Below are 54,869 nucleotides of genomic sequence, written 5' to 3'. Positions count from 1 at the left end.
AGAGGCGCTGGCGGCAGCGACATCCGTTCTATCAGGGCTATCTGCCTGCGCCGGTATCGTCCTGGTGCCAAAGCGTGACGCCGTCCTGAAGGCATTCAGCTTTGCACGCCTTTCGTCGACACAAGTGCTCGCGATCATGGTGGGTTCGGATAACAGCGTGGAAAACCGGCTTGTTTCGATTGACCCGGCTATCAGCGAGTCCATGCTCGTAGAGGCAGCGAATTACATCTCGTTCCGGCTATCGGGGCTGACCCTGTCTGAAGCTCTGGTGCGGCTCGACCACGAGATTCGTGCCGAGAAAGCAGAGCTTGATGCCGCAAGCCAGAAGCTCGTTCGGGATGGCCTCGCAATTTGGTCGCTGGATGCGAATGACAGGCCAGTGCTCATCGTGCGCGGACAGTCGAACCTGATTGACGATGCGGCAGCTGCAGACCTTGACCGCGTGCGGCAACTGCTGGATGAACTGGAAAGCAAAGAGGAAATTGCAAGGCTGGTCGACAGTGCGCGGGAGGCGCAATCGACGCGTATATTCATTGGTTCGGAAAATAATCTTTTCTCATTATCTGGATCATCTGTCATCGCCGCCCCTTATCGTGAGGCGGGTGGTAAGGTGGTCGGCGTTGTTGGCGTGATTGGTCCGACACGGCTGAATTACGCGCGTATTGTTCCTATGGTGGACTTTACCGCGCAAGCGCTCAGCCGTTTAATTAAGTGACTGGCCGCTTGATGAAATAGAATTGCTTTCTATATGCGGTCAGCAACAAACGACCTCAGTGTCGCAACGTAAATGGGTTAATCAGGTTTATGACAGACAAGAAATCATCGGCTTCCGATACCGCAGTAGAACAGGAACTTGAAGGCGTGCCAGAGCATATGATGGATGATACGCCAGAGGCGACCGACGCTGCCGACGCCAAGCTTGCGGCGCTTGAAGAAGAACTTGCCGCTGCCAAGCAGGAAGTTTTGTACGCGCAGGCCGAAACGCAAAATGTGCGCCGCCGTATGGAGAAAGAAGCGCAGGACGCACGAGCTTATGCCGCAACAGGCTTTGCCCGCGATGTGTTGTCGGTGTCCGACAATCTGTCACGCGCGCTGGAAGCAATCCCGGCCGAAATGCGTGAGAGCGAAGCGATGAAGCCGCTGGTCATTGGTTTGGAAGCCACTGGCAGGGAGTTGGAAAGCGTGTTTGCGAAAAACGGCATTACCCGCATCGCCGCCATGGGCATGCCGCTTGATCCAAACCAGCATCAGGCGATGGTCGAAATTCCAAGCACCGATGCCGAACCTGGCACAATCATCGCCGAAATGCAGGCCGGGTACATGATCAAGGACCGGCTTTTGCGGCCTGCTTTGGTTGGGGTGGCGAAGGCAGCGGAGTAACCTGCGCGCACTCTAACATAGCCGTCATTCCCGCGCAGGTGGAATGATAAAGTTCGGGGGTAGTTTCGACGGCGCGTCTCCGCTATCCAGCGCCACCCATGACCACAGCGGCAATCCCGATGGACCGTCAGTCCCCTTGGCGCGACGAGCTTCGTGCAACCTTATCGCTTGCGTGGCCGCTGATTCTGACCAACCTGTCGATGTCATTGATTGGCGCGACGGATGTGGTGATGGTGGGTTGGCTTGGGCCAACGGAGTTGGCCGCGGCATCGCTTGGGTTTAACCTGTGTATGACCGCGGCGATTTTCTGCATGGGTTTGGTGACCGCGACTGCGCCGATGATGGCGAGCGAGCGCGGTGCTAAGGCGCATTCGGTGCGCGATATCCGCCGCACATTCCGGCAGGGGCTTTGGGTGGCGGTCGCGATCATGATCCCGATCTGGCTGGTCCTGTGGCAAACCGAAGCTGTCCTGCTCGCACTTGGCCAGCAAGCCGAGCTTGCGTCCAAGGCAGAAAGCTACGTTCGGGCCTATATGTGGTCGATTCTGCCTTTTCTGTGGTTAATTATCGCGCGGAATTTTCTGTCTGCTCTCGAGCAACCCATGTGGTCTCTGGTCATTGGAATACTGGGTGTCTTCGCCAACGCCGCGTTTAACTATGTCCTCATTTTCGGCAAGCTTGGCGTGCCGGCATTGGGGCTGGTGGGCGCAGGCATTGGCAGCATTCTCGCCAATAGTTTCATGTTTTTGGGCATGGTGGCGGTAATCACTTATCATCCCAAGTTCCGGCGCTATCATCTATTTGGGCGCTGGTGGCGCAGCGACTGGCCTCGTTTTCGAGCGTTATGGAAACTTGGCCTGCCAATTGGCGTAACGATGGGCCTTGAAGGCGGAGTCTTTGGCGTTGCGGTCATGCTGATGGGCCTGATTGATACCGCCTCGGTCGCGGCGCATGCAATTGCGCTCCAAGTTGCGAGCGTTACCTTCATGGTCCCACTTGGCCTCGCGCAGGCAGCTACCGTTCGCGTTGGGATAGGTTACGGCAGGCGTGATTTGCAGATGATCCGGCGTGCGGGTTGGACCAGCTTTGTCATGGGCACCGGGTTCATGGCGACCATGGCCGTGGTGATGTGGACTTCGCCGGAATGGCTGATTTCAATGTTCATTGACAGGGACGCTTCAATTAACGCTGAAGTTGTTCAGCTTGCTATCAGCTTCCTTGCGATTGCCGCGCTATTCCAGATTGTCGATGGAGCGCAAGTCGTCGGCGCTGGAATGCTGCGCGGATTGCACGACACGACTATGCCCATGCTGTTCGCCGCCTTTGGTTATTGGGTGGTAGGCATTGGCGTTGGGGCGTGGCTAGCCTTTTGGCAGGGGTGGAACGGTGTAGGCATTTGGGTTGGCCTGGCGACCGGGCTTGGCATTGTTGCCGTCCTGATGCTGGTGCGCTGGTCAATGCGGGCTCGTCTTGGCCTGCTGCCATTAGAAAGGTAAAACGCCGTCATATTGCGAAAGCGGCGGCGCGCCTGCGACTTTCGCCCCGTTACGCAAAAGGAAGATATGGCGAACGATCTCGGCTTGCTGCTCAAGCCCGTATTGGTCGAGTTTCCATCCGGGTTTCAGGCTGTAGTCATATCGGCAAAACGGGTGCCGACGCAGTGGCAGGAAAATGCCCTTTTGGTGCTGCCACACATGCACGAGTTCATGGATGAACAGGCCTTGTAATTTCAGGTCACGATCGCAGAAGTCATCGCAGAACAGATTGCCTTTGGGGTGAAACCACAAATGGCCATTGGGTGCCATTGTGACGCGGCGCGGCTGAAGCCACCAATATTTACGGTTATGTATCCGGATACTGTGGTAATCGAGCGCCGATCCAAAGACCGACTCTGCCAATGCCCGTTCGCGCACTGTTAAAGGCCTGCCGGATTTATGTGGGCCGAACATTCATGTGCCCCACTTGCTTATGTCGTCGTTGGTCATCCTGAAACAATTTGTACTCTGCATGCCCAATGTCGGGGATAACGGAAAGTGGTGGAACATCGTAACGGAAATATTGCGAAGCATCTGTTACCCATCAATTGCCTTTTTCTCGTCGGGATCGCTGCCGTCGACTTCCTGAACACGCGCTTTCACGAGAATGCGGACATTGTTTGAAAACAGAAACTCGGTTTCAATTTCGCCCAATCTGCGTGGAATGAGGTTTACGCCCCACATCATGACATGCTTACCGCCTTTTTTGAAGGCAACTGTTTCGCCGGATGGGATGAGCACGCGACCCATCGGTGCCATGGTCACCGCGCCAGTCTTTTCGTCAACCGTTACGTCATGCATTTCCGTGCGGACTGCAGACGGCGAACTTACACGAAGCAAATATACATCTTCTGGCCCGCCATATACGTTGAAATGAAAGGCCGACGGATTGCTGTCGACTGGCGACAATGTAAGCACGGCCTCCTTTACTTTTAACTGCGGGGTTGGACCGCATGAACCCAGCAACAAGGCTGTCGCGGTGGCGCATAATGTGAATATCCGTCGGTTCATATTGCCCTCATCTTGTTGTCAGGTTTGTCCAGCATCGGGACTGTCCTATACAGAATTTCTACTTACTTTTTGCCTATCTAGATGTGCCGAAGTCTTGTGCCAAGAGAATTGGCACCTATATCGCCGCTACAACGTCACGTTGCGGAGACACCAGTGCCTGATAGGGCTGGTACGTAATGAGACAGGGTGAAGTTCAATTTTAAAATTTCGGGGTAAGTTTTTATGGCTAAAGTTATTGGTATCGACTTGGGCACGACAAACAGCTGCGTTGCGGTAATGGACGGCGGCAAGCCCAAGGTCATCGAAAATGCGGAAGGCGCGCGTACAACGCCCTCGATCGTGGCATTTGCCAAAGACGGCGAGCGGCTGATCGGACAACCTGCAAAGCGTCAGGCTGTCACCAATCCAGAAAGCACGATCTTCGCGGTGAAGCGCCTTATTGGCCGCCGCTTCGATGATCCGATCACCAAGAAGGATACCGAACTTGTTCCTTATGACATCGTCAAGGGCAAGAATGGCGATGCTTGGGTTAAGGCCGGTGGCGAAGATTATTCGCCGTCGCAGATTTCGGCATTTATTCTTCAGAAGATGAAGGAAACGGCTGAGGCCTATCTTGGCGAGACGGTAACCCAGGCGGTTATCACCGTGCCTGCGTATTTCAACGACGCGCAACGTCAGGCAACGAAAGACGCCGGCCAGATTGCCGGTCTGGAAGTGCTGCGTATCATTAACGAGCCGACTGCTGCGGCTTTGGCTTATGGCCTGGACAAGGACGAAAACAAAACCATCGCGGTCTATGACCTTGGTGGCGGTACGTTCGATATCTCGATTCTTGAGGTCGGCGACGGCGTTTTCGAAGTGAAATCGACCAATGGCGACACATTCCTTGGCGGCGAAGATTTCGATAGCAAGCTGGTGGAGTATCTCGCGGCGGACTTCCAGAAGGCCGAAGGCATTGACCTCACCAAGGACAAGCTTGCACTTCAGCGTCTGAAAGAATCAGCCGAAAAGGCAAAGATTGAATTGTCCTCGGCGCAGACGACCGAAGTCAACCTGCCGTTCATCACGGCTGACCAAAATGGTCCCAAGCATTTGGTGAAAACAATTACGCGTGCAGACCTTGAGAAGCTGGTCGAAGACCTTATCAAGCGCACGCTTGAGCCATGCAAAAAGGCGATTGCCGATGCGGGTATTAAAGCCGACGCGATTGACGAAGTCGTGATGGTCGGCGGTATGACCCGTATGCCAAAGGTGCGCGAAGTTGTTAAAACCTTCTTTGGCAAGGAACCGCATACCGGCGTGAACCCGGACGAAGTTGTTGCGATGGGTGCAGCTATTCAGGCTGGCGTATTGCAAGGCGACGTTAAGGATGTGCTGTTGCTCGACGTGACACCGCTCTCGCTCGGTATCGAGACGCTCGGTGGTGTGTTCACACGCATGATCGACCGTAACACGACGATCCCGACGAAGAAGAGTCAGGTCTATTCGACCGCCGAAGACAACCAGAACGCCGTTACCATTCGCGTGTTCCAAGGCGAACGTGAAATGGCTGCAGACAATAAGTTGCTCGGCAATTTTGATCTTGTGGGCATCCCGCCAGCGCCGCGCGGTGTGCCGCAGGTTGAAGTGACGTTCGACATCGATGCCAATGGCCTTGTCAGCGTGACCGCGAAGGACAAGGGCACGGGCAAGGAACAGCAGATCAAGATTCAGGCATCGGGCGGTTTGTCCGATGCAGATATTGACCAGATGGTCCGCGATGCCGAGGCGTTTGCCGAGGAAGACAAGAAGCGGCGTGAAGCGGCTGAGGCAAAAAACAATGCGGAAAGTCTTGTCCATACCACAGAGAAGCAGCTTGAAGAGCATGGCAGCAAAATTGATGCAGCCTTGAAGGTCGAAATCGAGGCGGCTGTGGCTGAAACGAAGACTGCCATCGAAGGTGGCGATTCAGAAGCGATGAAGGAAAAGGCAACTGCCTTGGCCCAGGTCGCCATGAAGCTTGGCGAAGCAATCTATAAGGAAGAGCAAGCCGCCGGAGCTTCGGCAGGTGCCGCATCGGAAGAGGCACCAGCAGATGACAATGTCGTTGATGCCGAATTTTCCGAAGTCGAAGACGACAAGAAAGACTGATGTTGAATATTTCCGACCGTCGCCACCGAAACGCAGCGACGGTCGGGAAGACCGAGGATTAGTCAGTCATGAATCTCGACATTGATTATTATGAATTGTTAGAAGTCGAGCGGACAGCGGATGACAAAACGCTGAAATCCGCTTATCGACGGATCGCGATGGAATGCCATCCCGACCGCAACCCCGGCTGCGATAAATCCGAAGCCAAGTTCAAGGCGATTAGTCAGGCCTACGACGTTCTGAAAGATCCGCAAAAGCGTGCGGCCTATGACCGTTTTGGGAAGGCTGCATTTGAAAATGGCGGCATGGGTGGCGGCGGACAGGGCGGCGCAGGCTTTGGCGACTTTTCCGACATATTCGAAAGCTTTTTTGGCGATGCCTTTGGCGGACGCCAAAGAGGTCCCGCGCGTGGTGCCGACCTGCGCTATGACCTCGAAATTTCGCTTGATGAGGCTTTCCACGGCAAGGACGCCGAAATCACGATTGACGTCGCTACGGCGTGTGGCACGTGCGAAGGTACGGGCGCTACGCCCGGCTCCGGCAAACGCCGTTGCAACCTGTGCGCTGGCCACGGAAAAGTACGCGCGCAGCAGGGCTTCTTTGTGGTCGAACGCACTTGCCCCACCTGTCATGGTCGCGGTGAGGTGATTGAAGACCCATGCCGTGTTTGCGGAGGCGAAGGCCGGGTCGATGAACGCAAAACTATCGCGGTAAATATTCCACCCGGCGTCGACGAAGGCACGCGCATTCGTGTCGCGGGCAAAGGTGAAGCCGGGCCATATGGCGCAGCGGCTGGAGACCTTTATATCTTCATCCATCTTTCGCGGCATAAGGTGTTCGAACGTGACGGCACCACATTGTTCTGCCGTGTGCCCGTAAGTTTCACCACAGCGGCGCTGGGCGGCGAAATCCGCATTCCGGGCCTTGATGGCGCGGAACATATCATCATTGTTCCAGAGGGCATACAATCGGGCAAACAGCTTCGCCAACGCGGCGCTGGCATGCCCGTGCTTCAAGGGCGAGGACGCGGCGATATGGTTATCCAGATTGACGTGGAAACCCCTTCGAGGCTGTCTGCGCGGCAAAAGGAAATCCTGCGTGAGTTCCGCGAAACCGAAACCGGGGAGGAATGCCCGCAATCAACTGGCTTTTTCGACAAGCTGAAGGGGATCTGGGACGGCATAACCCCCTGAACGGGTCGCTTGCCAAGCAAGAATTTACATTTAATAACGCTGTCAGAAGGAGTTTCCTCATGCGTTATTTATTGGCTTCAGCTGCTCTCATTATTTCCGCTCCCGTTTTGGCCCAGCAGGATCTATCCAAAGTGGAAATCAAGGCTGAGCAGATCGCACCAGGCGTTGCGGTCTTGTTCGGCGCTGGTGGAAATATTGGCGTGTCTTATGGTGAAGACGGTACAGTCCTGATTGACGACCAATTTGCGCCACTGACGGGCAAAATTCAGGCGGCTGTTGCGGCGCTTGGCGCACAACCGGTGAAGTTTCTGGTCAACACCCATTGGCATTATGACCATACGGGCGGGAACGAAAACTTGGGTAAAGCGGGCGCCGTAATTATGGCGCACGACAATGTCCGCGTCCGTATGGCGGCTGGTCAAGGGAACCAGAAACCAAGTGCGAAGGCCGCGTTGCCGGTGGTCACTTATGCTGATGGTCTAAAACTGCATCTGAATGGCGAAGAGGTACGTGTCATTCACATGCCAGCAGGACACACCGATGGCGACTCGATTGTCCATTGGACCAAATCAAATGTTATCCACATGGGGGACCTTTTCTTCTTGCGGATGAGCTTCCCATTTGTGGACGCGAGCAGCGGCGGCCATGTGCGCGGCGTCATCTCCGCAGCCGATAAAGCGCTTGCGATTGCCGATGACCAGACGACGATTATCCCCGGTCATGGCGAAGTCGCAACGAAAGCGGACTTGCAGCAATATCGGGATATGATTGCACAGATTGTTGCCAAGGTTGAAGCCAGTATCAAGGCAGGCAAAACGCTTGAGCAGGTAAAAGCTGAGCGGCCAGCCGACGGCTATGGCGTGAAAGCAGACGGTTTCATCACCGCCGACCGCTTTGTTGAAACCGTTTATAATATGGTGAAGTAACCGGTCAGATGTCGATCTGATCCACCTCGGTTCGTAAGGAGTTTATGAGGGGTTGGATGTGTGAAAGCCTGTCCTGCTCCTCATCCAGAATGGCATGGAAAACGAGCCGCTTATATGTCTGCACCCTGCTTGAGTCGAACGCATGCCCAGACGGCAATGATGATACCAAAATGTCGATGAGCCGCTCCGCCCCGTGCAAGCGTCCCCATAAATAGTCATTCTCCCTATAGGATCGGCTAAAAAACGCCCCGAAATTGTTGAACTCTATACCCTTTAGGGTCGCTGTTGCGCCACCTTTACGGATAGAGGTGCAATCCTCCGGTGAAATGCGGTCTACCTTGACCGGGTCGAATTCGTCGAAGCCCTCGTCCTGCAACAAAGGAAGGGTCGCGATATCATAAAGTGCATACCCCAGATATCCGAGCAGCATGATCCGGCGCGCCTCGACGGGAAGCGTGAGCAAAGCCTCGCACAGGATTTTATCAACCCGTGCGTCCGTGCGGACAAGATCACGTTGCAGGGCCAAATGGTCCATTAAACCGGCTGGATTGGTAACTCCTGTTTGTGCGGCCAAGGCAAAGTCGATGCCCAGAAATTCAGCGGTTTCCAGATCAAGGAATAAAGCAAGGCAGCGGTAAATTGCATCGCGCATTTTGGCGATGTCTTCGCCGGGCACATCAATGACATGCTCCACCTCCTCGGTCAGATGTCTGGCAAGAAAGCGAAGGCGTCTTATACGGAACCGCAGGTCATGAGCCCGGAAAAAGGCGATGGCCTTTCGCGTTGTCTGCTTCCCGCTGTCATGTGGCAGATTATCCAGGCCGCGAACCCTGATTTCGGCCCACAGCGCATTGCGGAGATGGCGGAAAAATTCGCTTGATGCATCGGGCATGCTGCGACGCGCGGTTGCGATTATGTCATCAACGACGCCTGCAATTTTCAGATGGCTATACGCACGGTAACTGAAACCCGCTGCGATAATTGCTTTCTCCTGTGCGGATTGCCGCCATTTTTGCATGCGAGCGGCTGTTGGCTGGGTTAAAAACCAAGTCTTGCCAAGCAATGTCTCAACGGTGCTTTCAACTTCATTACGCAAGCTATCGATGACCCGCTGCATTCGTTCAATCCGTTCGGAACGGCCGGTGATTTTTTCCAGACTGTCACGGATAGGCTGCTCGCGTGGTATGTTTGAAGTCGCACCCAATATCGTGGCGAAAAACCCAGGGGGCTTTCGCGGAGTATCGGCGCTGCCATCAGCATTGCGACGGCCGAAGCGGAAACTGGGGCGGCCGGGCTTCGGATCGATATATACGAAGCGCCGGTCTACTTCGCGCCTTGCCGGGCGGTTACGCAATGCTGCAATCGCCTGGTTAAAGGGCGCATTGGCCAAAACAGAGCCGTCGATCAACATCGTGTCCTCTGCTGCGTTGGCGGCGAATTGCTGCGGCAATATGCGTTTTAAAAAGGCACTGCGGCCAGACCACGATACGTTTTCGCGTGCAAGCAAACGGTCAAGTTCGCGCACGGAAAAGGGCGGAAACGCACCGGGAAAGCTCGCTGTTGCCCGCGCTGCAAATATGAGTTCTGGAATGTCCGCAAGTCCTGTCCGGCCCCGCGTCGAAAAATCTACTGTGATTCGGTGTTCTGACTCAGTCACTATTTCCGGGCTGTTCAGACGCAGGACCTGATCATGTCCGTTGAAATCCGTAACCGTGACAAACAAATCCAAAGGCTGGTTTGAAGGCAAAAGCAGCGGCCCCTTGGTGCTGGCCGCCATCGCGTTGAGCGCATCCAGTAGTAATTTGGAGAACACGTTGCCGCCGAAGGGCGGGGCGAACCATCGGGCCCGCACAAAGCGCGACAGCTTTGCCGCGACTTCCTCTTGCGCTTCCTTTGCCACCGTCCGTTCAACTGCCCCGCCGCGTCGCCGCAATATCATCCACGCAATCGGCGCCGCCCAGAATTTGGTAAAGCGGGACAGCGGCCTGGCATCCGGATCGAGCAGGACATCAACGTCCGCCATTTCAAGCCACATATCGGTCAATGGCTCAAGCGATTGCCCCGTAACGATTGCCTGCGACAGGAAAATTCCGTTGATTCCGCCCGCGCTTGATCCGGCGATGATGTCAGTCAATACCCGCAGTTTCACACCGCTCACACGGGACATTTCTGAAAGCAGATCGTGATAGACGATCTCGCTGCGTCTCAATGGAGGCAGACCGTCGTGATATGCGCGGCTGGCACGAACCATATGCCAAATTTCACGGGTGACGCCGTGCATATAGATGGCAAGGCTAACCCCGCCATAGCAAATAAGCGCCAGTCTGAGTTCTTTTTCGCGCATGATAAGGGTGTGGCATCAGGGAACGCCCTGCGCAAGCGCCGAAACTTTGCTATTATTTCTTGAGTTCTTGATTTGTTCTGATAGTCGTCGCCAATGGCAAAGGCAAAGCGCAGATATATATGTCAGGCATGCGGTTCCGAATCGAACCGATGGCAGGGACAGTGCGATGACTGTGGCGAATGGAACACATTGGCTGAGGAGGCGAGTGCAACAGTATTCGAGTTAAAGCATCATTTGCATTCGGGTGGCCGTGCGGTTGAGCTGTCGGGACTCAATACAGACATCAAACTCCCCGAACGCGCATCCACCGGCATTTCCGAATTTGACCGCGCGCTGGGTGGCGGGCTTGTGCCGGGGTCGGCGACCTTGCTGGGCGGAGATCCTGGAATTGGCAAATCCACATTGTTGTTGCAAGCTGCCGCTAATCTCGCGCGGCGCGGTCTCGCCGTTGCCTATATTTCGGGTGAAGAAGCGGTTGACCAGGTACGGCTGCGCGCACGTCGGCTCGGGCTTGGCGATGCACCCGTGCAACTCGCGGCTGCCACCTCAGTGCGCGATATTTTGACAACTATGGCACAAGGCGCCCCGCCGGCGTTGTTGGTAATTGATTCCATTCAAACGATGCACAGCGACCTGATTGAAGGCGCACCCGGCACCGTCAGTCAGGTGCGCGCGTCGGCGCAAGAGCTTATTCGCTTCGCCAAAGAACGCGGTACTGCTTTGATGCTGGTTGGTCATGTGACGAAAGACGGAACGATTGCCGGACCGCGCGTTCTTGAACACATGGTCGACACGGTATTGTCTTTTGAAGGCGAACGCAGTCATCAATACCGGATATTGCGGGCGTCCAAGAACCGGTTTGGCGGGACCGATGAAATCGGCGTTTTTGCCATGGTCGAAGAAGGGTTGACCGAGGTTGGTAACCCCAGCGCATTGTTCCTGACAGATCGGGCTGAGCAAGTGACGGGCGCGACAGTGTTCCCGGCGTTGGAAGGTACCCGCCCGGTACTCGTTGAGATCCAGGCGCTGACTGTCCGGCTATCTAGCGGCGCTACACCTCGCCGAGCGGTTGTGGGCTGGGACAGTGGAAGGCTGGCTATGATATTGGCGGTGCTTGAAGCCCGTTGCGGATTGAGTTTCTCAACGGCAGAAGTGTATCTCAACATTGCGGGCGGATATCGTATATCGGACCCCGCCGCGGATCTTGCAGTGGCAGCCGCACTGGTTTCGGCTTTGGCGGAACGGCCGTTGCCGTCCGATGCTGTGTTATTTGGCGAGGTGGCGTTATCCGGCGAAATCCGTCCCGTAGCACATGGCGCACTTCGGCTGAAGGAATCTGCGAAGCTGGGATTCAGCCGCGCTTTGGTTCCACCGTCGGTGAAAGGGCAGGCCGGTATTTCAACGCAAGAGTTCCGCACGCTTGCCAATCTCGTTGACCATATGCTGGGACGCCACTAAATCCACTCCGCACGGTCGCAAGGGCATCGGCATTAGACGTTCCACGCCGGTTACTAGCGACGCGTTTGGAAATTGGGGCAACAGGAACAGATGACCGCACTCGATATTATCGTCCTGTTTTTCCTCGGCAGCGGCGCCGTGTTCGGATTTTTGCGCGGTTTTGTACAAGAAGCTCTGTCGATGATCGCCTGGGTGCTGATTATCGTCGCTGTCCGTATGCTCCATGCCCCCGCAACGGCTGCATTGGCAGAAGCAGTCGGCTCTGACTCCGGGGCAGCGGTGCTGGCCTTTTTGGCGATCGTCATCGTCATTTACGCGCTGGGCAAATGGATTTCGAAATCAGTCGGAGCCAAGTCGCGCAAGTCCGTCCTTGGCCCCATTGACCGCGTACTTGGTTTTGGTTTCGGCATGCTCAAGGGCCTTATTATGGCAACTTTGTTATTCCTGTTGTTTGTGATGGGATATGATGTGGTTTACGGCGCGGATGAAGTTCGGCCTTTGTGGATGACAAGTTCGCGGACATATCCGCTGCTGAACGCTAGTGGTGATGCTATGTCCGAATTCGTACGCGAACAACCTCTTGCTGACGATCCTTTGCTCGAAACGGCAGATTGATGGATTCCACACTTTACAACCGGGACATATTGCGGTTGGCGACATCGCTCGTGGCGGATCACCGTATTGAAATTCCAGATGGCACCGCCGAAGTGCGGTCGCCATTGTGTGGTAGCCGGATTGCGGCGGATATCGTGACTGATGCCAATGGTCTCATTTCTCAGCTTGCACTGCGCGCCAATGCATGCGCGCTCGGTCAAGCCTCCGCCGCTATTTTGATGAACAATGCGGTGGGTCTGGGTGTTTCAGAGGTTGCAGAATTGCGCGATGGTGTTGCATCTGCGTTAAAGCGTGCGGGCGACATGCCGTCATGTTGGCCGGAGCTTGCCCTGTTGGCAGCTGCCTGCGATTTTCCGTCTCGCCATGCCGCGATATTGTTGCCTTATGACGCAGTTCTTGCGGCGGCCGAGCGCGCCAACGAAATAACCTGATGGAGGAAGCATCGCACCATTTGGTCGCTGATGTAATGTTGGGCGGGGTGGTGCTGCTTGGTGCTGCGCTCGTCGCGGTGCTGATTTTCCGGCGTCTGGGGCTTGGCGCTGTCCTTGGTTACCTGGTCGCCGGTATTGCCATTGGTCCTGATGGCCTGGCTCTGATTGATGCGCCTCAGACGATATTGGCCTATTCCGAGATCGGCATCATCCTGCTTCTGTTCCTTGTCGGGCTTGAACTGTCGCCCGGCAGGCTGTGGCTGTTGCGGCGTGATATCCTGCTTTTTGGGCCGTTACAGGTTATCTTGTGCGGGCTTGGCATGTTTGCTGTGGTCCATTTCGCCATGCCGAGCTTTAGCTGGCAGGCCGCGTTAGTCCTTGGCCTGCCCCTGGCATTGTCGTCGACGGCACAGGTGCTCCCTCTGCTCCAATCTCGCGGCCGGATGAAAACAGATTATGGCGAGAAAAGCTTCTCCATCCTGCTGTTTCAGGACATTTCCATAGTTCCTTTGCTGACTATCGTTGCTGCCCTGTCGCGCGCACCTGCCGAAGAAGGCGCGATAGAAGGATGGTATCTTGTTCTTTACGCTGCAGTGGCGATAGCCGGGCTGGTGTTGGCCGGCCGCTATCTGCTGTCGCCATTGTTGCGGCTGGTCGGCAAAATTTCGGAACGGGAATTGTTTATTGTCACTGGACTATTTACCGTTTGCGTTAGCGCCGCAGTGATGCAGGCGATTGGCGTGTCGCCGGCGCTAGGTGCCTTCGTCGCAGGGGTCATGCTGGCAGAATCGCCTTACCGACACGAGTTGGAGGCGGACATTGATCCGTTCCGTTCGATACTGCTTGGGTTATTTTTCCTTGCCGTGGGCATGTTGCTCGATGTTGATGTCATTTTGTCCCAACCCTTTTTCGTGGCGGGACTTGCAGTGGCGCTGGTCGCCGTAAAGACTGTCGTCATCTTCGCGCTTGGCCGGTTCTTTGGTCTCCAAAGCAAACAATCTATCATCATGGCTATGCTCTTAAGCCAAGGAGGCGAATTTGCGTTCGTATTGTTCGCAGCGGCGCAGCAGGCGTTGTTGATTGAGCCTGAGGCCGCAAGCCTGTTCGGTGCGGTTGTAACGTTGTCGATGGCGACAACGCCATTCCTCATGATCATCGCGGGCAAGCTTGCCGCGCGGAAGGGCCGGGAGGATGTGCAGCTTGATGACCCTGAGCTGGCATCTCAAGCCAATGTCATCATCGTCGGGCATGGTCGTTTCGGGCAGCAGGTATCACAAATCATGCAAGCCGCCGGGCTTTCAGTGACGTTGATTGACATCAACCCGCAGACCATCGATCGCAGTGGCGACTTTGGCTTCAAGGTATTTTACGGCGACGGCACGCGCGTTGACTTGCTGAAGCGCGCAGGGGGGGAAGACGCTCAGGCAATCTTCTTCTGCATTGATGACAGGTATATGACCGCAGAATCACTGATGCCTGTACGCCAGACATTTCCGCGCACTAAGCTGTTTGTGCGTGCATTCGACCGGCAGCAGGCTCTTTTGCTGATGACAGACGACGGCATTAGCATCATGCGGGAAGTGTTTGAATCCTCCATCCGCATGTCCGCCGATGCGCTCAAATATTTCGGCACCGAACGGGAAGCCATTCATAACATCATAGAGGAATTCCGGCGGCGTGACCGCGATCGGCTGAAAGCGCAATTCGCGAGTGGCGATATGCACGCCGGAACACGGCACAGTTTTGGCGGCGATGATTCGGATGACTTCCTAATTGCTCAGGATTGAGCTTCGCTATCGAGGAATGCGGCGACATCCTCGAGTAGTACATTCTTTGACAAGAATGTCTGGCCAATACCCTTTGCCAGCAGGAAGGGAAGCGTGCCTCCGCTCATTTTTTTATCATGTCGCATATGATTAACCAAAGTGGCGCCGTTGGCGGAAACGCCGGCATCCGATAGCGTCGTTGGCAGACCAGCGCGCCGCAACAGCGCCTCGACCCGAATGGCGTCGCCCGTGGGACAAAGGCCTAGACGGACCGAATACCGAAACGCCAGCGCCATCCCTGCGGCAACTGCCTCGCCATGAAATAGTCGATCCGAAAATCCAGTGTCCGCCTCCAAAGCATGGCCGAAAGTGTGCCCCAAATTAAGCAAGGCACGCGTACCGTTTCGCTCGGTCTCGTCGGCTGCGACCACCCGCGCCTTGGATTGCACAGACCGGATGATCGCTTGCGCGCGCACAACAGGGTCACCCGCAAAAAAGCTGTCGAGATTGTCGTCGCAGTAATTAAAGAAATCGGCGTCGTCGATAAGGCCATATTTCACCACTTCTGCAAAACCGGCCGCGAGCTGGCGGGTGGGTAATGTCTGTAACAGGTCAGGATCGATAAGCACCAACGCCGGTTGATGGAAAGCACCGACCAGATTTTTGCCAGCCGCACTGTTGATGGCAGTCTTGCCACCTACACTGCTGTCCACTTGAGCAAGCAAAGTCGTCGGAATTTGCACAAAGGCACATCCGCGCTTGATTATATGGGCAGCGAAGCCTGTGATGTCGCCCACCACGCCGCCGCCAAGCGCGATTATATGGTCGCTGCGCTCAACATGATGTGCAAGCAGCCAATCTGTGAGCTGTTCCAATTGCATCCAACTTTTACCAGCTTCGCCCGCTGGCAGTGTGAAGGTGGCACATGAAACGCCCGCCATGCGCAGTGCAGCTTCAAACTTTGGCAGAACGGCGGCAGCGACATTTTTGTCGGTCACAACCAGCAGTCGACCGTCACGAGCATAAGATGGAAGAATATTGCCGACGTTGTTCAGCAAGCCAGCTTGTACGTGAATTTCATAGGGCGTGTTGGACAGTTCAACAGATATCACGGTCATGCGGCGAGGGCCTTTAAGATGTTTTCGACGGTCCGGACATGCGGCGACGTATCGCTGCGGACATGGAAGTTCGCGGCGGCATAAAGCGGGTTTCGGATCTTGCCAAGTTCGGTCAGAACTTCGACCGGGTCTTTGCCTTTCAACAACGGGCGATGGTTTCGCCGGGATACACGGTCCGCCAGCACATGCACATCCGCATCAAGCCAGATGGACGTTGCCCGTTCCAATATCAGCGCGCGCGTTACCGGGTTGACGAATGCACCCCCGCCTGTCGCAATGACTTTGGGTTCGCCGTCGATGAGTCTTGCAATAACCCTCCGTTCCCCATCACGAAAATATTCCTCGCCAAATTTATCGAATATCTCAGCAATCGATAGCCCTGCTGCCTTTTCAATTTCGTCATCCGCGTCGACAAATGCTGTACCGAGTCGGGTCGCAAGGCGTTTGCCGATGCTGGTTTTGCCAACACCCATCATGCCGACAAGCACAACCGGCTGCGTGATGACTAAGTCGAGTTGTTTGTCCTGCTTTTGGTTTTGTGGTTCTTGATGTAGCGCCATTGTGCCGTAGCTATATATCGGCTTAGCTTAAGCCGAAAGCAGTTTGCTGCGTTATAAATTTGCGCTGTAACAGCAGCCGGTTTGGACTATGACAAATGTCGAAACATGCGAAATAAGGTTTTTGCAGTTTCTATCTGTTGCCGCGGACGTCATAGGATTGCTATTCATAGAACATCGCTGCAGCATTCGCAGCCAATGATACGGCAACTAACTGCATCGTAGCGCGCATTTATGGGAACAGGTTTGCAACATTGACTGACAAGATAACAAAAAGCGGCCTAATGGTTGCGAGCGCCCTGATCTTGGTGTTCTCCCTGCCAGCGCTTGGTCAGCAAGGCCCTGAATCCCTGCTTCCTGAAGGTTTTGGTGATCCCCCGCCTCCGCCAGCCCCGACCCCAGCCAGGCCAGCGCCCACGGTGCCGGGAACGCCGGCAGGAGCGACGTCGCCAATCTTCACACCTGGAACCGGTGTCGCGACGGCTACCGTGGCGACCGAAGATGACGAAGAGGAAGAAGAAGCTGAAGAGCCGGAAATGGTCATCCGCTTTGATGTGCCACCGGCCGCGCGCCGCTCCCTCAACGCCGTCGGGATTATTTCTCCGGAATCCGGCGGATTTCCAGCAGACGCCTTTGGATCGCTGGATGGCGCGTTCTTGAATCAAGTCGTCGAACGCATATCTGGGCCAATTGCATCACGCTGGGGCACTATTATGGCGCGGCGGTTACTGGCCAGTCGCACCAACACGCCGGACGGGGTAAACGGCGCGGACTGGACGGCTGAGCGCGCCTGGCTGCTTCTGCGCATGGGCGATTCAGTTGTGGCGCGTAACCTTGTGCAAAAGGTCGATGGCGCTGACTACACCAAGCGGCTTCATGAAGTTGCGATGCAAGCCTATCTTGCCAATGGTGACCTCGCGGGCTTGTGTCCTATCAGTGAAAGCGGCGTGCGCCTCGTCAATAGCGGCCGTTGGAAAATGTCACGCGCTATCTGCGCATCGTTGGCGGGTGAACAGGGCAGCGCAACCGCATTTATAAATCAGGGCCGATATCAGGGATGGGTCCGCGGTGTTGACTATCTGCTAGCAGAAAAAGCCGTAGGCGCTGGCATTAACGGGCGACGCTCGGTCAAGATTGAATGGGAAAACGTCAAAGGCATGAACCCTTGGCGATTTGGTCTTTCCGCCGCCGTCGGACTTGAACCACCGGAACGCCTTTTTGATGATACGGGCCGTCAGGTCGACGGGTGGCGTGTACAATTGCCTATGTTCACTCCTGCGGTTCGCGCCAAATACGCACCGGGCGCTGCTGCACTTGGAATATTGTCGAACCGGGACATGGTTGATCTATATGCGCAGGTGCTTGACGACACAGAAGCACCTGATGCCTTGCGGTCGCAAGCCGAAAGACTTGGCAACGCGTACACCGCGTCTGGCGCGAATGCCAAGGTTGCGGCGATGACATCCTTATGGTCGGCCGCCGCCGCCGGGGCCGATTATCATGCGGCGCTCGTTATGACAGCGCGCGCCGCTGCGTTAATAAGTCCAAGCGCAGACCATGAGGCAGCGGCTGACGGGCTCATTGCCTCAATGGTCACAGCAGGTCTTGACCGCTCCGCTGCGCGGTGGATTGGCGTTGTGCCCGAGGGCTCGCTTGGCTGGGCGCTCGTTACTCTGGCTGCTCCCGGACGCGTGGCCGCCGCTGACTAGGGCAGCTTGGACGACTTCTACAAAAGCGACAGCAGTTCAAAAGGTCATAAATCTGCGCTCCTTTTAGCTGGCCTGTCAGGACTTGGCCGGGTTGAGGGCGACGCACGAACGGAATTTGCTGGTGACCTCAAAATCAATATTCTGCAGCAGTCAGCATGGTCGAGGGCCATCACTGCCGCAGCAGAGAGGGGCGAGCAGGGCACTGTTGCATTGATGGCAATTGCTGGCATGCAGGCCCCTTCATGGTCGTTGGTGCCCGCCAGCCACCTCTACCACATTGTCCGTTCGCTGCGTCAGGTGGGGCTGGAGTCCGAGGCTCGGATGATTGCCGCTGAAGCCGTTACCTTTGGGTAACCAAAGGTCGATGATGGTCGGCCAGTCATGAGCTCGCCGGATAGCAATCTGCCCGACCGGGAACTGATTGCACGTTTTTTGGAGATGTTGGCGGCCGAGCAGGGGGCTGCGGCCAACACCATTTCTGCTTATCGAAGTGACCTAGTGGCTGCGTCCAACCTTGCAAAAGGGCGTCTGACCAGCGCTGACCCTGATGCGCTGACAAGTCTGGCACGTGATTGGCGAGGCCTTGCCAACAGCTCGGTTGCACGAAAGGCGTCAGTGCTAAGGCGGTTCTTCGGTTTTCTGCAGGAAGAGGGATTTCGTGCAGACAATCCGTCGTCTGCTCTTCCAAAACCTACACAGGCCCGCAGCCTGCCCAAAATTCTTGATAAAGATGAAATTGACGTCTTGTTCAACGCCATTGAAGCAAAACTCGCACGGCCTACTCCCGCGTCAGTGGACTACCGGCTGTCGGCTCTCATTGAACTGCTTTATGGTTCCGGCCTGCGGGCGAGCGAACTGGTCGCCTTGCCCCGAAACTCGGTCGTATCCGGCAAGCCGTTCATTATTGTCAAAGGTAAGGGGAACAAGGAACGCCTTGTTCCCATATCAAGCCGCGCCCGGGATGCCGTCGACGCTTGGCTGGCCTTTGTGCCAGAAAAATCGCGTTTCCTTTTCCCATCGCGGGCCAGCCATATCAGCCGCATTCGCCTGTTCCAGATTATCAAGCAATTGGCCGCGCAATCCGGCTTGGACCCGCTCAAGGTGAGCCCGCATGTATTGCGCCATGCCTTTGCCACGCATCTGTTGGCGGGGGGCGCAAATCTAAGGGCTCTTCAGTCCATGCTGGGGCATGCGGACATCGCCACGACGCAGATCTACACGCATGTTGACTCCAGCCGGCTGGTTGAATTGGTCAATCGACGACACCCATTAGCAACGCGCACATTGACCCGCCGCACCGCAGGCACTAACCGGCAGACATGATGGTATATCTTGATTTTGAAAAGCCGATTGCCGCGCTTGAAGCGCGCATCATTGAACTGCAAGATGCTGCGCGTGAAAGCGACATTGATGCTACTGCCGAAATCGCAAAGCTGCGCGACAAGGCTGACAAGCAACTTAGGGATACATACGCTAACTTGACGGCGTGGCAAAAGACTCAGGTCGCGCGTCATCCCGAACGGCCCCACTTCAAACACTATATTGAAACAATGTTCGAAGATTTCATGCCTCTGGCGGGCGACCGGGCCTTTGGCGACGATCAAGCCATTATTGGCGGACTAGCACGACTAAATGGTCGTCGCGTGATGGTTATCGGCCATGAGAAGGGGGACGACACCCAAAGCCGCCTTCGCCATAATTTCGGAATGGGTAAACCAGAAGGCTATCGCAAGGCCATAAGATTGATGGAGCTGGCTGATCGTTTCGGCATCGCGGTGGTCAGCCTGGTCGATACTTCGGGTGCTTTTCCGGGTATCCAGGCTGAAGAGCGGGGCCAGGCCGAAGCGATCGCCCGTTCCACCGAAAAATGTCTCGCGCTTGGCGTGCCCATGATCGCGTGTATTGTAGGCGAGGGCGGCTCTGGCGGCGCGGTGGCGCTGGCGGCTGCTGACCGGGTTCTCATGTTTCAGTATGCCGTGTATTCAGTTATCTCACCCGAAGGATGCGCTTCTATCCTCTGGCGCACGGGCGACAAAGCGGCTGATGCTGCCCAAGCGATGAAGATGACCGCTGATGATCTTAAATCGTTGCGCATTATTGACCGTATAGTGGACGAACCAGTTGGCGGCGCGCACCGCGACCATGCGATGGCAGGGGCGTCACTGGCCCATGCCATATATGAGGAACTTGAGGCGTTGTCGGCATTCTCCTCCAAAGAATTGCTGCAGCAGCGCCGTGCGAAATTCCTAGCGATGGGTGCCTGACCTTAACGAAGGTATCTCGTGCAAAAACGCCGGTTTTTTTGCAGAATTGAAACTTAATGCGCTAAACTCCGTTTTCCTTATTTAGGGAGCATAGATATGCGTTTTTCGAAAACGGTCCTGATTACAGGCACCGCAATTTTTGCAGTGACCACCGCAAGCAGCAGCATGCCTGTTGAGGCGCAATCTCGAACCAAGGCTGTGGCGGCGCCTAAGGCGTTTACAGCGAAGGAAAAGTCCGAAGGCGCAAAATACCATAACGAGATATTGAAAGAATTTGGCGGACCCATGCAAAGTCCGCAGACCGCTTATGTCGTGCGCGTAGGCAAAAATATTGCCATGCAGTCGGGACTAGGAAATGCGCAGAGCGATTTTAACGTTACCCTGCTCAATTCATCCGTAAACAACGCTTTTGCGCTACCCGGCGGCTACGTATATATTACGCGCCAACTGGTTGCCTTAACCAACAGCGAAGCCGAAATGGCGGGCGTTCTTGGCCATGAAGTGGGGCATACAGCGGCGCGCCATAGCGAAAAGCGCAAGAGCAATGCTACCCTTGCCGGCCTGCTGGGCATGGGCGGCAGTATATTGGGATCCGTTTTGGGTAATTCAGGCGGTTTGCTTGGTGCGCTTGGTGGGGGGTTGAAAGAATATGCTGGCCCATTGGCGCAGGTTTTCAGTCTCAAATATTCGCGGTCGCAGGAAGAAGAGGCTGATGATTACGGAATTCGGTATCTCAGCGGCGCGGGGTATGATCCAAGCGCTTTATCTTCCATGCTTAATTCGCTTGCGATGCAGACAAGCGTAGACACGCGAGTCGCTGGTTTGACCGACGGTCGCGTGCCGGAATGGGCAAGTACCCATCCAGATCCTGCGAGGCGCGTTGCTCGCGCCTCCACACGCGCAAAATCGTATCCTGCCAGCACGTTCCGTAATGCAGATGCGCATTTGGCAGCGATTGACGGCATGCTATACGGAGATGACCCAGCGCAAGGTGTGATTGAAGGACAAGAGTTCCTGCATCCGGAACTCAGAATGAAATTCACGGCGCCTAATGGCTTCGGGATTCAAAATGGAACAAATGCTATCGCAATCAACGGGAACAGCGGAAAGGCGATTTTTACGGCGGCAGCCTTTGACGGCAACCGCAATACTTATATTGCAAATGCGCTGAAGGCGGTATCAGGCGAAAATGCCGCTATTCCGGTTGGTGAAATACGACGGACGACGGTAAACAATATCCCCGCTTTTTACAGCAGCGCTGTAGTCAATACACAGCAGGGACAGCGCGTCGTTACTGTATTTGCCTATGAATGGGCACAGGGCACAGCCTATCATTTCGTGACCATTGCCGCCTCCAATAGCAATCCATTTGACCGGATGTTTTCAAGCATGGCGCGACTGACCAATGCAGAAGCGGCGGCCGTGAAACCACGTAAACTGCGGGTTGTCACCGTCGGTCCGAGAGACACCATAGCTTCGCTTGCCGGTCGCATGGCTTACCCGACGTTACAGACCGAAAGATTTTTGGCGCTGAATGGCCTTAGATCCAACACTGCCGTCCGGTCGGGACAAAAGCTTAAAATTGTAACCTATTAAAACAAAAGGGCGGCGACCAACTGGTCTCCGCCCTTTAACTGCCGATGCGACCTTATGATCAATAGCAGTTGTCTTTGGTCGCCTATTAAGATGACAAGCTGTTGCCGACCTTGTTAAAGGTGCCAGACAGGTTGGTGCCGAGGCTAGTCATAGCGGTGATCGCCGCAACTGCGATTAGCGCTGCAATTAAGCCATATTCAATTGCAGTTGCGCCGTCTTCGTTCTTGAAGATTTTTTTGATAGTTTTCATGTTTGGTCTCCTGTCACCCGCCCGACTCACCTGAACCGTTCTTGTAAAGCGAGGTAACTGACCATATTTTCTATCTTCAACTGGTATATTTTTCGTTAACACGCAGTTTCGCTACAGGCGCTGATCAGGCGCGCGAATGCTCCACGGAAGTTGTCTTCAAATACAGACTTTGGCTCCGAGAATTCATTATCTATTGAAGGAAATAAAAAAGGGCGGAGACCAAATGATCTCCGCCCTTGGACTGCCAAACCGATTTAACCGTTTAACAGCTTTCTTAATCTGCTTGGTCTTACGACTGCAAGCTATTTCCAACCTTGTTAAAGGTACCGGACAAATTAGTTCCGAGGCTGGTCATTGCAGTGATTGCTGCAACAGCGATCAAAGCAGCAATCAAGCCATATTCAATTGCAGTTGCGCCATCTTCGTTCTTGAAGATTTTCTTAAGAGTTTTCATTTTTGGTCTCCTGTCTTTACGTTCATACACCCGGGCGATCTTTCCGAAAAATCGTCAAATGATGGATAAGGTTTCAATATTTACGATTTCGTTAACAATTAAATCATTGTGTGCTTGAAGTTATTTTATTCGACACCTGGTTCCACATTGACTGGGTGCTTCCTGCAAAATTGCCTAGTGATGCAATCATCGCAATAACGATCAAGGATATTATCAAACCATATTCTACGGCTGTCGCGCCCCGGTCGCATTTTACAATACGACGAATTAGTTCCAACATGTCTGGTCCCACTTCATTCCCTGGTTGCGAGCAGCATTAAAATCCCACACAGAAGTTAACAAAACCTTGTTACGTGATGAGAATATGGAAAGAAGTCCGACATTATTATTCGTGGTTGCCGCTGCGTTAACCAACGACAAGGGTGAAATTCTGCTACAAAAACGTCCCATGGATGCGCAGATGGGGGGGTTGTGGGAGTTCCCGGGCGGCAAGGTGGATCACGACGAATCCCCTGAAAATGCCCTTGTGCGCGAACTGGAGGAGGAACTTGGTATCATCGTAGATGCTCGAGACCTCGTGCCAGAGACGTTCGCGAGTGAACCCTTGGGTGAGCGAAATCTGCTGCTTCTGCTGTATCGCTGTAATCGTTGGACGGGCACGCCGGCGGCCTTATTTGCAGACGAGATATATTGGGCTTTGCCAAAAGACATGTCTTACCTGCCGATGCCACCCGCGGATTATCCCTTGGTCAAGAAGCTCCAACAAATTTAATCTGCTCGGTGCTTTGACAGGACCTCAGCGAGCGAAACTTGTGCGCTTCCTCTTTTAGCCGGGCGGCGCTGCGATTCCGACGGCGCCCAACCACTCAGATGCAAATGTGTAAAGCATTCGGTGACCTTCCCTTCTTCATCAGCGCGTGCCGCAAACAGATTATCCAGTCGATTTGAAATATCTTTCCCTAGATATGGCCGTGGCCCAGCGAGAGCATTGCCAATTCCAGCGTCGCGTATGTCCGATATGAGCGAGCGCCAGTCACCATATCGGATAAAGGTCATATCCTGATCAGCTACGGGCAAATTGAATCCGGCGCGTACCAGCAAGTCAGCGGCGCTGCGTAAATCAATCTGGGGATGAATATGTGCCGTTGCTCGATCAGCTTCTGTTTCCAGAAACATAGATTTCAGTGTGGCCAAGGTACCAGCGCCAAACAAATGGCCAAGGAATAATCCGTCCGGTTTCAAAATGCGGCGAATTTGAATGAGCGCACCTGGAAGGTCATTCACGCTATCCAGTGTGCCAGCTGATATCACGAGATCAAAACTGCCAGGGGTAAATGGCAGCCTGTCTTCCTCCAAAGCGTTCAGACCGGCGCTGTCTGTCTCCGTCTGGCTTAAGGTAATGACCTGGCACCGAACATTTGGCGGTAGGATATGCTCATGCCAGCGCCCGATTGGCCCTAAGACCATCGCATTTTCAAAGGGTCGCGTAACCGCCGACAGGCGTTCAGCAAGATCCTGGGCAATATGGTTCCATAAAAACATATCGCCAGTGCGCCCCGCGGCCTTATCGCGCATTGCACGGCGACGGCCACGGTCAAAAATTTCGGGTGGATTCAGATCGTTGCTCATTTGTGCCTTGTGCAGACCCTTCGTTTGTCCGACAAGTCCAATATGGCAAGGGGCAGCCACATTTTCCACATAGCACTGAATTGGGCGCTGCCTGAACGTTGCCCCTGTTGCGGGACGATTACCTCTTCAGGCGGCCTGTTCTGCGCAACTTGTTGGCAGAAACTCGATTTTCTTGCCCCCCCCTGGTGCCGGGGGTGCGCAATTCCATTTGAATTTGACCGCGGGGACGACGCATATTGTGGGTCATGCCTCCAAGCCCCGCCCAAACATGACGGCATCCGGGCGGCAGTGAAATATGATGATTTGTCATCTCAGGTGGCTCTACGATTGAAATATGGCGGAAAAATAGGCTTGGCTCGCATCATCGCGCAGCAGCTTCTTCGGCACCTGCCCAAGGATCGAGACGATATCCTGATCACCCCAGTCCCTTTGCACTGGACTCGTCTATGGTCTCGCACCTTCAACCAGTCCGCGCTTATCGGCAGGGAATTGGCGGCGTTAAGCAACATGACTTTCGTGCCCGATATACTGGTTCGGCGTAAAAGAACGCCCAGCATGCGCGGTCTTGACGTGACTCGCCGCAGGAAAGCCGTCGGAAGCGCTTTTGCAATTCATCCGAAATGGAAAGGCTTTCTACGGGGGCGCAAGATCATTCTTATCGATGACGTCCTGACGACAGGGGCGACCAGTGACGGTTGCGTCTCAGTGCTGAAACGAAATGGGGCAGGCTGGGTACAGATTTTCTGCTGGGCGCGCGCATTGCGCGGGAGGACGCAGGATCACGATTACGGGGCGCTCGAAGCTTGACTTGCACACATTAGGACACCATTTCTTATCCATGACTGCAACTGTTGAAATCTACACCAAATTCGCATGCCCATATTGCGTGCGGGCAAAGCACTTGTTGGACAGCAAAGGCGTGACTTACATTGAGTATGATGTGACCATGGGCGGTGAAAAGCGCGCAGAAATGGTCAGGCGAGCGCCTGGTGCACGGACCGTTCCGCAAATTTTTATCAACGACTTGGCGATTGGGGGATCCGACGACTTGCGAGCACTCGATAGCCAGGGAAAGCTGGACAAGTTACTTGGAGTTGGCGGCGCATAATGATCGCATTCGATCTGAATTGTAGCAACGGACATCAGTTCGAAGGCTGGTTCACGTCATCCGCTGAATTTGATTCACAAAAAGCGAACGGGATCCTGGCTTGTCCACTTTGCGATGATGTGACGGTCCAAAAGGCACTTTCAGTCCCGAATGTTGCACGGAAAAGCAATCAACGGGCGGTCACCACGCCGTCTTCATCCAGCCCTGCCGTTGAAGTACGGGGTGAGGCAGCAGCGACCGAGCCGGTGCCTCCGGCGATGGTCGAGCTGGTGCAAAAGCTGGCACAGGCACAAACAGAAATGCTGGAAAAGTCCCAATGGGTCGGCGGCAATTTTGCCGAGACCGCTAGAGCTATCCATTATGGGGAAGAGCCGGATCGCCTCATTCATGGCGAAACAAGCGCTCACGAGACGAAGGAGCTCCTTGAAGAAGGCATCCCTATTACCCCGCTGCTATTTTCAGTCGTGCCGCCCAATGCTAAAAATTGACCCGCAGATTGCAGCCAGCTATGGCCCCAACAAGGCACCCATAGCTCAGCAGGATAGAGCATCAGATTCCTAATCTGGGGGCCACTGGTTCGAATCCAGTTGGGTGCACCAATCATGCTATAAACTTCAGGGCTTTGGTTTTTGTGATGACTGTCGGTCAGTTTCCGCACGTCCATGCAACAAGAATTGGCTTAGAATGGGAACCAATCTATCGATAATATCTGGCGCCGATCACCGCGACCGGTTGTGTCGATATATTTCGGCACCCGGTTGAAGTCTAATCTCTTGCGACCATGTTACCATCTAGTGTTCTCGCGAAATGACAGATGGAACCTCTGCACATTTTGCCAGAGTTCATGTTGAATGCTACAGAGAACGGGTTGATTTGCAGACATCGGTTCCAGCATGCGAGCGATGACCGAGTGGTGTTCACTTTCAATGAGCAGATCAGGCAGGATGTCGAAAACGGTCTGTTTGATGTTTCTACGAGTTATATCGGCTGTACTGGGGTAAGATTTTGAGAAAATGGTTCAAACAAATATCTCCGAGGCCGGAAAGTGTCTTAGCAAACCGCTGGATACGCCCTTTTGCGCATCGTTTAGCGCACCCTGAAATTTGGCATTTCAATCGCCGGAACGTGGCGCGTGGGGTAGCACTGGGTCTTTTTGTAGGATTTATTGTGCCAGTTGGTCAAATCGTGTTGGCTGCGTTACTCGCGGCAACCGCGCGTGGTAACTTGTTGATAGCGGCTGCGGCCACACTTGTGACAAATCCTTTTACATTTCCACCGATTTATTATGCGGCCTTCCGTACGGGCTCATTCCTTTTGAAAACGAATTCAGGAGGAGCAAATTCTGCATCGGTCGATCAAGTGCATATTACGTCGATAGTTGAGATGATATCAGGCGCATCGGTACCGACGCTGTTCGGTCTTGTGCTGTTTGCCTTGGTGTCTGCTGCGGCGGGATTTGGCGCTGTGCACGTTGCTTGGCGGTTTTCAATACGTCGACAATGGCGGCGCAGGCGGCATTCGAGTGAAAGCGCAGATGGCGTAAGCTGATGGAAACACACTCGGCCATACCCTATCTGCGCGAGCTGCTCATATTCTTGGCAGCCGCTGGTATAGCCGTACCGCTGCTTAGCAGACTCAAAATCAGCCCTGTATTAGGTTACTTGCTTATCGGTGGGATAATCGGCCCATTTGGCGTCGGGCTGTTGGCAATGAATTACCCTGTTCTGTCGCAATTTGTCATTTCCGAAGTGGAAGGCGTCAGGGCGCTAGCGGAAGTTGGCGTTATTTTTCTGATGTTCATGATAGGGTTGGAGCTTTCACTTGACCGACTTTGGTCCTCCAGATTTCTCGTCTTCGGGATGGGGTCGTTGCAGGTGGTTATTTCGGCAGCCATTATTACTTTTGTCTCATTGGAACTGGGCTTGTCGTTGACTGGAGCGCTTATTGTGGGCGCTGCTCTGTCTCTGTCCTCAACTGCGATCGTCATGCAGATACTTATGCATGGGCGCCGGTTATCTACACCCGTTGGCAAGACTGGCTTCTCGATATTGTTGATGCAGGATCTGGCGGTGGTACCCATTCTTTTTATGGTCGGGGTGCTTGCCACTCCTGGCGATCAGGGCCTCGCCGAAGGCTTGTCTATTGCACTTGGCAAAGCATTTCTCGCGGTCACGCTGATTTATTTTGCTGGAAGGTTGTTGTTGCGTCCGCTTCTTCGGCAAGTTGCGCAAGCACGCATCCCCGAAATGTTTACGGCGGCAGTGTTACTTGCCGCTATCGGCGTATCCGCACTAACTGCCTATTTCGGGCTGTCCATGGCGCTTGGCGCACTGCTTGCTGGCCTACTGCTTGCGGAGACAGAATATCGACACCAGATAGAGGTCGATATTGATCCGTTTAAAGGTCTGCTCCTTGGTCTATTCTTCATGTCTGTGGGCATGGGAATTGATTGGCGGAACGTGTTTCTCGAACCCCTACAGATAGCCGGAGCGGTAGTGGGGCTGTGGCTTCTAAAGGCTATTATCATTTCAGGTTTAGCCATGCTTTTTGGAAGACCGCGGAGCGTAGCAATCGAGACCGGTATACTACTTGGGCAAAGTGGTGAATTCGCGTTCATTATCATGGCTGCTGCGGTAAGCGCCGGCTTGATCGGTGCCGAGCTGGAACAGTTTGTCTTGATAGTCGCGGGATTGAGCATGCTATTGACTCCGCTCGTTGCGCAGTTCGCACATCTTATGTCGCGAATTGCTGCCGGGCATGAGGCTTCTGCCGCTTCTGCACGTACCGACGATCATTTTCATCAAAGTTCGGACCATATCGTCATCGCAGGCTATGGCCGGGTAGGCCAAATGCTTTCGCGCATACTCGACGCGGAAGGCGTTGATTATGTAGCACTAGATGCAGATGCTGCTTTGATAACAACGTTCCGGAAAATGGGCCGGCAAGTCTTTTACGGAGATGCTTCCAGGGTCGAGATACTTGTAAAAGCCGGAATTGATCATGCTGCGGCCGTGGCGGTCACTATGAATGATCCTGCAGCAGTAAGTCGGATAGTTTCCGAGATTCACAGTCGATGGCCGACGATTCCTATCCATGCACGAGCAAGGGACAGCGAGCACGCACATCGCCTAAAAGAACTAGGTGCAACTTACTGTACACCCGAAACAGTTGAGGCGAGTCTCCAGTTAGCCGGTCGTGTCCTGTTAAATATTGGAGTAAATACCGAAATTGTCGAGCGACGTATTACGGAACAGCGTTTGGCCGAGATTGGTTGATATTGTTGATGATCTTTTATAGGTTACAACAAAGTCTGTGGATGTCCGTCACAAAATTTAGGAGGAGCCCATTATGACCAACGGCCAACCCGTATTGGTGGCTACAGACCTCAGCGCACGGTCAGATCGCGCAGTGGACCGGGCGTTAATGCTAGCAGAGCAATGGGGCGTTCAATTGATTGTCCTTCACGCATTGGAAGCAGGGTCATATCTTGAAGGCAAACTTGAAGCTGCTGAACGTTCCATTCGGGCGACCCTGCGAGATCCTGACGCCGATGTGAGTATTCTCCCTGCTGTCGGCGCTGCGCCCTCAGTCATTGTGGATGCTGCCACATCCGCTGCATGTTCATTAATCGTGACCGGCGTCGCGCGGTTTAATAATGTGGGTGATTATTTTATTGGAACCGCCGTTGACCACGTGGTTCGGCATGCAACGGTACCTGTGTTGATCGTAAAGAACCGCCCGCGTAAGCCTTACGCCAAAGTGCTGATCGCCACAGACTATTCGAATTGCTCGCGTGCGGCATTAACTGCCGCTGTCAATTTATTCCCGAACGCAGAAATCCACGTGATTCATGCTTATCATGTTCCCTATGAAGGTTGGCTAAGTTCCCAACAAGTTAAGGATGAGGTGGCCGACGGGGCAAAACAGCAACTCGACAGTTTTATCGCATCGCTCGATAATTCAGAAGATATAAGTGGACGGATATCCGCGCACCTTGGTTATGGCGAAACGCCGTCAGTTATTATCCGCGCAGTCAGTGAAATCGGAGTTGACCTTGTCGTACTTGGAACGCACGGCCGAAGCGGGTTCGTCCGGTCGGTCGTCGGGAGTATGGCAGAAGAGCTGCTGCAAATATTACCTGTCGATACTCTCGTCGTTCGTACGCAAAGCTAGCAGTTGGTATCGCGCCCCCGGCAATTTCGGACGGCGTGTGCCTCCAGCATGAAAAAGCCCGCCGCTGCGCTGGGCAGGGCGGGCTCTAATATTTGATGGTTAAACAGATTAGCTGGCAGCGTTCTGCATGTCCTTACCGACTTCTTCAACAGCAGCACCGGTTTCTGCAGTAGCGTCTGCAGCAGCTTCTGCTGTTGCGTCGGCAGTGCCTTCAGCGGCGGTCATTGCATTCTCTGCACCAGCTTCGACAGCTTCGCCAGTTGCATCGGCTGCTTCAGCGGTTTCTTCGGCTGCCTTGTCGCCTGCTTCGCCACATGCGGTAAGCGATGCAGCAAATGCGAGAGCAGCAACGGTTGCGACTAATTTCTTCATCTTGATTCTCCTGAGTCCCATATAAACCCTAGCTGGGTAAGAACGCGTAACGGAAAAAAGCGGTTTTACGCAACTATTTTTCGATCCCGCGCGAGATACCCCATTGGCGGGCCACCGTGTAACCAACATATCCAGTCCCAAAAAGCGCGTATAACGGCTCGGGCAGGCCGTTAAGATAGGCATTCATGCCGGCCGCAATATTCGCTGCGGCCTCTGGCCGCAGTGCTGCAATCAACCCCATTGGAATTGCCCACAACAGCATCGCGTACATAACGTATGAGAAACTTGGACGCGCGCGGCTGGTCCATGGATCGGCAGATTGCGCTTCGGCAAGGATCGCGGATAACTGCGTACGCAGAATTTCCATGTCCTGACTGCCTTGCAGCTTGATTAGCTGCAGTTTCGCAGCGTCGCGGGCTTTAGGATCAGGGATGATCTTGTCGATTATGCCCGCAATTGGACCTAACATACCTTCAATAATTGACATAGCGACACCTTCTCTTCAAAAACTAACCTATACGGTTCGTAAGCCACCCGTACAAAAATGCTTCTTGTGTGGGCCGTGATTCGGCAAGACGAACATAATGTGCACCCTGAAGCGCATCGATTGCTTTGATCAGCACGTCTTCTGCCAAACTTCCTCGACGTCGGACAAATGCCTCCAGAGCGCGCAACGTAGCTGGCCCAATCTTTCGGTCGACGGCAATGTCGTCGAAGTCGCGGCCGTTGCGGTTCAGCGCGTTCAGTGCGCGTTGTAGAAAAGCGATCGCCGCGTCAGTGCCCATGTTCACCCCCGTATCGAAAAGCTCGGCAGCCAGTTTTGGCGCGGTGCGCTCGACTTGGTCAAATTCCGGCGCGTGCCAATAGGACCGTTTGTAGATGGCGGCGGCGATGCTGCGAGGCAGTTCGTCCATATCGCCCATATAGCCGTGGCGCCGCGCAACCTTCTGCGTGATTCCCCAACGGGTGGGGCCACCTTTGTCGTTGGGATGATCCACGAAACCGCCCTCACGTGCAATTACCTCTTCAATCAAATGGTCAACATGATCCATCGCGTGACACCTCACTTTCGACTACAATACTAACCAAATAGGTTTCTTGTAGGAAAGTAAAATGTGAAGCGCGGCATCCCATCTGGGTTGCGCGTCGAATTGACGTTAAATTTTGATTGAAAAATTGGTCGGGACGACAGGATTCGAACCTGCGACCCCCACACCCCCAGTGTGATGCGCTACCAGGCTGCGCTACGTCCCGACCGCCAATGACCTCGCCGAGGCCAGTGGAAGCGCGCCTATATGGCGCTGGTTTTTGAAAAGCAAGCGCGCTCTCGACGCTTTGACGTTGCGTCAACTGGGTGCAGGTGATAATCGCGCCCGATTGTCTTCGGGCAGTGACGCCAGTTGGCGCTAATTTTCATTATTGTGAGGTCTTCGATGGAGTTTGTTATCTTGAGCGCTGCCGCAGGTGGTGCTGGTGGTTCGGCATTTTTTGTGCAGATCTTTCCGCTCCTGCTGATCTTTGTGGTTTTTTACTTGTTCCTCATCCGTCCGCAGCAAAAGCGCGCGAAGGAGCATGCAGCAAAAATCGATGCAGTGCAGAAAAATGACGAAGTAGTGACGGCTGGCGGCCTGATGGGCAAAGTGACCAAGGTTGCCGATGATTATATCGAAGTCGAAATTGCGCCGAATGTGAGGGTGAAGGCGGTAAAATCCACGATCGCCAATGTCCAGTCGCGCAACACCAAAGCCGCGAATGATTAATCGTCGGGGTTGAATGACTTAACGGTCGGCCCCAAATATTGCTTCCTCAGTTCGTTCGGACCCAGCCTATGCTAGATTTCCCTCGTTGGCGCGTATGGATGCTCAACACCCTGATTATACTGGGTGTGGCTTTTGCTATTCCAAGCCTGTTGCCGACGCACATCCGCGCTCAGCTTGCGCAGTTTGTGCCAACGCCGACGATAAACCTTGGTCTCGATCTCGCCGGCGGTAGCCATATTCTGCTTGAGGCAGACACCTCGCAGTTGGCGGAAACCCGTCTGGAATCGTTGGAAGACAGTGTCCGGACTGCCATGCGCCGGGCGGATCCGCAAATTGCCATCTCTGATGTCTCACGCAGCAATGGCGAATTAAGCTTTAACGTGGCTGACGTATCCAAGGTTGACGCTGCACGTGAAGCGTTAATCCCGCTGACGAGCAACACGATTGGCGGCCGTGACTGGAATATCGGTGTCAACAACGGCAATCGTATGATCCTGACTCCCGTAAGTTCCGGGAATGAGACCGCAATCGATCAGGCGATGGACACAGCCAAAGACGTCATCGACCGACGTATTAACGCGCTCGGCACGCTGGAGCCGACCATTATCCGTCAAGGCGATAACCGGATCGTCGTGCAGGTGCCTGGATTGGATGATCCAGCCGCCTTAAAGGCGTTGATTGGTAAAACCGCCAAGCTTGAATTTAAACTGGTTGATGAACAGGCCGACCCTGACCAGACAGCACAAGGCAAGGCACGCGTTGGCAGCCAAGTGCTGCCATATCCTGACAATCCCTCGGGCCTGCCCTACATCGCTGTGCGTCGTCTTGGCGGCATTTCTGGTGACAAGCTGGTAAAGGCTGATCCAACATTTGACCAGCAAACCAACGAGCCTGCGGTCACAATCCAATTCGACTCCGAAGGCGGCCAGAGATTCGCGCGGATGACTCAGCAGAATGTGAACAAACTGTTTGCGATCATTCTGGATGGCCAGGTTATATCCGCACCACAAATCCGCGAACCCATCTTCGGGGGGATATCGCAAATCTCCGGCAGCTTCACAACTGAAAGCGCCAATGCGCTGGCCATCTCGCTCCGATCTGGCGCCTTGCCAGTTGACCTCACGATCGTCGAGGAGCGCTCGGTTGGGCCAGACCTTGGTGCCGATTCTATCCGCCGCGGCGTGCTTGCAGCGGTGATTGGCACGACGGCCATTCTAGTCCTCATGTTTCTCGTCTATGGTCGGTTTGGCATGTATGCCAATATAGCCTTAGTCATCAACGTGTTGATGATCTTGGGCGTAATGTCGTTTGCTAATGCAACGCTGACATTACCGGGCATTGCCGGCTTTGTATTGACCATCGGCGCGGCCGTTGATGCGAACGTGTTGATTAACGAACGCATCCGTGAGGAACTTAAACGGGGCCGACGGGTGGTTCAGGCTATCGAATTCGGATATAAAGAGGCTAGTCGCGCGATTTTCGACGCTAACAGCACCAACGTTATCGCGGCGGTGCTGCTCTTCATCTTCGGGTCGGGACCGATACGCGGTTTCGCAGTCGTGCTGATGATCGGTATCGTTACATCGGTGTTCACTGCAGTGACCATTACCCGCATGTGGGTATCACAATGGGTCAAACGCGCCCGTCCCACCGATTTGACGATTTGAGGATATATTTATGAAACTGCTCAAACTCGTTCGTGATGATACCAATGTTGATTTTCTAAGATGGCGCGTATGGGCCTTTGCGATCAGTCTTGTTCTGATGGCTGCATCGGTTGGGTTGGTTGCGACCAAGGGACTCAATTTCGGTGTGGATTTCATCGGTGGTCAAATGATCCGGGCAACCTTTACGCAAAGCCCAACGGCACCGGTTGCTGAGCTTCGTGAAACAGTAGGGCGCCTTGGTTATGGCGACCCGACGATCCAGCGATTTGGCGCTGAAAATCAGGTTTCTATCCGCATGAAACTGCCGGAGGGCGCGGATAAGAACCCCGAATTGGCCAACGCCATGGCAGTGAAAATTACGAACACACTTAAAGCCGGTCACCCTGATGTGCGGATCGACGGGGTGGATTCGGTATCCGGCAAAGTATCTGAGGAGTTATTCGGCAAGGGTATACTTGCATTGCTCGCCGCGATGGCTGGTGTTTCAATCTATATCTGGTTCCGGTTCGAATGGCAGTTTGGCGTCGGCGCAATCTGGTCGCTGGTCCACGATGTGACCCTCACTTTTGGGCTGTTTTCGCTGACAGGATGGGAGTTCGACCTGAATATCATCGCTGCGCTGCTGACCATCATTGGCTATTCGCTAAACGACACTGTCGTGATCTATGACCGTATTCGCGAAAACCTGATGAAGTTTCGCAAAATGGAAATGGCGTCGCTTCTGAACCTTTCCGTTAACGAGACTTTGTCCCGTACGGTGATGACCAGCGTATCGATTTCATTGCCATTGATCGTCTTGGTGCTCTTCGGTCCTGATGTCATCTTTGGCTTCAGTGCGGCTATGGCCTTCGGTATTGTGGTTGGAACCTACTCGTCGATCTATCAGGCTGCTCCAATCCTTATCTGGCTCAAGGTTGGCTCACATAGTTTCGTGCCGACTGACGAAGTCGGTTCAAAAGCTGAGCGGATTAGCGAAGGTTTTGGCGCTCAGCCTTGACGCCCTGCCACCGACCGAAAAAATTCGGCAAGTTGCCCTGCATTTTCGCCCCAGGATAATGTCTGCACATTTTCCGCCACATCTGCTTGGGTAGGCGGGTTGGCCAAAATGTCGCGCGCTGCCTCGGCTATCGCTTTTGGCGTGCGTGCGACAATACGGCCCGCCGTGTCGTTTTTCAGTAGCTCCCTAATTCCACCGACATCGCTGGCAATGACAGGCGTTCCACAGGCCAGCGCTTCTACCCAGGCATTCGCAAGGCCTTCGCTTGATGATGCAAGTGCCATGATATCAGCTGCTTGGTAAAGGTTTGGCAAATCATCATGTGGAATGGCACCAAGAAACTTAACTCGGTCACCGACGCCCAGCGCAGTCGCTTGGGCGCGCAAAGTTGCTTCATCTGGCCCGACCCCCACCAGCAAGAGTGTTGCGTCCGGAATGGCTAGCAGGGCCTGTAGCAGCATAGTCTGCCCCTTCCGGGGGATGAGCGCGCCAACGGATAACAGGACTGGGCCCACCAGTCCCAGGCGCGCCTTTGCTGCGGCACGGTCAGCAGGTACAAAACGATTTTGGTCTAGCCCGGTATAATGCACCTGAATTTTGGCAGCATCGATCCCCATCGCGATCATATCGGTCTTCAGCGCTTCGGACACTGCCAATAGCCCGGCTGCTTTGTCAGCTGCCATAAGGATTTGGCTGGCGCAGGCACGTTGTTGCCCCCAATGATGGATATCGGCACCTCGCGCCTTAATTGTAAAGGGAATGTCCAATGCATGTGACAGCCTCATTGCCGCTGGCCCGTCCGGGAAGAAAAACTCGGCGTCGATAAGGTCAAAGGGTGTTTCACGGTGAAGCTGTTCCACCAACGGCAAAGTCGCACGGAAAATTGCGGCGGGATTGCGTGCACCACCCAACACCGGAATAGCGGTAAATGGCGGGCGGAAAACCTCTAGCCCACACCAGCTTTCGTCGCGAAGGGACCTTAGGTCTGATTGTCCTGCCCACAAACTTAGCGGCCATGGCGCGGTGCCGATTGGGTTGACCACCGTCACGGCGAAATCTCGAACTTCGGCCAATGCGCGGGTCTGACATTCCACGAAAACCCCGAAATTGGGTCGATGCACCGTCGGGAACAACGTAGAAAGGGTCAATATGCGCAAGGCTTCCCCCTTAAAGCTGGCGGACCAAACGGACAGCTTTTGCAATCCATGCTGGATCAGCGACGATCTGTTGGCGAGCGCCTGTCTCGATTGGCAGGATGTGCAGCTTTCCAGCCTCGTGCCCCAAAAGCCGGCCAAAGATAAAGCGACCGCCGGGTCGAGGTACAAGAACATCGAGATTCAACGCGGAGGAAAACTGGTTGGGCTGCAATTGTTGCAGCCATAATTGATCGCCACGCCGATATTGACCGGTGGATGCGGCAATACGCATACCTATCATCGCATCACCCGTGTTTGGGACCATGATGCGCTCTGTTTGTCTCGGGGCAAACGTACCGTCGTCGTGTAATATGGCGGCCACGGGTAGATATTGTTGATCAGGCAACGCGATGAGGTCACTGGAGTCGACCTTCAAAGCCTCCGCAATCCGGTTAATCCATATCAGCGATAGCACGCGGGTGCCTGTTTCGAGACGTCCAATTGTTTGCGCCGTTGTAGGTGGTTTGCAGCGTTCTGCCACCTCCGCAAGGGTAAGTCCTTTTGCCTTGCGAACATCGCGAATTCGACTTTGCATGCATCCCTCCGTCACCAAATAGGTTTTTTCTTTCCTACAATATTCACCAAATGGCAATGATGATTCGGCCCACCGTTGGAGACTATTGATGCCCGCTAAGTTATTTTCTAACCACAAACTTCATGATCCGCGAACTCTTGTCGAGAAAGGATTGAACCAAAATGGAGTACGCTCCGCTGTAAGAGCCGGTGAACGTACCGTTACGGTAAACCTATCTGAATCCCCGTTATCTTGGTTGCATGCTCATGGTCACTTAACCGATCGCCAAATGTTGGCCGGTGAAAACTTGCGCCGTGATTATGAAACGGCGGCGTTTGGGCCGCAGATAACCATGTCTTGGGAGAATATTCCGCGCAGCCGGAGAAAACGTGCGGCCCCATCCGGGTTAAATTCCACCGAGCGGACGATTAGTGCAAAAGCTCGCTTTGACCAAGCCTTGACAGCGCTTGGTCCTGATTTGTCGGACATCGCATGGCGGGTCATTTGCGTGGGTGAAAGCGTGCCAGTCGCCGAACGCGAAATGTCATGGCCAGTGCGGTCGGGGAAGCTGGTCCTGAAAATTGCGTTGGACCGGCTGGCGTGTTTTTACAGAATTTCTGGTTAAAAGGCGGACTCTTCGACGATTAAAGCCAGCTCGAGCCAGCGATCTTCAGCTGTGTCTTTTTCGGCGCGCAGGTTCTCCGTCTTGGCGGTTAATTCTGCAAACCGCTCAGGTTTTCGCGTGTATAAAGCGGGGTCGGCCATTTCTAACTCTGCTGCCGCGATCTCCGCATCGATTTCCGCGATGCGCTGAGGCAGAAGATCATAATCGCGCTGGTCTTTGTAAGTAAGCTTTACCCGTTTCGCGGCAGTTTGTCCGGCGGCCGCAGGCACGGACGACGACGTCTTGTCTGCCTTTTTTGGGTTCGACTTGGCCCGCTTGTCGCGTTTGTCTTCCCAGTCCGCATATCCGCCGGCAATAATATCGACATGGCCCGAACCGTCCAGACCAAGCGTCAATGTCACGGTTCGGTCAAGGAAGTCACGGTCATGGCTAACGATCAACACTGTGCCGTCATAATCCGCAATAACCTCTTGAAGCAGATCGAGCGTTTCCAGATCAAGGTCGTTGGTCGGCTCATCCAGCACCAGCAGATTGGCTTCACGCGCAAACTCGCGGGCAAGCAGTATGCGCGACTGCTCGCCACCGGAAAGAGACCCAATCCGTGCTTCGATTAGCGCCGGGTCAAAAAGAAATTCTTTAAGATAGCCCTGCACATGCTTGCGCACGCCGCGCACATCGATCCAGTCGCCGCCATCGGCCAAGACATCGCGCACGCGCTTTTCCGGCGTCAGCAACTTGCGCTGCTGGTCGATGACGATGCCGGTCAGCGTAGGCGAAAGTGTAATGCTGCCCGTGTCAGGTTCCGTCTCTCCGGTCAGGAGGCGAATGAGAGTCGTCTTGCCTGTGCCATTTGCACCCACAATGCCTATGCGGTCACCGCGCTGGATGCGCAGCGTGAAATCCTTGATGATTGTCCGTTCACCGAAACTTTTGCAAACATGCTGGGCGCTGATGACAGTTTTCGTTTTGCTGTCATCGCTCGACGCGGCGAGCTTGGCTGTGCCTTGCGGTCCAATCATCGCCGCACGCGCCGCGCGCATCTCCCACAATTTCGCCAATCGGCCCTGATTACGCTTGCGCCGCGCAGTCACGCCACGTTCAAGCCAATGTGCCTCAATCTTTAGCTTGGCATCCAGACGGTCTGCGTTCCGCGCGTCCTCGGCAAAGACTCGTTCCGTCCATGCTTCATAACCGCCAAAGCCTATCTCGTTGCGGCGCAGCAGCCCACGGTCGAGCCAAAAGGTTTGCCGTGTCAATCGCGTCAAGAATGTCCTGTCGTGGCTGATCACCATGAAGGCACCGCGATAGCGCGTCAGCCATTCTTCGAGCCATTCGATTGCAGCAAGATCAAGGTGATTGGTCGGCTCGTCAAGAAGGAGCAAGTCGGGTTCACTCGCGAGCGCTCTGCAAATCGCAGCGCGGCGCTTTTCCCCGCCGCTTGCGGTCTTTGCCTCTCGGTCCAAATTAATACCCAGTTGGTCAGCGATAGCGCGCACGGCATATTCGGGCGGTCCTTTTTCGCCATAAACGGCAAAATCGACCAGCCGGTTAAATGATGTGACGTCCGGGTCTTGCTCCAGCATAACGATATTCGTGCCGGGCACGACGACGCGGTTGCCTTTGTCTGCCTCGACCGTTCCAGCCACCAGCTTCATCAAGGTTGTTTTGCCAGCACCGTTGCGGCCAATCAACGCCAAGCGGTCACGCGCACCGATAAACAGGTCGATATCCTGAAACAGCCATCCGCCGCCTTGCTGTAGCGCGAGACCTTCGAAGGCAAAAATAGGGGGTGCTGACATGGTCAAGGGCGGATAGGGCGAGGGCGCCAGCAATGCAACCGTCACTGTGCGATGCGGGCACAGTTGTTCGTCGTTCACTCTGTCATGCTGAACTTGTTTCAGCCTCTTACTTCGGGCATCGGGTGACAAAGGATCGCGCCGAATTAAACTGAGGCGCTCGGGCAAGGTATCAGAAAATGCGTATAATCCATCTAAACGGCAATTATATTCCCGAAAATGAAGGCAAGATTTCGGTGTTCGACCGCGGTTTTCTGTTTGCGGATGCAGTTTATGAGGTTGTGTCGGTTTTGGACGGCAAGCTCGTGGATTTTAATGGTCATGTGCAACGCCTCGCCCGTTCGCTTAAGGAGATCGGCATATCCGGTACGCCGGGTACAGAAAACTGGCTGACCATATGTCGCGAGTTGGTGGCCCGTAACAATGTCGAAGAAGGCATGATCTATTGGCAAGTCACACGCGGAGCGCCCGCCGACCGAGACTTCGTCTTTCCGTCGAGAAACACGCCGCCCACCGTTCTTGCATTCACTCAATCGCGGGAGCTTGTGGACAACCCTTTGGCCCGACGCGGCTTGCATGTTGTGACCGTGCCTGACTTACGATGGGGCAGGGCGGATATCAAAACGACGCAGTTGCTCTACGCTTCGCTGATGAAGAATGAGGCAATAGCGCGCGGTGCCGATGACGCGTGGATGGAGCGTGATGGCTGGATTACGGAAGGCAGCGCGCAAAATGCGCACATTATTACGCGCGAAGGCGTATTGGTTACGCATCCGCTGAATCGGGATATTTTGCACGGGATCACTAGGGCGGCAGTACTGCCGCTTGTTGCACAACGCATTGAAGAGCGGCCATTTTCGGTCGGCGAAGCGGAACAAGCGGCAGAGGCTTTCGTTTCTTCGGCCTCAGGCTTTGTGATGCCGGTGGTAAACATAAACGGGTGTGCGATAGGCGATGGCAAACCCGGTTCTGCAACCATTCAGCTTCGCCAAGCATATATTGATTGCGCACGCCGGACGGCCATTTAAGCCGTTGGCATCAAACGGGAGTTCAATATGCGTAAAATGATTATAGCAGCTTTGCTAGCGACCAGCGGCATGATTGCCAGTGGCGCAATGGCGACTCAGGTGAATATCACCACTGCCAATCCGGTAATTGATCTGACAATTTCTGATACCGTGGAAGCCCGCCCTGACATCGCTACTTTTTCAACTGGCGTTCAAACTATGGCACCAACGGCCAGCGAGGCAGTGCGCGCAAATAATGTGCAAATGGCGTCTGTGGTCGCGCGCCTGAAGAAACTGGGCATTGCAGATCGCGATATTCAGACCACACAAATCAATTTGAATCAGCAATTTGACTATCGCGATGGGCAACAAGTTTTCAAAGGCTATCAGGCGTCGAACATGGTCAACGCAAAATTGCGCGACCTAAAGAAGCTTGGCGCCTTTTTGGATGCGCTGGCCGTCGATGGCGCGACAAACTTCAATGGACCAACGTTCGGCATCGATGATGACAGCAAGTTTCAGGATGCTGCCCGTGACAAAGTCTGGGCGTCAGCCATGAAACGCGCCCGCGAAGTGGCGCGCAAGGCAGGCTATGCTGATGTGAGAGTTTTGCGTGTTGAAGAAAGCGATCAGGGCCGGGGATACTCTCCAATGCCAATGGCCATTCGAGCAATGGACGCTTCTGAAAAATCCACACCCATTTCGCCCGGCGAATTGAGTGTCGGGGCGACAATGTCCTTCACATTCGAAATGGTGAAATAACTATGCGGGCGTCATGCGGTCCATAATGCAGGCGCCCCATTCACTTTGTGTTCAATGCTGCAGGATTAGGGGAAATTGATGTTCAACAGAATTATTCTCGCTTCCATGCTCGCAAGCATTGTATGTTTCTCCCCTGCGATGGCTGATCCCGCGCGTGGGGAACAGAATGAAGCGCGTCAGGATATGAGGGCCGGAAAGGTCAAATCCTTGCGTGAGATTGAGGCAAATATTGTGCCACGGATGCGTGGAATGCAGTATTTGGGCCCTGAATATGACCCCAGCGCACAGGTATACCGCCTGAAATTTATCAATCGCGACCGTGTGATTTTCGTGGACGTTGACGGGCGGACAGGGGGCGTGCTGCGGCAACGCTGATAGGATTTTGTAGCAGCACGCGAATCTGCTAGCCATATTCCGATAACATTATTGACAACTATAAGGGGACAGCATGCGCATCTTGATCGTGGAAGACGAACCCACCTTAGGCAAGCAGCTCAAATCGACGCTTGAGGGTGCAGGTTATGCCGTTGACCTCTCTGTCGACGGAGAGGACGGCCACTATATGGGTTCGACCGAAAATTACGATGCTGTCATTCTTGACCTTGGCTTGCCCGAGATTGACGGGCTGACGGTACTTGACCGCTGGCGCAAAGAAGGTCGGAAATTCCCTGTACTGGTCCTGACTGCGCGCGATAGCTGGTCGGACAAGGTTGCTGGCCTTGATGCGGGCGCCGACGACTATCTGGCAAAGCCTTTCCAGACAGAAGAACTGATTGCTCGCCTGCGCGCGCTCATACGCCGTGCATCGGGCAACGCTTCTAGCGAGCTTAATGTCGGCGCTGTCCGGCTAGATACTCGCTCCGGTCGCGTGACACTTGACGGACAACCTGTCAAACTGACGGCGCAGGAATATAAATTGCTGTCCTACCTTATGCACCACAAGGGCAAGGTCGTGTCGCGGACCGAATTGATCGAGCATATTTATGATCAGGATTTTGACCGCGATTCCAACACAATCGAAGTGTTCGTCACCCGCATTCGGAAGAAATTGGGGCAGGACGTCATTTCTACGATCAGGGGCCTTGGCTACAGTCTTGAGGAACCTGTCAGCTGAAAACGCCGGTGGTCAATAACTCTGTACCAAAGCCGCCGACCTGGCGCAGTCAGTTCCAAAGTACTGGATCGCTCACCCGCCGGATGATTCTGACAGCGGCGGCGTGGATTACGATATTGTTGATCGGGGGCGGGGCTGCGCTTGACCGCGTACTGACCAATTCGGTCGAGCAAAATTTCGACAATCAGCTGGAGTATGTGCTGACCGCGATGATTGCGTCCGCCGAAATTGGCCCGGACGGTGAAATCCGGATGAACCGCCCGCTGGGGGATCAACGTTTTCTTGAGCCGAACAGCGGGCTTTACTGGCAAATTACCGGAAAAGGCGCGATGCCCTTTCCCTCACGGTCGTTGTGGGATCGCACGCTAAGTCCACCCGCCGACCATAATGACCAGTTTGTTCATTTTCGCGATAGCAGCGAATTTGCTGAAGAGCCCCTGCGTATCGCAGAGCGTGCTATCAAGCTTCCGGATTCGGACATTGCCTGGACTTTTATGGTGGCGCAGAGTCGGGATAGTCTTGATGCGCAAATTCAGGAACTGCGGTCTGTATTGGTAATCAGCTTTTTCTTGCTGGCGCTCGGTCTGATCATTTTGGCAGCTTTGCAGACCTTTTATGGTCTTTGGCCATTGCGCGCGGTACGAATGGCTATCGCCCAGATGCGAAGTGGAAAAGAAAGCCGTGTCACCGATGCTTTGCCCGACGAGGTGATGCCGATGGTGAATGAGTTGAACGCCTTACTCGACCATAATGAAAAACAGGCAGAAGAGTCGCGCCGACATGCTGGCAATCTGGCGCACGCATTAAAGACGCCGCTGACGGTTATTATGAACAGCGCGACAGCGCAGGCCCCCGATCTAGCAGAAACCGTTATTCGCGAAGCTACGACAATGCGACGGCAGGTGGATCATCATTTGGCCCGTGCCCGCGCGGTGGGCCGGCGGGGCCACAGCCATAGCCGCGCACAGGTTTGGGGCAGCCTGGAGTCGGTAGAACGCGCCGTCGGCCGCCTGTATGCCCATGTCCGCTTGGATATGGCCGGTGATAAAGAAGTTGCGGCGCGGGTGGAGCGGCAGGATCTGGATGAAATGCTGGGAAATTTGATCGAAAATGCTGCCAAATATGGTGGGGGCAGTGTTTTCGTGACCGTTGAAGATGTTGGCGATTTTGTGGAAATTATCGTTGAAGATGACGGCAACGGCATTCCGGAAAGTGAACGCGAGCGCTTGTTTGACCGCGGAGCACGGCTAGATACCGGCAAGCCCGGCACCGGCCTTGGCCTTGCCATTGTTCGTGACGTCGTGGAAATTTACGGCGGGACAGTCGCGCTGGAGGAAAGCGAGGATCTCGGTGGACTGTTGGCGCGGCTGAGGCTGCCGAAAGCGATAAGCTGACTAGCTGCCGTCGCGAATCTGCTGATGGTGGCGGATGACCTCGTCAATAATGAAGCGAAGGAATTTTTCCGTAAAGTCAGGATCTAGTTTAGCGTCACGGGCCAGTTGACGAAGCCGCTCAATCTGTTTTTCCTCGCGCGCCGGATCAGCGGGCGGGAGCGACGATTTCGCTTTAAACTCCCCCACAGCCTGCGTTATCTTGAACCGCTCGGCGAGCATGAAAACCAAGGCGGCATCGATATTGTCGATGCTGTCGCGAAATCGAGATAGGGTTTCACTGTCGTTCATCTTGCTCATCTGTGCCGATATTGATCGAAAGGGACAAGGGGAAATACACCATTTGCACTTGCCTATCAGCGCGGCTGTCGTCAGAGCAGGAGCATTATGACTGCAACAATCCATAAAATCGGCGGACATCAATCGCCATCGCTAGACCCGATCCTCAAATTGGTGGCGCCGGGGATGAATAAGGTCAACGCAGTCATCCTTGATCGCATGCAGTCGGAAATCCCGCTAATCCCAGAACTTGCAGGGCATTTGATCGCTGGCGGCGGCAAACGAATGCGGCCAATGCTGACTTTGGCCTGTGCGCAGTTGCTGGATTACCCTGGCGAACGTCACCATAAGCTGGCAGCCGCCGTAGAATTCATTCACACGGCGACCCTGCTTCATGATGACGTAGTTGACGGAAGCGACATGCGCCGCGGCAAGACTGCCGCCAACTTGATTTTTGGCAACCCTGCAGCAGTTTTGGTTGGCGACTTTCTTTTCAGCCGATCATTTGAACTGATGGTTGAGGATGGGTCGCTTAAAGTTCTAAAAATATTATCGAATGCATCTGCGGTTATCGCTGAAGGAGAGGTCAACCAATTGACCGCTCAACGGCAAATTTCGACCACTGAGGAAAAATATCTCGAAATCATTGGTTCTAAAACCGCAGCTCTGTTTGCAGCCGCGTGCCGGATATCGGCCGTCGTGGCCGAAAGCGGCGAGGCGCAGGAAATGGCGCTTGATTCATTTGGCCGCAACCTTGGCATTGCGTTCCAACTGGTTGATGATGCCATTGATTATGTCTCTGACGGTGCAACCATGGGCAAGGACAGCGGCGATGATTTCCGCGACGGTAAAGTCACGCTACCGGTGATTCTCGCGCACTGCCGTGGAAACGCCGAAGAGCAGAAGTTCTGGCGCGACGCGATGCTGGGCAACCGCGTGTCCAGCGACGACCTTACACATGCTTGTAACTTGCTGCGCGCGCATAGGGCGATTGACGATACACTCGACCGCGCCCGACATTATGGCCAACGCGCAATCGACGCGATTGCGCATTTTCCGGCGGGCGAAGCCAAATCTGCGCTGACTGAGGCAGTAGAATTCGCGATAGCCCGCGCATATTGACGGGCGAAGCGGTGTCGTCCGCTCCAACTGATGCACTGCCCATCATGGCAGTTCTGCCCGACCTTCTGGCTTCGTTGCGTCACAGTCCGAACGCAGTGCTTATTGCGCCCCCGGGTGCTGGCAAGACCACCATGGTGGCACCTGCGTTGTTAGCGCAGCCCTATTGCGCCGGACAGATCCTCCTGCTGTCCCCGCGCCGTTTGGCAGCGCGCATGGCGGCAGAACGCATAGCCGCAAATCTTGGCGAAGCAGTAGGCCAACGGGTTGGCTATGCGACCCGACTGGACAGCAAACATGGTCACGACACCCGGATATTGGTCATGACTGAAGGTATATTTCGGAACCGGGTTATCAGCGACCCCGAGCTGTCCGGCATCTCTGCCGTGTTGTTTGACGAGGTGCATGAACGCAGCACCGACAGTGATTTCGGCCTCGCCTTGGCACTGGAGGCGCAGGCTGCGTTTCGTCCGGACTTGCGTTTGCTGGCGATGTCGGCGACGCTGGATGGCGGGCGTTTTTCGCAGCTTATGGACGATGCACCAGTGCTGGAAAGCGGAGGCAAAAGATGGCCTTTGGAATATCATTATGTTGGGCGCCGCACCGAACTGCCCATTGAAACCGACGTTGTGCGAAGCGTTCGCCAAGCCCTTTCGGAGCAGCAGGGCGACCTATTGGTATTTCTGCCCGGCGTGCGAGAAATTGACCGGGCATTTGACGCCTTGGGAGTTTGTGGCGACGATACTGTCGTGCACAAGCTGCACGGTCAAATAGACCCTGCTGCCCAGCGCCTTGCCGTCCGGCGTGACCCGCAAGGCCGGCGCAAGATTATATTCGCCACGAATATCGCGGAGACCAGCTTAACCATTGATGGCGTGCGGGTGGTGGTCGACAGCGGCCTTGCAAGGCGCGCACGATTTGACAAAGCGGCGGGGGTCACTCGGCTCGTCACCGAACGCGCGAGCCTGTCTGCCGTCACCCAGCGGGCCGGGCGCGCTGCGAGGCAACAAGCGGGAGTAGCCTACCGGTTGTGGGAGGAAGCAGGAAATGGAGGCTTACCTCCTTTCGACCCCCCTGAGATACTTGAGAGCGACCTTGCGCCTGTGTTGCTGGATTGCGCGCGTTGGGGCGAAAGCGACCCTGCCAAATTGCGTTGGCTTGATCTTCCGCCTGAACCTGCGCTAAAACAAGCGCGCAAGCTGCTGGTTTCGGTAGATGCGCTTGACGAGAGTGGCCGTATTACGCCGCATGGCAACAAACTTGCCAACCTGCCCTTGCCTCCGAATCTCGCGCATATGGTCGTCGCTGCAGCGGAGGGTGGACAAGCTTCAGACGCGGCCATGTTGGCCGTCCTTTTGCAAGAACGGGGTCTTGGCGGGCAGGGGGAAGATATCGAGGCCCGCTTCAAGCGTTTTGTCCGTGAAAAGGGTTCAAAAGCAGAGGCCGCTCGAAAGCTGGCGCAGCGCATTGCGCGTTTATGTGGGACAAGCGGTGACGCAGAACCTCGTAGCATCGGCGAACTCGTCGCAACGGCATTTCCCGACCGCATCGCCAAGCGCCGGGATGCCAAGGGCGAAAAATGGATCAGCGCCATGGGCCGCGGCCTGCTATTGGACACCGCCTCGCCGCTGGCGCGTGAGGAATGGCTCGCCGTGGCGGATGTGCAAGGCGCCGCGTCTGGTGCGCGGATACTGACGGCGGCGGCATTGAACGAGGCTGAAATTTTGGACCGATTTGCCCACCGCGTCGCCAGTCAGGAAATCCTGTCCTATGACAAAAGCGCCGACCGGGTCGATGCGCGCGTTCAGCGGCGTCTCGGTGCAATAGTGTTGAGCGAGGGGAAGTTGGAAAAGCCCAACCCGCAGGCTGTTGCAAGCGCTCTGTTGGCGGCAGTGCGCGACATCGGGATAGATGCACTGCCATGGACAGCTTCGTCGCGTGCACTTCGCGAGCGGGCGCAGTTTGCCGGAATGGCTTCGCTTAGCGACAATGAATTGCTGGAGAATGCAGAGCAATGGCTTATGCCGCTGCTCGGCAAGGTCAATCGCCTGCGCGACGTGACGTCATCGGATTTGGCAAATGCACTCGAGTATATGCTCGGTCGGGACATGCGCATCCGCATCGACCAAATTGCGCCAGCGTCGTTTAAAAGCCCTGCCGGAACTACCCACGATATCGACTATGCAGCAGAAGCAGGCCCAACGGTCGAATTGCGCGTGCAGGCATTGTTCGGTCTTGATAGCCACCCTGTGGTTGGCGTGGACCGCATACCACTTGTCCTAAGCCTGACATCGCCCGCTGGTCGCCCGATCCAGACAACCCGCAATTTGCCTGAATTCTGGCGCGGAAGCTGGCGTGACGTCGCGAAGGAGATGCGTGGACGTTATCCCAAGCACAACTGGCCAGAAGCGCCTTGGGAAAGCGTAGCCAGCCTTAAAACGAAAAAGGCACAAGCCCGCAACGCTTGACGACTCAGATGGTGTTCGGGCAAGGCGGCATCAGGTTTAATCATCAGGAAAATGCCATGTCCGCCCGTATCTTTCAGCGCCCCAAAAATGCCATGCAGTCTGGCCGCGGACGCCGTGACGAATGGGTGCTTGAATATGTGCCAGCAGAGCCACGCAAGGCCGATCCGTTGATGGGCTGGGCTGGCTCAGGCGACACGCAAGCCCAGGTGCAATTGACGTTCCCCAGCCTTGACGCGGCACGTGCCTATGCCGAGAAGAAGGGAATTGCCGCGACCTATATTCCGACGCCACCCAAGACACTTAAGCTTCAGGCATATGCGGATAATTTTCGCTAAGCGATCATCCCGGGGAGCATCAGCAACTTGACGTCAACGACGCAGCCTTCGCTACGCTTTCCTTGAATAAATTGAGACAATTCGGACAAGGAAACACGGTGGACGGTGATGTTCTCGCCATCAACCCCGCCGCCTTCACTGACCTTGGTCAGGCCACGTGCACGGACGAGCGAGAAGCTCTCGCTTAACATGCCGGGAGACGAGTAAAACTGGCCGACGATTTCCAATTTTTCCGCGCGATAGCCAGTTTCTTCTTCCAATTCTCGGGCAGCGGACTCAAGTGTGTCTTCGCCCTCCTCATGGTCCCCGATGAGGCCAGCGGGTAATTCAATGCAATTCGCACCCAGAGGAACGCGAAATTGTTCGACGAGCAGGACATGATCATCCTCAAGTGCCAGGATGACCGCCGCCTTGATGCCGCGCGCGCGGCTCACATATTCCCATTGCCCGCGAGTCTTCGCCGTGATGAAGCGGCCTTGCCACACTATGGTTTCCGCTTGGTCCTGCCCACTCATATTTCAATGAGCCTGTCCGGGATTTCATTAGGATTTTCGCTGCCCTTGGGAAAATGTTCAGCGAGCACAACGCCCATCTGCCGCACAGCAGCGGCGACGCCAGTCCCCGGATTCCCGGCCTTCACCTGATCTAGCAGGGCAACCATTGCGTCACCCCACACTTCTGGAGCAACCTTAGATGCGATGGCTTCATCAGTCACGATTTCCGCGCGGTGCTCTTTCATCGAAAGATATAATAGTACGCCGGTCCGGCCCACGGTTTTGGCCTCCGTACCGACCTTGAACAGGCTGATCGCGCGGTTGCGTACGCGAGCCAGCTTCGTCGACTTTGGCGTGAGCGCAAGGCGCAGAGGCATCCATTTAAGGATGAACCAAGTTCCTATCCATTTCAGCGCAACGGCGGTCAGCAACAGAGCCACGTACTCGCCCGTCGTGTATTCATGGCCCCACCCACCCGACAAACCGTTAATCAAGCCGATATAAAAGTCAGGAAATGTAGCATAAGTTGCAAGGGCAATGAACGCGACTGCGCTTGCCCAAGCCATGGCGATATCTTCATAATGGTCTGACAAATCTGTGACAATCGTGACAATCTCCCCGCTGGTATGCCGTTCTGCATCGGCAACTGCTGCGGTAACCAACACATGGTCGGCTTCCGTCATCTGACTGATTTTACGTATGGCCATATCAAATCATCCTACCAGCCACCCGATGCGCCGCCGCCACCGAAGCTGCCGCCACCGCCGCCAAAGCCGCCGCCACCACCAAAGCCGCCACCGCCAAATCCGCTACCTCTGCCACCAAAGCCGCTGCCCCCGCCCCAAATAATCACTGGCCCCATGCCGCCGCGTCGATGTTTACGCCCTCCGCCATTCATCGACCGGATCATTGGCAGAAACACGAAGAAAACTAGAAACAGCACGAAAATGATGGCACCAAACGGAATTCCTTCATCGCGTACGCGAGGTTGTTGCGCTGCGCTTGCAATCTTGGCGGCTTCGTCGTCGGGCAATTCAAGTTGCGTGACTATTCGGTCAACGCCTGCGTTGATCCCGCCTACAAAATCGCCATCCTTAAAGCGCGGCGTAATGTCGTTGCGGATGATTGTTGACGACAGGCCATCGGTAAGTACTGGCTCTAGGCCATAGCCCACCTCAATCCGCATCTTGCGTTCATTCGGGGCAACGATCAGGATCGCGCCATTATCCTTCTCGGTCTCGCCTTTGCCGTCCTGCCCAATCGCCCAAGTCCGACCAAGCCTATAACCATAATCCGAGATTTCATAGCCTTCGAGGCTATTAAGTGTTGCCACCACTAATTGGCGCTTAGTGCGGGTTTCCAGCCCTTCCAACTTGGCTGTCAGCGCAGCCTCCTGTTGCGGGTCAAGCAAGTTGGCCTGATCAACCACCCGGCCAGTCAGCTTCGGAAAATTCTGCGCAACTGCTGCTTGGCCGGTAAAGGCCAGCAGCAGTGCAGTCAGCAGGCCAAGGGCCTTATTCATGTTCAATTCCCCAATAGGCCTTAAGCCGCTGGCGCCATATCCAATTTCGGGGCTGTCTCTGCTCCCGGCGTGGTTGCTTGATAGGGGATCATCGGCTTTGCACCGTGAATGACCTTTGCGCCAATAATGTCCGGAAATGTGCGAATGGTGGTGTTATACCCACGGACCGCTTCGTTATAATCGCGCAGCGTAATGCGGACGCGATTTTCCTGACCTTCCAATTGATCCTGCAGCTTCAGATAGCCTTCTTGGCTTTTCAGCTGCGGATATTGTTCAACCGACACCAGCAGCCGTGAAAGGCTGCCCGACAGCTGGTTCTGTGCCGCCTGAAACGCAGCCATCTTGGCAGGGTCGCTCAAATCGTCCGGATTGACTTGGATATTGGGCGACGTCGCGCGGGCGCGTGCCTCAATAACTTCAGTAAGGGTTTTGTTTTCCTGCGCCGCTGCGCCTTTGACAATATTGGCCAAATTGGGGACCAGGTTGGCCCGTTCTTGAAACGCGGCCTGCACATCTGCCCACTTCGCCTTAGCATTTTCCTCTGCCGTTGGCACGCTGTTGATCCCGCATCCGGCCAAAGACGCCGCTGCAACGGGTACCAAAAGAAGTTTCATAAAGTTATTGACCATTTAACGAGTTCCTCCACTGGGCAATTGCCTAGAAATCCAGCCTTTTAACGGGCGTGTGTTACATACATAAGGCGCGTGAAGTGCTTTCGCAATGACTGCTATCGTTTGCGCGGCCTGTATGGCATGTTTTGCAATATTTCACATTTGGGAGATCGTCATAATGTTGTGGGAATTCAAAACATTCATCATGCGCGGCAACGTGCTGGATTTGGCTGTCGGCGTTCTGATTGGCGCCGCTTTTGGGAAAATCATTGCGTCGTTGACAGACGACGTCATCATGCCGTTAATTACGCTAATGACTGGCGGTGGCGTAGATTTCAGCAGCAAATATATCGTGCTCAGTGGCGGCGCAAAAGTGACCTCTGGCATGTCATTGGTTGCGGCCAAGGTCGCGGGCGCGAATGTTCTGGGGTGGGGAAGCTTCATCACGGCGACAATCAATTTCCTGATCCTTGCGTTCGTTATTTTTATGATTGTACGCGCCGCAAACCGCGTCTCTCCGCCTACCGCGGCGGGGCCGTCGCAGGTCGATCTGCTCGCCGAAATCCGCGACGAGTTGCGCAAGAAATAACGCCAATTGCAATGCCGTGATGTCTGGAGCATAGGCGCTGCATGAATTCTGCCGACTTGAATCGAGGCCGCCATTTCACGCACGTTACGGGGTTGCGTGCTTTTACGGGTGGGCTATTTTTGCGCGGCTTTGAACGTATCGTCGACCGGATCGATCATGGCCTGGAATTTGGGACGATTGAGGGCATATTGCCCGACGGGTCGGCTCGGCTGCTCGGCGGCAGGGGGGCAGGGCCAACGGCTGTTGTAACCCTGCATAGTTGGAAGGCGCTGCTCCGGTTGGTGCGCGGCGGGTCAGTCGGCTGGTATGAAGCATGGGCGGCGGGTGAGTGGAGCAGCCCGAACCCGGTGCAGATATTCGACCTGTTCATGCGTAACCGATTGCCGCTTGGCACAGTTGCGCGGTCTTCGGGGATAGCGAAGGTTGCGGGCTTGGCAATGCACAGTTTGCGCCGCAACAGCCGGAGTGGCGCGCGCAGGAATATCGAGTTCCATTATGATCTCGGTAATGATTTCTATCGGGCCTGGCTTGACGAGAGCATGACTTATTCCAGCGCCTTGTTCGCTGAGCCCATGTTAGCAGATGAGGCATTGGAAACCGCGCAACAACGCAAGATTCAAAGCCTGCTAAAGCGGTTGCATCTATCTGACGGTGACAAATTGCTGGAAATAGGTTGCGGTTGGGGCGGACTGGCTGAAGCGGCACTTCGGGCGAACTATATCCATTACCACGGCATAACTTTGTCGCCTGCACAAAAAGCATATGCGGACGCGCGTCTTTCAGGTTTGGGCGACGCACAGGTCAGCCTCACTGATTATCGCGACGTGGCTGGCCAGTATGACGCGATCGCAAGCGTTGAGATGGTGGAGGCAGTTGGCCAGCAATATTGGCCCGCTTATCTTAAATCTATCGCCCGGTGCCTAAAGCCCGGGGGCCGTGCGGCGATCCAGTATATCCGGATCGAAGACGATGTCTTCGAATCCTACGCGCGCGGCACTGACTTCATTCAACACTACATCTTTCCCGGTGGCATGTTGCTGTCCGAAAGTCGCTTCCGGGCAATTGCGGGTGAATGCGGACTGTCTTGGGAAAACCAGTATGACTTTGGCCTGCATTACGCAGAAACGCTTCGGCAATGGCGGGTGCGGTTTGATGCCGCGGTTGCGGGCGGGACTTTGCCTGGCGGTTTCGACGATAAATTCATTTCGCTTTGGCGTTATTATCTGATGTATTGCGAAGGCGGATTCCGAGGCGGCGGCATCAATGTTGCGCAGGTCACTTTGGCGAAACAATAATCTTTTGGGGGAGCAGGATGATAAAATGGATATTGGGGTTGTTGATTGTCGTTGCGGCGGCAGCAGGCGGTTTTTGGGTCAGCGCGGACAAGGACATGAAAGCGCTCATTTCCCATCTGCCGACGGACGCTAACGTGCTTTTCTGGAGCGTAGAGCAACGCGACGCTGCGTTTCGCACGATGGACCGTATTCCCATTCTTGCCAAAGCCAACATCATAGCAACTGGTGACAGGGTTTATCCTTTACCCAAGGGCAATCCGCTGACGATCGGGACTGACGTCGACGCCTACATGAAGACTCAACGTACCGCGGGTCTTGTCATAGTTCAGGATGGCAAGGTGCGGATGGAAAAATACGGCCTAGATTTTAGTGCCGAGGGCAAATGGACGAGTTTCTCGGTTGCCAAATCCTTCACGTCCACTCTGGTCGGGGCAGCCATAAAGGATGGCTACATCAAGAGCATCGATGACAAGGTGTCGGCCTATATCCCTGATCTCAAAGGCTCGGTTTATGACGATGTAACCATCAAACAGTTGTTGACGATGACCTCTGGCGTCAAATGGAATGAGGATTATGAGGATCCCAAGTCCGATGTAGCCTTGTTTAACAAGCACAAGGCCGAAAATGGCATGGACGTAACGGTCAGCTATATGCGCAACCTGCCCCGTGAAGCGCCTGCAGGTTCCAAATGGGTTTACAAAACCGGCGAAACCAATTTGATTGGCGTGTTGGTGAGTTCGGCTACCAATAAGACCTTGTCAGAATATCTGTCCGAGAAACTTTGGGCACCCTTTGGCATGGAACAGAATGCAAGCTGGCTCCTGGGCGCCACTGGACATGAGATCAGTGGTTGTTGCATTCAGGCGTCGACCCGCGATTATGCGCGGTTTGGTTTATTCATGCTTGCCGGTGCGAAAGTCGATGGCGTGGGCATCTTGCCCGATGATTGGATCGCGCCCGCAACCAGCAAGCAAGCCGACATCGGCATACCGGGCAAAGGCTATGGGTACCAATGGTGGACTTATGATGACGGCAGTTACGCCGCCCAAGGCATTTTCGGGCAGGGCATCTTCATCGACCCCAAGCGCAATTTGGTCATTGCATCGAACAGCAATTGGCCCAGGGCGACGGATCCTAATACGGTGGGTGCGCAGCGCGAGGCGTTTTATAAGGCGGTTCAGGCGGCAGTAGATGCGGAGACAAATACCGCCTCCAGATAGCTATGCTGCGGTGCACAAAAATTACGTAAAGTAGCAATTAAATTGCGCCGCAACGCGTGGAAAAAAGGGGCTTTTCTAAGTCTTGATATTAGTCCAGCATGGGTTTGACACGTTTCGTCTTTCAGCGGGAGATTTGCTATGGATTTTAAGACGTTTTTGCGCGCAGGCAGTAATCGTCGGGCAATGCTCAAGGGCATGGGCGTTGCGGCCGTCGGGTTTTCGCTGACGGGTACGCTGGCCGGATGCGGCGAGAAAGAGGCGGCAAAGCTCGCCAATGGTGAAGAGGCCAAGCTCAACTTCTACAATTGGGACACCTATATCGGCGAGACCACGTTAGAAGATTACAAGGATAGCGCGGGCGTTGACGTAAATATGACCTTGTTCGCCAGCAACGACGAACTGTTTGCCAAGCTGCGCGCGGGCAACCAAGGCTATGACGTCATTGTGCCATCCAACGATTTTGTCGAGCGCATGGCTGCTGCCGATATGTTGGTTGAGCTAGACAAGACGCAAATCCCCAACTTCAAAAATGTTGCCCCGGATTATCAAGACGTGCCTTATGATCCGGCGCGCAAATATTCCATGCCGTATACGTGGTTGGCGCTGGGCATCGGCTATCGCAAATCAAAAGTGAAATCCGTGCCGGACAGCTGGAAGGTCCTCTTCGACAGCGATGAATATAAGGGCCGGATTGCGGTGCTGTCCGAGGCCGGGGACATGTTCCGCCTTTACGGCAAATATATGGGTAAATCGGTCAATGGCCTGACCGACGCTGACCTTAAAATGATCGAAGCGATGATGATCAAGCAAAAGCCGAACATCAAATCCTTCCATGAAGATAATGGTCAGGACTTGCTGCTTAAGGGCGAAGTTGATGTCGTCCTTGAATATAATGGCGACATTGCGCAGGCGATGGTTGAAGACCCCGACATCGGATTTGTCATCCCGAAGGAGGGCAGTCAGTTAAACTCCGACAATCTGTGCATTCCGAAAGGTGCGCCGCATCCAAAGAACGCGCATGCATTCATCAACTATTTGTTGGATGCCGAAGCGGGCAAGAAGATTACCGAGACGATCCTTTACCCCACGCCGAACGCGGCGGCAAAAGCGCTGATGCCGGATGACTATAAGGACAACCAAGTCATTTTCCCGCCAGCCGCGATTTTGGCAAAATGTGAATATGCCAAGTTCGATGCAGAGCTTCAGCCGAAATATGAGGAGGCGTTTACCGGCGTTCGGGCGGCTTAATTGATGTCAGGGCCGTTGCAGGACTGGAAAGCCCAGAAGAAGCCTTTTGCGGCCGTCGCAACGGCACCGGTGTTCTGGCTAGCCCTGTTCTTCATCGCGCCCATGGCCATCGTGTGGCTATACAGCTTTGGACAAAATGCTGGCCCAGCCGATATTGTTATCTCTGGCACGCTCGACAATTACAAGCGGGCGACCGAGTGGCTGTATTTATCGATATTTCTCAAAAGCCTTGCAGTGGCTGCGCTGACCACATTAATTTGCCTCATTGTCGGCTTTCCGGTGGCAATGGCCATTACCTTCGCCGCACCGAAGTGGCGGCCTTGGTTGCTGCTAGGCATCATGCTCCCGTTTTGGACCAACCTGTTGATCCGGACCTATGCGTTGATGGCATTGATGGGTACCAACGGTTACATGAACAAGGGGCTGGGCGGCCTTTGGGAAGGTGCAAGCTGGTTGCGGACTTTAGTGGGTATGCAACCACTTGAAGCATGGACCCCGGTCCAGTTGCTGTACAACAATTTTGCGGTCGTATTGGGGCTGGTCTATGTCCATCTGCCCTTCATGGTCTTGCCGTTATACTCGGCGCTCGACCGGCTCGACAAAAGCCTGATTGAGGCAAGCCTTGATTTGGGTGCCGGGCATTTCAAAACCTTTATGCAAGTCGTTGTGCCGCTCGCTGCGCCTGGTATTGTAGCAGGCGTGATGATTACGCTCATCCCGGCATTGGGGGCGTATCTGACCCCGGATCTGATGGGTGGCACCGACAGCCAGATGATTGCAAACGTCATCGAACGGCAGTTTAAACGCGCCAATGACTGGCCGTTTGGCGCGGCTTTGTCCT

At 54.7% G+C, this 54,869-nt stretch carries 59 protein-coding genes, 2 tRNA genes and 1 pseudogene (1 of these 62 running past the window's edge); 41 read left to right on the top strand and 21 right to left on the bottom strand.

The annotated features are described in order from the left end of the window. The 3 genes from hrcA to ACK4S7_RS00575 all read left to right on the top strand — a co-directional run. Positions 1–715 carry the 3' portion of a heat-inducible transcriptional repressor HrcA gene (hrcA, locus tag ACK4S7_RS00585; protein WP_409643389.1) on the top strand. Its footprint begins 329 nt before the window's first position, so only the last 715 of its 1,044 coding nucleotides appear in the window; its start codon lies beyond the left edge, outside the window; its stop codon occupies positions 713–715. An 89-nt stretch (positions 716–804) separates the two neighbouring features. Continuing rightward, entirely contained in the window at positions 805–1,380 is a 576-nt protein-coding gene (gene grpE / locus ACK4S7_RS00580) for a nucleotide exchange factor GrpE (protein ID WP_409643387.1), read from the top strand. Between the two features lie 98 nt (positions 1,381–1,478). Further along, complete coding sequence (locus tag ACK4S7_RS00575; protein ID WP_409643385.1) at positions 1,479–2,876, top strand: MATE family efflux transporter; 1,398 nt, start codon at positions 1,479–1,481, stop codon at positions 2,874–2,876. Here the strand turns inward: ACK4S7_RS00575 and ACK4S7_RS00570 are convergent. After that, positions 2,865–3,329, bottom strand: coding sequence for a vgr related protein (locus ACK4S7_RS00570; protein WP_409643383.1), 465 nt, complete (start codon positions 3,327–3,329; stop codon positions 2,865–2,867). The genes ACK4S7_RS00575 and ACK4S7_RS00570 overlap by 12 nt on opposite strands. A 123-nt stretch (positions 3,330–3,452) precedes the next feature. Beyond that, complete coding sequence (locus ACK4S7_RS00565; RefSeq protein WP_409643381.1) at positions 3,453–3,926, bottom strand: copper chaperone PCu(A)C; 474 nt, start codon at positions 3,924–3,926, stop codon at positions 3,453–3,455. 222 nt (positions 3,927–4,148) lie between these two features. Here ACK4S7_RS00565 and dnaK point away from each other — a divergent pair, with 222 nt between their 5' ends. From dnaK to ACK4S7_RS00550, 3 genes are all read left to right on the top strand, one after another. Continuing rightward, on the top strand, positions 4,149–6,056 hold the full coding sequence (gene dnaK, locus ACK4S7_RS00560) for a molecular chaperone DnaK (protein ID WP_409643379.1): 1,908 nt from the start codon (positions 4,149–4,151) through the stop codon (positions 6,054–6,056). A 68-nt stretch (positions 6,057–6,124) separates the two neighbouring features. Then, positions 6,125–7,249, top strand: a complete 1,125-nt coding sequence (gene dnaJ, locus ACK4S7_RS00555) for a molecular chaperone DnaJ (RefSeq protein ID WP_409643377.1) — start codon at positions 6,125–6,127, stop codon at positions 7,247–7,249. Positions 7,250–7,308: 59 nt separating this feature from the next. Further along, positions 7,309–8,175 carry an MBL fold metallo-hydrolase gene (locus tag ACK4S7_RS00550; protein ID WP_409643375.1) on the top strand — a complete coding sequence of 289 codons (867 nt, stop codon included), beginning with the start codon at positions 7,309–7,311 and terminating at the stop codon, positions 8,173–8,175. 4 nt (positions 8,176–8,179) lie between these two features. On the opposite strand, the gene ACK4S7_RS00545 is transcribed toward ACK4S7_RS00550, so the two are convergent. Next, a complete protein-coding gene (locus ACK4S7_RS00545; RefSeq protein ID WP_409643373.1) occupies positions 8,180–10,519 on the bottom strand; it encodes a patatin-like protein in 2,340 nt (779 codons plus the stop codon). 93 nt (positions 10,520–10,612) lie between these two features. Between ACK4S7_RS00545 and radA the strand changes: the two genes are divergently transcribed. From radA to ACK4S7_RS00525, 4 genes are all read left to right on the top strand, one after another. After that, positions 10,613–11,977 (top strand): DNA repair protein RadA, encoded by a 1,365-nt coding sequence (radA, locus tag ACK4S7_RS00540; RefSeq protein WP_409643371.1) that lies wholly within the window; start codon positions 10,613–10,615, stop codon positions 11,975–11,977. 90 nt (positions 11,978–12,067) lie between these two features. Further along, complete coding sequence (locus ACK4S7_RS00535) at positions 12,068–12,592, top strand: CvpA family protein (RefSeq protein WP_409643369.1); 525 nt, start codon at positions 12,068–12,070, stop codon at positions 12,590–12,592. After that, positions 12,592–13,023: an iron-sulfur cluster assembly scaffold protein gene (locus tag ACK4S7_RS00530; protein WP_409643367.1), complete on the top strand. Its 432-nt coding sequence runs from the start codon at positions 12,592–12,594 to the stop codon at positions 13,021–13,023. The genes ACK4S7_RS00535 and ACK4S7_RS00530 overlap by 1 nt, the downstream gene beginning before the upstream one ends. Continuing rightward, a complete protein-coding gene (locus ACK4S7_RS00525) occupies positions 13,023–14,810 on the top strand; it encodes a monovalent cation:proton antiporter-2 (CPA2) family protein (RefSeq protein ID WP_409643365.1) in 1,788 nt (595 codons plus the stop codon). Before ACK4S7_RS00530 ends, ACK4S7_RS00525 begins: the two co-directional genes overlap by 1 nt. On the opposite strand, the gene aroB is transcribed toward ACK4S7_RS00525, so the two are convergent. Both aroB and ACK4S7_RS00515 read right to left on the bottom strand, forming a co-directional pair. Further along, positions 14,801–15,907, bottom strand: a complete 1,107-nt coding sequence (gene aroB / locus ACK4S7_RS00520; protein ID WP_409643363.1) for a 3-dehydroquinate synthase — start codon at positions 15,905–15,907, stop codon at positions 14,801–14,803. The genes ACK4S7_RS00525 and aroB overlap by 10 nt on opposite strands. Continuing rightward, on the bottom strand, positions 15,904–16,467 hold the full coding sequence (locus ACK4S7_RS00515; protein ID WP_409643361.1) for a shikimate kinase: 564 nt from the start codon (positions 16,465–16,467) through the stop codon (positions 15,904–15,906). Before ACK4S7_RS00515 ends, aroB begins: the two co-directional genes overlap by 4 nt. A gap of 251 nt (positions 16,468–16,718) precedes the next feature. On the opposite strand from ACK4S7_RS00515, the gene ACK4S7_RS00510 reads away from it, so the two are divergent. The 5 genes from ACK4S7_RS00510 to ACK4S7_RS00490 all read left to right on the top strand — a co-directional run bounded on the left by ACK4S7_RS00510 (position 16,719) and on the right by ACK4S7_RS00490 (position 22,033). Beyond that, complete coding sequence (locus ACK4S7_RS00510) at positions 16,719–18,173, top strand: hypothetical protein (protein WP_409643358.1); 1,455 nt, start codon at positions 16,719–16,721, stop codon at positions 18,171–18,173. Between the two features lie 6 nt (positions 18,174–18,179). Then, the gene (locus tag ACK4S7_RS00505) at positions 18,180–18,527 is read left to right on the top strand and encodes a hypothetical protein (protein ID WP_409643355.1); all 348 of its coding nucleotides are present in this window, start codon (positions 18,180–18,182) and stop codon (positions 18,525–18,527) included. Positions 18,528–18,554: 27 nt separating this feature from the next. Then, positions 18,555–19,496, top strand: coding sequence for a tyrosine recombinase (locus tag ACK4S7_RS00500; RefSeq protein WP_409643353.1), 942 nt, complete (start codon positions 18,555–18,557; stop codon positions 19,494–19,496). Next, the gene (locus ACK4S7_RS00495; protein ID WP_409643350.1) at positions 19,493–20,437 is read left to right on the top strand and encodes an acetyl-CoA carboxylase carboxyltransferase subunit alpha; all 945 of its coding nucleotides are present in this window, start codon (positions 19,493–19,495) and stop codon (positions 20,435–20,437) included. The genes ACK4S7_RS00500 and ACK4S7_RS00495 overlap by 4 nt, the downstream gene beginning before the upstream one ends. 96 nt (positions 20,438–20,533) lie before the next feature. Then, positions 20,534–22,033 (top strand): M48 family metalloprotease, encoded by a 1,500-nt coding sequence (locus tag ACK4S7_RS00490; protein ID WP_409643348.1) that lies wholly within the window; start codon positions 20,534–20,536, stop codon positions 22,031–22,033. 85 nt (positions 22,034–22,118) lie between these two features. Here ACK4S7_RS00490 and ACK4S7_RS00485 read toward each other — a convergent pair whose 3' ends face one another. From ACK4S7_RS00485 to ACK4S7_RS00475, 3 genes are all read right to left on the bottom strand, one after another. After that, a complete protein-coding gene (locus tag ACK4S7_RS00485) occupies positions 22,119–22,283 on the bottom strand; it encodes a Flp family type IVb pilin (protein ID WP_409643346.1) in 165 nt (54 codons plus the stop codon). Positions 22,284–22,572: 289 nt separating this feature from the next. After that, positions 22,573–22,737, bottom strand: a complete 165-nt coding sequence (locus ACK4S7_RS00480) for a Flp family type IVb pilin (protein ID WP_409643344.1) — start codon at positions 22,735–22,737, stop codon at positions 22,573–22,575. A gap of 103 nt (positions 22,738–22,840) precedes the next feature. Continuing rightward, positions 22,841–23,017 carry a Flp family type IVb pilin gene (locus tag ACK4S7_RS00475; RefSeq protein WP_409643342.1) on the bottom strand — a complete coding sequence of 59 codons (177 nt, stop codon included), beginning with the start codon at positions 23,015–23,017 and terminating at the stop codon, positions 22,841–22,843. An 84-nt stretch (positions 23,018–23,101) separates the two neighbouring features. Here ACK4S7_RS00475 and ACK4S7_RS00470 point away from each other — a divergent pair, with 84 nt between their 5' ends. Continuing rightward, positions 23,102–23,509 (top strand): (deoxy)nucleoside triphosphate pyrophosphohydrolase, encoded by a 408-nt coding sequence (locus ACK4S7_RS00470; protein WP_409643340.1) that lies wholly within the window; start codon positions 23,102–23,104, stop codon positions 23,507–23,509. Here ACK4S7_RS00470 and ACK4S7_RS00465 read toward each other — a convergent pair. Continuing rightward, positions 23,506–24,366 (bottom strand): methyltransferase domain-containing protein, encoded by an 861-nt coding sequence (locus tag ACK4S7_RS00465; RefSeq protein ID WP_409643338.1) that lies wholly within the window; start codon positions 24,364–24,366, stop codon positions 23,506–23,508. The two genes, ACK4S7_RS00470 and ACK4S7_RS00465, sit on opposite strands and share 4 nt — an antisense overlap. Positions 24,367–24,408: 42 nt before the next feature. Between ACK4S7_RS00465 and ACK4S7_RS00460 the strand changes: the two are divergent. The 8 genes and pseudogenes from ACK4S7_RS00460 to ACK4S7_RS00425 form a co-directional block, all read left to right on the top strand. Then, a pseudogene (locus ACK4S7_RS00460) lies at positions 24,409–24,606 on the top strand (double zinc ribbon domain-containing protein); the annotation flags it as partial. 111 nt (positions 24,607–24,717) lie between these two features. Next, positions 24,718–25,173 carry a ComF family protein gene (locus ACK4S7_RS00455; RefSeq protein WP_409643433.1) on the top strand — a complete coding sequence of 152 codons (456 nt, stop codon included), beginning with the start codon at positions 24,718–24,720 and terminating at the stop codon, positions 25,171–25,173. A 31-nt stretch (positions 25,174–25,204) separates the two neighbouring features. Next, positions 25,205–25,474, top strand: coding sequence for a glutaredoxin 3 (gene grxC / locus ACK4S7_RS00450; protein WP_409643336.1), 270 nt, complete (start codon positions 25,205–25,207; stop codon positions 25,472–25,474). Further along, positions 25,474–25,962, top strand: a complete 489-nt coding sequence (locus ACK4S7_RS00445; protein ID WP_409643334.1) for a DUF1178 family protein — start codon at positions 25,474–25,476, stop codon at positions 25,960–25,962. Before grxC ends, ACK4S7_RS00445 begins: the two co-directional genes overlap by 1 nt. A gap of 34 nt (positions 25,963–25,996) precedes the next feature. Next, positions 25,997–26,073, top strand: a tRNA-Arg gene (locus tag ACK4S7_RS00440). 406 nt (positions 26,074–26,479) lie between these two features. After that, complete coding sequence (locus ACK4S7_RS00435) at positions 26,480–27,022, top strand: DUF2062 domain-containing protein (protein WP_409643332.1); 543 nt, start codon at positions 26,480–26,482, stop codon at positions 27,020–27,022. After that, the gene (locus ACK4S7_RS00430; RefSeq protein ID WP_409643330.1) at positions 27,022–28,749 is read left to right on the top strand and encodes a cation:proton antiporter; all 1,728 of its coding nucleotides are present in this window, start codon (positions 27,022–27,024) and stop codon (positions 28,747–28,749) included. The genes ACK4S7_RS00435 and ACK4S7_RS00430 overlap by 1 nt, the downstream gene beginning before the upstream one ends. A 73-nt stretch (positions 28,750–28,822) precedes the next feature. Further along, a complete protein-coding gene (locus tag ACK4S7_RS00425; protein ID WP_409643327.1) occupies positions 28,823–29,647 on the top strand; it encodes a universal stress protein in 825 nt (274 codons plus the stop codon). Between the two features lie 108 nt (positions 29,648–29,755). On the opposite strand, the gene ACK4S7_RS00420 is transcribed toward ACK4S7_RS00425, so the two are convergent. From ACK4S7_RS00420 to ACK4S7_RS00405, 4 genes are all read right to left on the bottom strand, one after another. After that, a complete protein-coding gene (locus ACK4S7_RS00420) occupies positions 29,756–30,019 on the bottom strand; it encodes a hypothetical protein (RefSeq protein ID WP_409643325.1) in 264 nt (87 codons plus the stop codon). 73 nt (positions 30,020–30,092) lie between these two features. Further along, positions 30,093–30,506 (bottom strand): holin family protein, encoded by a 414-nt coding sequence (locus ACK4S7_RS00415; protein WP_409643323.1) that lies wholly within the window; start codon positions 30,504–30,506, stop codon positions 30,093–30,095. 22 nt (positions 30,507–30,528) lie between these two features. Beyond that, entirely contained in the window at positions 30,529–31,071 is a 543-nt protein-coding gene (locus ACK4S7_RS00410; RefSeq protein ID WP_409643321.1) for a glycoside hydrolase family 108 protein, read from the bottom strand. Positions 31,072–31,196: 125 nt separating this feature from the next. Continuing rightward, positions 31,197–31,273, bottom strand: a tRNA-Pro gene (locus tag ACK4S7_RS00405). A 179-nt stretch (positions 31,274–31,452) separates the two neighbouring features. On the opposite strand from ACK4S7_RS00405, the gene yajC reads away from it, so the two are divergent. The 3 genes from yajC to secF all read left to right on the top strand — a co-directional run bounded on the left by yajC (position 31,453) and on the right by secF (position 34,443). Next, positions 31,453–31,779: a preprotein translocase subunit YajC gene (gene yajC, locus ACK4S7_RS00400; RefSeq protein WP_409643319.1), complete on the top strand. Its 327-nt coding sequence runs from the start codon at positions 31,453–31,455 to the stop codon at positions 31,777–31,779. A 68-nt stretch (positions 31,780–31,847) separates the two neighbouring features. Continuing rightward, positions 31,848–33,446, top strand: a complete 1,599-nt coding sequence (gene secD / locus ACK4S7_RS00395; protein WP_409643317.1) for a protein translocase subunit SecD — start codon at positions 31,848–31,850, stop codon at positions 33,444–33,446. 10 nt (positions 33,447–33,456) lie between these two features. After that, a complete protein-coding gene (secF, locus tag ACK4S7_RS00390; protein WP_409643315.1) occupies positions 33,457–34,443 on the top strand; it encodes a protein translocase subunit SecF in 987 nt (328 codons plus the stop codon). Here secF and ACK4S7_RS00385 read toward each other — a convergent pair. Both ACK4S7_RS00385 and ACK4S7_RS00380 read right to left on the bottom strand, forming a co-directional pair. Beyond that, a complete protein-coding gene (locus ACK4S7_RS00385; protein ID WP_409643313.1) occupies positions 34,434–35,600 on the bottom strand; it encodes a glycosyltransferase in 1,167 nt (388 codons plus the stop codon). The genes secF and ACK4S7_RS00385 overlap by 10 nt on opposite strands. A gap of 10 nt (positions 35,601–35,610) precedes the next feature. Continuing rightward, entirely contained in the window at positions 35,611–36,174 is a 564-nt protein-coding gene (locus ACK4S7_RS00380; RefSeq protein WP_409643310.1) for a helix-turn-helix domain-containing protein, read from the bottom strand. An 88-nt stretch (positions 36,175–36,262) separates the two neighbouring features. Here ACK4S7_RS00380 and ACK4S7_RS00375 point away from each other — a divergent pair, with 88 nt between their 5' ends. Next, positions 36,263–36,778: a DUF6456 domain-containing protein gene (locus ACK4S7_RS00375; protein WP_409643308.1), complete on the top strand. Its 516-nt coding sequence runs from the start codon at positions 36,263–36,265 to the stop codon at positions 36,776–36,778. On the opposite strand, the gene ACK4S7_RS00370 is transcribed toward ACK4S7_RS00375, so the two are convergent. Then, on the bottom strand, positions 36,775–38,577 hold the full coding sequence (locus ACK4S7_RS00370) for an ABC-F family ATP-binding cassette domain-containing protein (protein WP_409643424.1): 1,803 nt from the start codon (positions 38,575–38,577) through the stop codon (positions 36,775–36,777). The two genes, ACK4S7_RS00375 and ACK4S7_RS00370, sit on opposite strands and share 4 nt — an antisense overlap. Positions 38,578–38,753: 176 nt before the next feature. Between ACK4S7_RS00370 and ACK4S7_RS00365 the strand changes: the two genes are divergently transcribed. The 5 genes from ACK4S7_RS00365 to ACK4S7_RS00345 all read left to right on the top strand — a co-directional run bounded on the left by ACK4S7_RS00365 (position 38,754) and on the right by ACK4S7_RS00345 (position 42,851). Beyond that, positions 38,754–39,602, top strand: a complete 849-nt coding sequence (locus ACK4S7_RS00365; RefSeq protein ID WP_409643305.1) for a D-amino-acid transaminase — start codon at positions 38,754–38,756, stop codon at positions 39,600–39,602. Between the two features lie 27 nt (positions 39,603–39,629). After that, entirely contained in the window at positions 39,630–40,343 is a 714-nt protein-coding gene (locus ACK4S7_RS00360) for an SIMPL domain-containing protein (RefSeq protein WP_409643303.1), read from the top strand. Between the two features lie 78 nt (positions 40,344–40,421). After that, on the top strand, positions 40,422–40,718 hold the full coding sequence (locus ACK4S7_RS00355; protein WP_409643301.1) for a hypothetical protein: 297 nt from the start codon (positions 40,422–40,424) through the stop codon (positions 40,716–40,718). Between the two features lie 73 nt (positions 40,719–40,791). Then, the gene (locus tag ACK4S7_RS00350) at positions 40,792–41,457 is read left to right on the top strand and encodes a response regulator transcription factor (protein WP_409643299.1); all 666 of its coding nucleotides are present in this window, start codon (positions 40,792–40,794) and stop codon (positions 41,455–41,457) included. 83 nt (positions 41,458–41,540) lie between these two features. Next, entirely contained in the window at positions 41,541–42,851 is a 1,311-nt protein-coding gene (locus ACK4S7_RS00345) for a sensor histidine kinase (RefSeq protein WP_409643297.1), read from the top strand. On the opposite strand, the gene ACK4S7_RS00340 is transcribed toward ACK4S7_RS00345, so the two are convergent. Next, entirely contained in the window at positions 42,852–43,139 is a 288-nt protein-coding gene (locus ACK4S7_RS00340) for a chorismate mutase (RefSeq protein ID WP_409643422.1), read from the bottom strand. 96 nt (positions 43,140–43,235) lie between these two features. Here ACK4S7_RS00340 and ACK4S7_RS00335 point away from each other — a divergent pair, with 96 nt between their 5' ends. From ACK4S7_RS00335 to ACK4S7_RS00325, 3 genes are read left to right on the top strand one after another with little or no spacing between them, the layout of a single operon-like run. Next, on the top strand, positions 43,236–44,249 hold the full coding sequence (locus tag ACK4S7_RS00335; protein WP_409643295.1) for a polyprenyl synthetase family protein: 1,014 nt from the start codon (positions 43,236–43,238) through the stop codon (positions 44,247–44,249). Positions 44,250–44,293: 44 nt separating this feature from the next. Further along, positions 44,294–46,714: an ATP-dependent helicase HrpB gene (gene hrpB, locus ACK4S7_RS00330; RefSeq protein ID WP_409643420.1), complete on the top strand. Its 2,421-nt coding sequence runs from the start codon at positions 44,294–44,296 to the stop codon at positions 46,712–46,714. A gap of 56 nt (positions 46,715–46,770) precedes the next feature. Beyond that, positions 46,771–47,049 (top strand): ETC complex I subunit, encoded by a 279-nt coding sequence (locus ACK4S7_RS00325; RefSeq protein WP_409643293.1) that lies wholly within the window; start codon positions 46,771–46,773, stop codon positions 47,047–47,049. On the opposite strand, the gene ACK4S7_RS00320 is transcribed toward ACK4S7_RS00325, so the two are convergent. Genes ACK4S7_RS00320 through ACK4S7_RS00305 form a run of 4 tightly spaced genes read right to left on the bottom strand, consistent with a single transcriptional unit; the run spans position 47,046 to position 49,694 of the window. Then, positions 47,046–47,564 carry an NUDIX hydrolase gene (locus tag ACK4S7_RS00320; protein ID WP_409643291.1) on the bottom strand — a complete coding sequence of 173 codons (519 nt, stop codon included), beginning with the start codon at positions 47,562–47,564 and terminating at the stop codon, positions 47,046–47,048. The genes ACK4S7_RS00325 and ACK4S7_RS00320 overlap by 4 nt on opposite strands. Next, positions 47,561–48,250, bottom strand: a complete 690-nt coding sequence (locus tag ACK4S7_RS00315; RefSeq protein ID WP_409643289.1) for a TPM domain-containing protein — start codon at positions 48,248–48,250, stop codon at positions 47,561–47,563. Before ACK4S7_RS00315 ends, ACK4S7_RS00320 begins: the two co-directional genes overlap by 4 nt. Positions 48,251–48,261: 11 nt before the next feature. Then, positions 48,262–49,065 (bottom strand): TPM domain-containing protein, encoded by an 804-nt coding sequence (locus ACK4S7_RS00310; RefSeq protein WP_409643287.1) that lies wholly within the window; start codon positions 49,063–49,065, stop codon positions 48,262–48,264. A gap of 20 nt (positions 49,066–49,085) precedes the next feature. After that, positions 49,086–49,694, bottom strand: a complete 609-nt coding sequence (locus ACK4S7_RS00305; protein WP_409643285.1) for a LemA family protein — start codon at positions 49,692–49,694, stop codon at positions 49,086–49,088. A gap of 160 nt (positions 49,695–49,854) precedes the next feature. Here ACK4S7_RS00305 and mscL point away from each other — a divergent pair, with 160 nt between their 5' ends. The 5 genes from mscL to ACK4S7_RS00280 form a co-directional block, all read left to right on the top strand. Then, entirely contained in the window at positions 49,855–50,265 is a 411-nt protein-coding gene (mscL, locus tag ACK4S7_RS00300; RefSeq protein WP_409643283.1) for a large conductance mechanosensitive channel protein MscL, read from the top strand. A 41-nt stretch (positions 50,266–50,306) separates the two neighbouring features. Next, a complete protein-coding gene (locus ACK4S7_RS00295) occupies positions 50,307–51,560 on the top strand; it encodes a class I SAM-dependent methyltransferase (RefSeq protein ID WP_409643281.1) in 1,254 nt (417 codons plus the stop codon). A gap of 17 nt (positions 51,561–51,577) precedes the next feature. After that, on the top strand, positions 51,578–52,780 hold the full coding sequence (locus tag ACK4S7_RS00290) for a serine hydrolase domain-containing protein (RefSeq protein ID WP_409643279.1): 1,203 nt from the start codon (positions 51,578–51,580) through the stop codon (positions 52,778–52,780). A gap of 138 nt (positions 52,781–52,918) precedes the next feature. Beyond that, positions 52,919–54,028 (top strand): PotD/PotF family extracellular solute-binding protein, encoded by a 1,110-nt coding sequence (locus ACK4S7_RS00285; RefSeq protein ID WP_409643277.1) that lies wholly within the window; start codon positions 52,919–52,921, stop codon positions 54,026–54,028. Positions 54,029–54,031: 3 nt separating this feature from the next. Continuing rightward, positions 54,032–54,869 (top strand): ABC transporter permease (locus ACK4S7_RS00280; protein WP_409643275.1); only part of this gene is annotated, 838 nt, incomplete at its 3' end.

The organism is Sphingorhabdus sp. (assembly GCF_046292425.1).
Taxonomy (GTDB): domain Bacteria; phylum Pseudomonadota; class Alphaproteobacteria; order Sphingomonadales; family Sphingomonadaceae; genus Sphingorhabdus_B.
This window is presented reverse-complemented; position numbering and strand designations above follow the sequence as displayed.

Bases quoted from the DNA above. Each gene is read 5' to 3' on its own strand.
- grpE (WP_409643387.1), top strand. From the start codon at position 805: ATGACAGACAAGAAATCATCGGCTTCCGATACCGCAGTAGAACAGGAA.
- ACK4S7_RS00575 (WP_409643385.1), top strand. From the start codon at position 1,479: ATGACCACAGCGGCAATCCCGATGGACCGTCAGTCCCCTTGGCGCGAC.
- ACK4S7_RS00570 (WP_409643383.1), bottom strand. From the start codon at position 3,329: ATGTTCGGCCCACATAAATCCGGCAGGCCTTTAACAGTGCGCGAACGG.
- ACK4S7_RS00565 (WP_409643381.1), bottom strand. From the start codon at position 3,926: ATGAACCGACGGATATTCACATTATGCGCCACCGCGACAGCCTTGTTG.
- dnaK (WP_409643379.1), top strand. From the start codon at position 4,149: ATGGCTAAAGTTATTGGTATCGACTTGGGCACGACAAACAGCTGCGTT.
- dnaJ (WP_409643377.1), top strand. From the start codon at position 6,125: ATGAATCTCGACATTGATTATTATGAATTGTTAGAAGTCGAGCGGACA.
- ACK4S7_RS00550 (WP_409643375.1), top strand. From the start codon at position 7,309: ATGCGTTATTTATTGGCTTCAGCTGCTCTCATTATTTCCGCTCCCGTT.
- ACK4S7_RS00545 (WP_409643373.1), bottom strand. From the start codon at position 10,519: ATGCGCGAAAAAGAACTCAGACTGGCGCTTATTTGCTATGGCGGGGTT.
- radA (WP_409643371.1), top strand. From the start codon at position 10,613: ATGGCAAAGGCAAAGCGCAGATATATATGTCAGGCATGCGGTTCCGAA.
- ACK4S7_RS00535 (WP_409643369.1), top strand. From the start codon at position 12,068: ATGACCGCACTCGATATTATCGTCCTGTTTTTCCTCGGCAGCGGCGCC.
- ACK4S7_RS00530 (WP_409643367.1), top strand. From the start codon at position 12,592: ATGGATTCCACACTTTACAACCGGGACATATTGCGGTTGGCGACATCG.
- ACK4S7_RS00525 (WP_409643365.1), top strand. From the start codon at position 13,023: ATGGAGGAAGCATCGCACCATTTGGTCGCTGATGTAATGTTGGGCGGG.
- aroB (WP_409643363.1), bottom strand. From the start codon at position 15,907: ATGACCGTGATATCTGTTGAACTGTCCAACACGCCCTATGAAATTCAC.
- ACK4S7_RS00515 (WP_409643361.1), bottom strand. From the start codon at position 16,467: ATGGCGCTACATCAAGAACCACAAAACCAAAAGCAGGACAAACAACTC.
- ACK4S7_RS00500 (WP_409643353.1), top strand. From the start codon at position 18,555: ATGAGCTCGCCGGATAGCAATCTGCCCGACCGGGAACTGATTGCACGT.
- ACK4S7_RS00495 (WP_409643350.1), top strand. From the start codon at position 19,493: ATGATGGTATATCTTGATTTTGAAAAGCCGATTGCCGCGCTTGAAGCG.
- ACK4S7_RS00490 (WP_409643348.1), top strand. From the start codon at position 20,534: ATGCGTTTTTCGAAAACGGTCCTGATTACAGGCACCGCAATTTTTGCA.
- ACK4S7_RS00485 (WP_409643346.1), bottom strand. From the start codon at position 22,283: ATGAAAACTATCAAAAAAATCTTCAAGAACGAAGACGGCGCAACTGCA.
- ACK4S7_RS00480 (WP_409643344.1), bottom strand. From the start codon at position 22,737: ATGAAAACTCTTAAGAAAATCTTCAAGAACGAAGATGGCGCAACTGCA.
- ACK4S7_RS00475 (WP_409643342.1), bottom strand. From the start codon at position 23,017: ATGTTGGAACTAATTCGTCGTATTGTAAAATGCGACCGGGGCGCGACA.
- ACK4S7_RS00470 (WP_409643340.1), top strand. From the start codon at position 23,102: ATGGAAAGAAGTCCGACATTATTATTCGTGGTTGCCGCTGCGTTAACC.
- ACK4S7_RS00465 (WP_409643338.1), bottom strand. From the start codon at position 24,366: ATGAGCAACGATCTGAATCCACCCGAAATTTTTGACCGTGGCCGTCGC.
- grxC (WP_409643336.1), top strand. From the start codon at position 25,205: ATGACTGCAACTGTTGAAATCTACACCAAATTCGCATGCCCATATTGC.
- ACK4S7_RS00445 (WP_409643334.1), top strand. From the start codon at position 25,474: ATGATCGCATTCGATCTGAATTGTAGCAACGGACATCAGTTCGAAGGC.
- ACK4S7_RS00430 (WP_409643330.1), top strand. From the start codon at position 27,022: ATGGAAACACACTCGGCCATACCCTATCTGCGCGAGCTGCTCATATTC.
- ACK4S7_RS00425 (WP_409643327.1), top strand. From the start codon at position 28,823: ATGACCAACGGCCAACCCGTATTGGTGGCTACAGACCTCAGCGCACGG.
- ACK4S7_RS00420 (WP_409643325.1), bottom strand. From the start codon at position 30,019: ATGAAGAAATTAGTCGCAACCGTTGCTGCTCTCGCATTTGCTGCATCG.
- ACK4S7_RS00415 (WP_409643323.1), bottom strand. From the start codon at position 30,506: ATGTCAATTATTGAAGGTATGTTAGGTCCAATTGCGGGCATAATCGAC.
- ACK4S7_RS00410 (WP_409643321.1), bottom strand. From the start codon at position 31,071: ATGGATCATGTTGACCATTTGATTGAAGAGGTAATTGCACGTGAGGGC.
- yajC (WP_409643319.1), top strand. From the start codon at position 31,453: ATGGAGTTTGTTATCTTGAGCGCTGCCGCAGGTGGTGCTGGTGGTTCG.
- secD (WP_409643317.1), top strand. From the start codon at position 31,848: ATGCTAGATTTCCCTCGTTGGCGCGTATGGATGCTCAACACCCTGATT.
- secF (WP_409643315.1), top strand. From the start codon at position 33,457: ATGAAACTGCTCAAACTCGTTCGTGATGATACCAATGTTGATTTTCTA.
- ACK4S7_RS00380 (WP_409643310.1), bottom strand. From the start codon at position 36,174: ATGCAAAGTCGAATTCGCGATGTTCGCAAGGCAAAAGGACTTACCCTT.
- ACK4S7_RS00375 (WP_409643308.1), top strand. From the start codon at position 36,263: ATGCCCGCTAAGTTATTTTCTAACCACAAACTTCATGATCCGCGAACT.
- ACK4S7_RS00370 (WP_409643424.1), bottom strand. From the start codon at position 38,577: ATGTCAGCACCCCCTATTTTTGCCTTCGAAGGTCTCGCGCTACAGCAA.
- ACK4S7_RS00365 (WP_409643305.1), top strand. From the start codon at position 38,754: ATGCGTATAATCCATCTAAACGGCAATTATATTCCCGAAAATGAAGGC.
- ACK4S7_RS00360 (WP_409643303.1), top strand. From the start codon at position 39,630: ATGCGTAAAATGATTATAGCAGCTTTGCTAGCGACCAGCGGCATGATT.
- ACK4S7_RS00355 (WP_409643301.1), top strand. From the start codon at position 40,422: ATGTTCAACAGAATTATTCTCGCTTCCATGCTCGCAAGCATTGTATGT.
- ACK4S7_RS00350 (WP_409643299.1), top strand. From the start codon at position 40,792: ATGCGCATCTTGATCGTGGAAGACGAACCCACCTTAGGCAAGCAGCTC.
- ACK4S7_RS00345 (WP_409643297.1), top strand. From the start codon at position 41,541: ATGATTCTGACAGCGGCGGCGTGGATTACGATATTGTTGATCGGGGGC.
- ACK4S7_RS00340 (WP_409643422.1), bottom strand. From the start codon at position 43,139: ATGAACGACAGTGAAACCCTATCTCGATTTCGCGACAGCATCGACAAT.
- ACK4S7_RS00335 (WP_409643295.1), top strand. From the start codon at position 43,236: ATGACTGCAACAATCCATAAAATCGGCGGACATCAATCGCCATCGCTA.
- hrpB (WP_409643420.1), top strand. From the start codon at position 44,294: ATGGCAGTTCTGCCCGACCTTCTGGCTTCGTTGCGTCACAGTCCGAAC.
- ACK4S7_RS00325 (WP_409643293.1), top strand. From the start codon at position 46,771: ATGTCCGCCCGTATCTTTCAGCGCCCCAAAAATGCCATGCAGTCTGGC.
- ACK4S7_RS00320 (WP_409643291.1), bottom strand. From the start codon at position 47,564: ATGAGTGGGCAGGACCAAGCGGAAACCATAGTGTGGCAAGGCCGCTTC.
- ACK4S7_RS00315 (WP_409643289.1), bottom strand. From the start codon at position 48,250: ATGGCCATACGTAAAATCAGTCAGATGACGGAAGCCGACCATGTGTTG.
- ACK4S7_RS00310 (WP_409643287.1), bottom strand. From the start codon at position 49,065: ATGAATAAGGCCCTTGGCCTGCTGACTGCACTGCTGCTGGCCTTTACC.
- ACK4S7_RS00305 (WP_409643285.1), bottom strand. From the start codon at position 49,694: ATGGTCAATAACTTTATGAAACTTCTTTTGGTACCCGTTGCAGCGGCG.
- mscL (WP_409643283.1), top strand. From the start codon at position 49,855: ATGTTGTGGGAATTCAAAACATTCATCATGCGCGGCAACGTGCTGGAT.
- ACK4S7_RS00295 (WP_409643281.1), top strand. From the start codon at position 50,307: ATGAATTCTGCCGACTTGAATCGAGGCCGCCATTTCACGCACGTTACG.
- ACK4S7_RS00290 (WP_409643279.1), top strand. From the start codon at position 51,578: ATGATAAAATGGATATTGGGGTTGTTGATTGTCGTTGCGGCGGCAGCA.
- ACK4S7_RS00285 (WP_409643277.1), top strand. From the start codon at position 52,919: ATGGATTTTAAGACGTTTTTGCGCGCAGGCAGTAATCGTCGGGCAATG.